41 protein-coding genes are annotated in these 54,670 nt (G+C 53.0%); 21 read left to right on the top strand and 20 right to left on the bottom strand.

The features are described from left to right. Window positions 1–9 precede the first annotated feature (9 nt). The 15 genes from ACN0IC_RS11415 (at window position 10) to ACN0IC_RS11485 (ending at window position 19,954) form a co-directional block, all read left to right on the top strand. Entirely contained in the window at window positions 10–7,200 is a 7,191-nt protein-coding gene (locus ACN0IC_RS11415) for a peptidoglycan-binding protein (protein WP_416878909.1), read from the top strand. A 302-nt stretch (window positions 7,201–7,502) separates the two neighbouring features. Next, the gene (rplU, locus tag ACN0IC_RS11420; RefSeq protein ID WP_415812019.1) at window positions 7,503–7,814 is read left to right on the top strand and encodes a 50S ribosomal protein L21; all 312 of its coding nucleotides are present in this window, start codon (window positions 7,503–7,505) and stop codon (window positions 7,812–7,814) included. A 34-nt stretch (window positions 7,815–7,848) separates the two neighbouring features. Next, on the top strand, window positions 7,849–8,118 hold the full coding sequence (gene rpmA, locus ACN0IC_RS11425) for a 50S ribosomal protein L27 (RefSeq protein WP_416878910.1): 270 nt from the start codon (window positions 7,849–7,851) through the stop codon (window positions 8,116–8,118). A gap of 143 nt (window positions 8,119–8,261) precedes the next feature. After that, window positions 8,262–8,813: a GNAT family N-acetyltransferase gene (locus ACN0IC_RS11430; RefSeq protein WP_416878911.1), complete on the top strand. Its 552-nt coding sequence runs from the start codon at window positions 8,262–8,264 to the stop codon at window positions 8,811–8,813. Between the two features lie 64 nt (window positions 8,814–8,877). Beyond that, on the top strand, window positions 8,878–9,960 hold the full coding sequence (gene obgE / locus ACN0IC_RS11435; protein ID WP_416878912.1) for a GTPase ObgE: 1,083 nt from the start codon (window positions 8,878–8,880) through the stop codon (window positions 9,958–9,960). Window positions 9,961–9,966: 6 nt separating this feature from the next. After that, window positions 9,967–11,118 carry a glutamate 5-kinase gene (gene proB, locus ACN0IC_RS11440; RefSeq protein ID WP_416878913.1) on the top strand — a complete coding sequence of 384 codons (1,152 nt, stop codon included), beginning with the start codon at window positions 9,967–9,969 and terminating at the stop codon, window positions 11,116–11,118. Next, entirely contained in the window at window positions 11,111–11,686 is a 576-nt protein-coding gene (locus tag ACN0IC_RS11445; protein ID WP_416878914.1) for a nicotinate-nucleotide adenylyltransferase, read from the top strand. Before proB ends, ACN0IC_RS11445 begins: the two co-directional genes overlap by 8 nt. Before the next feature lie 34 nt (window positions 11,687–11,720). Continuing rightward, on the top strand, window positions 11,721–12,194 hold the full coding sequence (gene rsfS, locus ACN0IC_RS11450; protein WP_416878915.1) for a ribosome silencing factor: 474 nt from the start codon (window positions 11,721–11,723) through the stop codon (window positions 12,192–12,194). Next, the gene (locus ACN0IC_RS11455) at window positions 12,195–12,671 is read left to right on the top strand and encodes a 23S rRNA (pseudouridine(1915)-N(3))-methyltransferase RlmH (protein WP_416878916.1); all 477 of its coding nucleotides are present in this window, start codon (window positions 12,195–12,197) and stop codon (window positions 12,669–12,671) included. A 35-nt stretch (window positions 12,672–12,706) separates the two neighbouring features. Then, the gene (locus ACN0IC_RS11460) at window positions 12,707–13,882 is read left to right on the top strand and encodes a murein hydrolase activator EnvC family protein (protein WP_416878917.1); all 1,176 of its coding nucleotides are present in this window, start codon (window positions 12,707–12,709) and stop codon (window positions 13,880–13,882) included. Between the two features lie 118 nt (window positions 13,883–14,000). Further along, the gene (locus ACN0IC_RS11465) at window positions 14,001–15,368 is read left to right on the top strand and encodes a S41 family peptidase (protein WP_416878918.1); all 1,368 of its coding nucleotides are present in this window, start codon (window positions 14,001–14,003) and stop codon (window positions 15,366–15,368) included. 72 nt (window positions 15,369–15,440) lie between these two features. Next, on the top strand, window positions 15,441–16,769 hold the full coding sequence (locus ACN0IC_RS11470; RefSeq protein WP_416878919.1) for a S41 family peptidase: 1,329 nt from the start codon (window positions 15,441–15,443) through the stop codon (window positions 16,767–16,769). 67 nt (window positions 16,770–16,836) lie between these two features. After that, window positions 16,837–18,057: a divergent polysaccharide deacetylase family protein gene (locus ACN0IC_RS11475; protein ID WP_416878920.1), complete on the top strand. Its 1,221-nt coding sequence runs from the start codon at window positions 16,837–16,839 to the stop codon at window positions 18,055–18,057. Between the two features lie 17 nt (window positions 18,058–18,074). Continuing rightward, complete coding sequence (locus ACN0IC_RS11480; protein WP_416878921.1) at window positions 18,075–18,566, top strand: RNA pyrophosphohydrolase; 492 nt, start codon at window positions 18,075–18,077, stop codon at window positions 18,564–18,566. 17 nt (window positions 18,567–18,583) lie between these two features. Continuing rightward, entirely contained in the window at window positions 18,584–19,954 is a 1,371-nt protein-coding gene (locus ACN0IC_RS11485) for a TCR/Tet family MFS transporter (protein WP_416878922.1), read from the top strand. 3 nt (window positions 19,955–19,957) lie between these two features. Here the strand turns inward: ACN0IC_RS11485 and ACN0IC_RS11490 are convergent, their stop codons facing one another. The 8 genes from ACN0IC_RS11490 to ACN0IC_RS11525 form a co-directional block, all read right to left on the bottom strand. Continuing rightward, the gene (locus ACN0IC_RS11490; protein ID WP_416878923.1) at window positions 19,958–20,704 is read right to left on the bottom strand and encodes a metallophosphoesterase; all 747 of its coding nucleotides are present in this window, start codon (window positions 20,702–20,704) and stop codon (window positions 19,958–19,960) included. 129 nt (window positions 20,705–20,833) lie between these two features. Further along, window positions 20,834–21,226 carry an ATP synthase F1 subunit epsilon gene (locus ACN0IC_RS11495; RefSeq protein WP_416878924.1) on the bottom strand — a complete coding sequence of 131 codons (393 nt, stop codon included), beginning with the start codon at window positions 21,224–21,226 and terminating at the stop codon, window positions 20,834–20,836. 28 nt (window positions 21,227–21,254) lie between these two features. Beyond that, window positions 21,255–22,781, bottom strand: a complete 1,527-nt coding sequence (atpD, locus tag ACN0IC_RS11500) for a F0F1 ATP synthase subunit beta (protein WP_416878925.1) — start codon at window positions 22,779–22,781, stop codon at window positions 21,255–21,257. A gap of 22 nt (window positions 22,782–22,803) precedes the next feature. After that, window positions 22,804–23,697 (bottom strand): F0F1 ATP synthase subunit gamma, encoded by an 894-nt coding sequence (locus ACN0IC_RS11505; protein WP_416878926.1) that lies wholly within the window; start codon window positions 23,695–23,697, stop codon window positions 22,804–22,806. A gap of 9 nt (window positions 23,698–23,706) precedes the next feature. Then, window positions 23,707–25,239: a F0F1 ATP synthase subunit alpha gene (gene atpA / locus ACN0IC_RS11510; RefSeq protein WP_416878927.1), complete on the bottom strand. Its 1,533-nt coding sequence runs from the start codon at window positions 25,237–25,239 to the stop codon at window positions 23,707–23,709. A gap of 10 nt (window positions 25,240–25,249) precedes the next feature. Then, window positions 25,250–25,807, bottom strand: a complete 558-nt coding sequence (locus ACN0IC_RS11515) for a F0F1 ATP synthase subunit delta (RefSeq protein ID WP_416878928.1) — start codon at window positions 25,805–25,807, stop codon at window positions 25,250–25,252. Between the two features lie 249 nt (window positions 25,808–26,056). After that, a complete protein-coding gene (locus ACN0IC_RS11520) occupies window positions 26,057–29,068 on the bottom strand; it encodes a TonB-dependent receptor domain-containing protein (protein WP_416878929.1) in 3,012 nt (1,003 codons plus the stop codon). Window positions 29,069–29,414: 346 nt separating this feature from the next. After that, entirely contained in the window at window positions 29,415–31,568 is a 2,154-nt protein-coding gene (locus ACN0IC_RS11525; protein WP_416878930.1) for a primosomal protein N', read from the bottom strand. A gap of 59 nt (window positions 31,569–31,627) precedes the next feature. On the opposite strand from ACN0IC_RS11525, the gene fsa reads away from it, so the two are divergent. Continuing rightward, window positions 31,628–32,281 (top strand): fructose-6-phosphate aldolase, encoded by a 654-nt coding sequence (gene fsa, locus ACN0IC_RS11530; protein WP_416878931.1) that lies wholly within the window; start codon window positions 31,628–31,630, stop codon window positions 32,279–32,281. A gap of 65 nt (window positions 32,282–32,346) precedes the next feature. Here fsa and ACN0IC_RS11535 read toward each other — a convergent pair whose 3' ends face one another. From ACN0IC_RS11535 to ACN0IC_RS11555, 5 genes are all read right to left on the bottom strand, one after another. Further along, window positions 32,347–34,527, bottom strand: a complete 2,181-nt coding sequence (locus ACN0IC_RS11535; RefSeq protein ID WP_416878932.1) for a penicillin acylase family protein — start codon at window positions 34,525–34,527, stop codon at window positions 32,347–32,349. Window positions 34,528–35,602: 1,075 nt separating this feature from the next. Then, a complete protein-coding gene (gene ppdK, locus ACN0IC_RS11540; RefSeq protein WP_416878933.1) occupies window positions 35,603–38,254 on the bottom strand; it encodes a pyruvate, phosphate dikinase in 2,652 nt (883 codons plus the stop codon). Between the two features lie 152 nt (window positions 38,255–38,406). Further along, window positions 38,407–40,704, bottom strand: coding sequence for a glycine--tRNA ligase subunit beta (glyS, locus tag ACN0IC_RS11545; protein ID WP_416878934.1), 2,298 nt, complete (start codon window positions 40,702–40,704; stop codon window positions 38,407–38,409). After that, window positions 40,704–41,624 carry a glycine--tRNA ligase subunit alpha gene (locus tag ACN0IC_RS11550; protein WP_416878935.1) on the bottom strand — a complete coding sequence of 307 codons (921 nt, stop codon included), beginning with the start codon at window positions 41,622–41,624 and terminating at the stop codon, window positions 40,704–40,706. Before ACN0IC_RS11550 ends, glyS begins: the two co-directional genes overlap by 1 nt. A 222-nt stretch (window positions 41,625–41,846) precedes the next feature. Next, complete coding sequence (locus ACN0IC_RS11555; protein ID WP_416878936.1) at window positions 41,847–42,062, bottom strand: DUF2007 domain-containing protein; 216 nt, start codon at window positions 42,060–42,062, stop codon at window positions 41,847–41,849. 104 nt (window positions 42,063–42,166) lie between these two features. On the opposite strand from ACN0IC_RS11555, the gene ACN0IC_RS11560 reads away from it, so the two are divergent. Beyond that, window positions 42,167–43,183 carry a polyprenyl synthetase family protein gene (locus ACN0IC_RS11560; protein WP_416878937.1) on the top strand — a complete coding sequence of 339 codons (1,017 nt, stop codon included), beginning with the start codon at window positions 42,167–42,169 and terminating at the stop codon, window positions 43,181–43,183. Here the strand turns inward: ACN0IC_RS11560 and ACN0IC_RS11565 are convergent. From ACN0IC_RS11565 to ACN0IC_RS11580, 4 genes are read right to left on the bottom strand one after another with little or no spacing between them, the layout of a single operon-like run. Continuing rightward, on the bottom strand, window positions 43,176–44,231 hold the full coding sequence (locus ACN0IC_RS11565; protein ID WP_416878938.1) for a glycosyltransferase family 4 protein: 1,056 nt from the start codon (window positions 44,229–44,231) through the stop codon (window positions 43,176–43,178). The genes ACN0IC_RS11560 and ACN0IC_RS11565 overlap by 8 nt on opposite strands. Then, window positions 44,224–45,069, bottom strand: a complete 846-nt coding sequence (locus ACN0IC_RS11570; protein ID WP_416878939.1) for a 4-(cytidine 5'-diphospho)-2-C-methyl-D-erythritol kinase — start codon at window positions 45,067–45,069, stop codon at window positions 44,224–44,226. The genes ACN0IC_RS11565 and ACN0IC_RS11570 overlap by 8 nt, the downstream gene beginning before the upstream one ends. A gap of 8 nt (window positions 45,070–45,077) precedes the next feature. Continuing rightward, a complete protein-coding gene (locus tag ACN0IC_RS11575) occupies window positions 45,078–46,805 on the bottom strand; it encodes a tetratricopeptide repeat protein (protein ID WP_416878940.1) in 1,728 nt (575 codons plus the stop codon). Between the two features lie 33 nt (window positions 46,806–46,838). Next, window positions 46,839–48,524 (bottom strand): electron transfer flavoprotein-ubiquinone oxidoreductase, encoded by a 1,686-nt coding sequence (locus ACN0IC_RS11580; protein WP_416878941.1) that lies wholly within the window; start codon window positions 48,522–48,524, stop codon window positions 46,839–46,841. 203 nt (window positions 48,525–48,727) lie between these two features. Here ACN0IC_RS11580 and rimK point away from each other — a divergent pair, with 203 nt between their 5' ends. The 3 genes from rimK to bla are packed head-to-tail and all read left to right on the top strand — an operon-like array spanning window position 48,728 to window position 51,711. Beyond that, the gene (rimK, locus tag ACN0IC_RS11585) at window positions 48,728–50,092 is read left to right on the top strand and encodes a 30S ribosomal protein S6--L-glutamate ligase (protein ID WP_416878942.1); all 1,365 of its coding nucleotides are present in this window, start codon (window positions 48,728–48,730) and stop codon (window positions 50,090–50,092) included. A gap of 11 nt (window positions 50,093–50,103) precedes the next feature. Further along, window positions 50,104–50,862 carry a uracil-DNA glycosylase gene (locus ACN0IC_RS11590; protein WP_416878943.1) on the top strand — a complete coding sequence of 253 codons (759 nt, stop codon included), beginning with the start codon at window positions 50,104–50,106 and terminating at the stop codon, window positions 50,860–50,862. A 27-nt stretch (window positions 50,863–50,889) separates the two neighbouring features. Further along, entirely contained in the window at window positions 50,890–51,711 is an 822-nt protein-coding gene (gene bla, locus ACN0IC_RS11595) for a subclass B1 metallo-beta-lactamase (RefSeq protein ID WP_416878944.1), read from the top strand. Here bla and ACN0IC_RS11600 read toward each other — a convergent pair. From ACN0IC_RS11600 to ACN0IC_RS11610, 3 genes are all read right to left on the bottom strand, one after another. After that, a complete protein-coding gene (locus tag ACN0IC_RS11600; RefSeq protein WP_416878945.1) occupies window positions 51,671–52,261 on the bottom strand; it encodes a TIGR04282 family arsenosugar biosynthesis glycosyltransferase in 591 nt (196 codons plus the stop codon). The two genes, bla and ACN0IC_RS11600, sit on opposite strands and share 41 nt — an antisense overlap. Beyond that, a complete protein-coding gene (locus ACN0IC_RS11605) occupies window positions 52,254–52,934 on the bottom strand; it encodes a glycosyltransferase (RefSeq protein WP_416878946.1) in 681 nt (226 codons plus the stop codon). The genes ACN0IC_RS11600 and ACN0IC_RS11605 overlap by 8 nt, the downstream gene beginning before the upstream one ends. Window positions 52,935–53,077: 143 nt before the next feature. Continuing rightward, the gene (locus ACN0IC_RS11610; RefSeq protein ID WP_416878947.1) at window positions 53,078–53,599 is read right to left on the bottom strand and encodes a hypothetical protein; all 522 of its coding nucleotides are present in this window, start codon (window positions 53,597–53,599) and stop codon (window positions 53,078–53,080) included. A 132-nt stretch (window positions 53,600–53,731) separates the two neighbouring features. Between ACN0IC_RS11610 and ACN0IC_RS11615 the strand changes: the two genes are divergently transcribed. Further along, window positions 53,732–54,388, top strand: a complete 657-nt coding sequence (locus ACN0IC_RS11615; protein ID WP_416878948.1) for a ribonuclease HII — start codon at window positions 53,732–53,734, stop codon at window positions 54,386–54,388. Window positions 54,389–54,670 lie beyond the last annotated feature (282 nt).

Raw genomic sequence — 54,670 nt, forward strand, 5'->3', positions numbered from 1 at the left:
GATACTGTCGTGGTTCAGCCCGCTGGCGTCGAGTATGAAGTCGTTCCGGCTGTTTACGAAACCATTGAAGAGCCTGTTGTCGTTCAGGAAGCCTCAACAGAGCTGGTCACGGTTCCGGCTACATATGAAACTGTGACAGATACTGTGATCATGACCCCCGAAACGGTTGAATATGTATCCGTTCCGGCCGTTTACGAAACCGTTGAGGAAGAGGTCACGGTTCAAGAAGCTTCGACAGAACTTGTCACTATCCCGCCCGTCTTTGAGACTGTGACAGACACAGTGGTTGTTCAGCCTGCCGGCGTGGAATATGAAACCGTGCCTGCCGTTTATGAAACCGTAAATGAGACGGTTGTCGTGCAAGAAGCGTCTACCGAGCTGGTCACAGTTCCCGCAACGTTTGAAACCGTCACAGACACTGTTGTCGTACAGCCCGCCGGCGTCGAATATGTATCCGTTCCGGCCGTCTATGAAACAGTCGAAGAATCCGTTGTGGTTCAGGAAGCCTCAACGGAGCTGGTCACAGTTCCTCCGACATTTGAAACGGTTACCGATACAGTGGTCGTCACCCCCGCAACAGTCGCGTATGAAACTATTCCAGCTGTTTTCGAAACAGTAGAAGAATCTGTAGTTGTTCAAGAGGCTTCGACAGAGCTCGTCACCATTCCGCCTGTTTTCGAAACCGTGACTGACACTGTCGTTGTTCAGCCGGAAAGCGTGACATACGAAGTTATTCCGGCAGTTTATGAAACGATTGAAGAGCCAGTTGTCGTTCAGGAAGCGTCAACAGAGCTGGTCACCATTCCGGCGACTTACGAGACTGTGACAGACACTGTTGTTGTTCAGCCTCAAACCGTCGAATATGAAACCATTCCGGCAGAATTTGAAACCTACACAGAAACCGTTGTGGTTCAGGAAGCCTCGACAGAGCTGGTCACGGTTCCGGCAACTTACGAGACAGTGACGGATACAATCGTCGTCACCCCTGAAACCGTTGAATATGTGTCCGTTCCCACCGTATACGAAACGGTAGAAGAAGCTGTTACCGTTCAGGAAGCTTCAACAGAACTTGTGACGATACCGCCCGTCTTTGAGACTGTGACAGATACTGTCGTCGTGACGCCGGAAACCGTTGAATATGTCAGCGTCCCGGCCGTTTATGAAACCGTAGAAGAAGCCGTCACGGTGCAGGAAGCCTCCACAGAACTCGTCACGATACCGCCCGTCTTCGAAACTGTGACAGACACGGTTGTCGTCCAGCCTGCCGGCGTAGAATATGTGACGGTTCCGGCAGAATATGAAACGGTAACTGAAAACGTTGTCGTTCAAGAAGCGTCCACAGAGCTGGTGACGATCCCGCCTGTCTTTGAGACAGTGACTGATACAGTTGTCGTCACTCCGGCAACAACAACCTACGAATCCGTTCCGGCGGTTTATGAAACGATTGAAGAAGAAATCACGGTACAGGAAGCTTCAACAGAACTTGTCACAGTTCCTGCGACCTACGAAACAGTGACAGATACCGTCGTCGTGACCCCGGCAACCGTGGATTATGAGACAATTCCAGCCGTTTACGAAACTATTGAAGAAGCTGTTACCGTTCAGGAAGCCTCCACAGAGCTCGTGACAACTCCGGCCACGTTCAAAACCGTAACTGAAACGGTTGTCGTTCAGGAAGAGACAACAGAGCTTGTCACTGTCCCGCCAGTCTATGAGAACGTGACCGAGACTTATGTGGCTCAAGAAGCCTCAACCGAACTCGTCACCGTCCCACCTGTGTTCGAGACAGTCACAGATAAGGTGGTCGTCCAGCCGCAGACGGTTGAATATATCCTGCAAGAAGCTGAGTACGAAACTTACGAAGAAACAATTGTTGTTCAAGAAGCTTCAACTGAACTCGTTACCGTGCCTCCCGTCTATGAGACTGTCACAGATGTAGTGACGGTTCAGGAAGCCTCTACAGAACTCGTGACTATTCCGGCTGAATTTGAAACCGTGACAGATACGGTTGTTGTCAAAGAAGCCACAACGGAATTGGTCACAACACCTGCCACATTTAAAAACGTGACTGACACAGTCGTGGTGACGCCTCAGACGGTTGAGTATGTCTCTATCCCGGCAGAGTATGAGACATATGAAGAGCCTGTGGTCGTACAGGAAGCGAGCACTGAACTTGTTGTCGTGCCTGCCACTTATAAAGACGTCACAGAGACAATCGTGGTTCAAGAAGCCTCGACAGAACTCGTGACAGTCCCGGCGACCTTTGAAACGGTTACCGATACGGTGGTCGTCACTCCTGAAACCGTCGAATATGTGGCTCAACCCGCTACCTACCGCACAGAACAGGAAACCTATGTTGAGCAGGACGGCGCTGAAGAGCTTGTCGTCGTTCCGGCAACCTATGAAACCGTAACTGAAACAATTGTCACACAGGAAGCCAGCTCCCGCGTTGAAGTTGTGCCGCCGACATATCGGACGGTCACAGAGACAATCACGGTCCAGCCTGCCAGAACTGAAATTGAAGTTATTCCGGCCAAATATGAAACCCGCTCTGAGCGCGTTCTCATTGAGCCTGCGCGCGAAGAATGGAAGCCAGGCAGCCAGGCCATTAATTATGGCTCTCTAACAGCGGGTGGACAAATCAACACCAATACACGTGGTCAGTTTACCGTCTTTAACGGTGTCTCCGAGCAGGTTGTTGAATCCACTCAGACTATCGTGAACCAGACTGGCGAAATTCTCTGCCGCGTTCTGATCCCGGCCAGATATAAAACCATCACGAAACAGGTCGTGTCTGAACCGGCCCGCACAGTTGAGCGCCAAATTCCGGCAGTTACCGACCAAATCACCAAGCGCGTCGTCGATACACCGGCGACCACGCGTGAAGTGCCAATTCCTGCCGTAACTGAAACAGTTACTCGCCGCGTCGTGAAAACCCCTGCCCGGGTCGAAAGACGTAACGCAACAAATGCGAAAATGGCCTCTGTAGAAACTCAGGTTCTGGCTCAGGAAGCCCGTATTGTTGAACGCGTCATTCCGGCTGTTACGAAACAAGTAGAGCGCCGCGTTATGAAGACACCGGCCCGCACGGAAGAACGCGTCATTCCAGCCGTGACGGACACCGTCACACGCCGCGTCGTTGATACGCCGGCCCGGACCGAAGAGCGCGTTATCCCGGCAGTGACAGAAATGGAAACACGCCGCCGCGTGGTCAGTCCGGCCCGGACCGTCGAAAAAGTTATTCCGGCGGTTACAAAACAAGTGACGCGCCGCGTGGTCGATACACCTGCTTCCACTCAAGAGCGCGTTATCCCGGCTGTCACCAAGACTGAGAGCCGCAGAGTTGTCAAAACACCGGCCCGCACAGAAGAACGCGTTATCCCGGCAGTGACAGAAACTGTGTCCCGCCGCGTGGTCAAAACACCGGCCACAACAACAGAACGCGTCATTCCGGCCGTGACCAAAACAGAAACACGCCGCCGTATTGTCACTCCGGCCCGCACGGTAGAGAAAGTCATCCCGGCTGTGACCAAATCCGTCTCACGCCGCGTCGTGGCTACGCCTGCTCAAACGGTCGAAAAGGCTATTCCGGCTGTAACGAAAACCCGTCAGCGCCGCGTGGTAAAAACACCGGCCCGCACCGAAGAGCGTATTATCCCGGCCGTCACAGAAACGGTCTCGCGCCGGGTTGTAGACGTTCCGGCGTCAACTCAGGAACGGGTCATTCCAGCTGTCACTAAGATGGAAACACGACGCGTCGTCAAAACACCCGCCAGAACCGTTGAGAAAACGATCCCGGCTGTCACCAAAGAGGTTTCACGCCGCGTCGTCAAAACGCCTGCGTCAACGCAGGAACGCGTCATTCCGGCTGTGACGAAAATGGAAACTCGCCGCGTGGTTAAAACACCGGCCCGAACGGTCGAAAAGACGATTCCAGCTGTCACGAAAGAGGTCTCTCGCCGCATTGTTAAAACACCGGCACAGGTCACGGAACGGGTTATTCCGGCTGTGACAAAGGCTCAAACGCGCCGCGTTATCAAGACACCAGCAAAAACGGTTGAGCGGGCGGTTCCGGCTGTCACAAAAGAAGTCTCTCGCCGCGTGGTCAAGACTCCGGCTCAAACGCAGGAACGCGTCATCCCGGCTGTCACCAAAATGGAAACGCGCCGCGTGGTTAAAACGCCGGCTTCTACTGTCGAGAAAGTCATTCCAGCTGTGACGGCTCAGGTTGAACGCCGCGTGGTCAAGACTCCGGCCCAGACGCAAGAGCGCGTTATTCCGGCTGTCACCAAAATGGAAACACGCCGCGTCGTCAAAACACCGGCATCAACAGTCGAAAAGGTTATTCCGGCTGTCACGAAAACGGTGTCCCGCCGCGTTGTGGCCACTCCCGCCACAACGACCGAACGGGTTATCCCGGCCGTGACAAAAGAGGAAACTCGCCGCCGTATTGTCTCTCCAGAGAAAACGGTTGAGCGCGTTATTCCGGCCGTCACGAAGCAGGTTCAACGCCGCGTTGTGAAAACAGCGGCCTCTTCCGTCGAAAAAGTCATTCCGGCGGTCACCAAAATGGAATCCCGCCGCATCATCAAGACGCCCGCGAGAACCGTTGAAAAGGTTATACCGGCTGTAACGAAGGAAGTCTCTCGCCGCGTCGTCAAAACACCGGCTCAGACTCAGGAACGCGTTATCCCGGCTGTCACCAAAATGGAAAGCCGCCGCGTCGTTAAAACACCCGCGAAAACGGTTGAAAGAGCTGTTCCGGCTGTGACGAAAACGGTTGAGCGTCGTGTCGTCGCAACACCGGCTCGCACTGAAGAGCGCGTCATTCCAGCTGTGACCAAGATGGAGAGCCGCCGCGTCATCAAGACACCGGCACAAACTGTCGAGAAAGCCATTCCGGCCATCACGAAAGAAGTTTCGCGCCGCGTCGTCAAAACGCCGGCTCAGGTCACGGAACGGGTTATTCCGGCTGTCACCAAGTCTCAGTCCCGCCGCGTGATCAAAACGCCCGCCAAAACAGTCGAGCGCGCCGTTCCGGCCGTAACAAAACAAGTTCAGCGCCGCGTGGTCAAAACCCCCGCTCAAACGCAAGAACGTGTCATCCCGGCTGTGACGAAAATGGAAACGCGCCGCGTCGTCAAAACGCCGGCCACGACTATTGAAAAAGTCATTCCGGCTGTGACCGCTGAGGTTCAGCGCCGCGTGGTAAAAACACCGGCTCAGACTCAAGAGCGCGTTATTCCGGCTGTGACCAAGATGGAGACACGCCGCGTCATCAAGACACCGGCACAGACTGTCGAGAAGGCCGTTCCGGCAATCACGAAAGAAGTTTCCCGCCGTGTGGTCAGAACGCCGGCTCAGACGCAAGAGCGCGTTATTCCGGCGGTCACCAAAGAAGAGAGCCTCCGTCGTCTAGTGTCTCCGGCTCAAACTGTTGAGCGCGTTATTCCGGCTGTCACAAAAGAAGTGTCGCGCCGTGTCGTCAAAACGCCGGCTTCGACTCAAGAACGCGTTATTCCGGCTGTCACAAAACAGGTTGCCCGCCGCGTTGTCAAAACACCGGCATCAACTGTCGAGCGCGCCATTCCGGCCGTGACCAACACAGTCGAACGCCGCGTCGTTAAAACGCCGGCGCAGACCCAGGAACGCGTCATCCCGGCCGTGACCAAGGTGGAAACCCGCCGTGTGGTTAAAACGCCGGCCCGGACCATTGAGAAGCAGGTTCCGGCTGTTACCAAACAGGTCACTCGCCGCGTTGTGAAAACGCCGGCTCAGACCCAGGAACGTGTCATTCCGGCTGTGACGAAAACGGTTGAGCGCCGCGTCATGAAAACGCCGCCTCAAACGCAAGAACGGGTCATTCCGGCTGTGACGAAACAGGTGAGCCGACAGGTTGTTAAAACTCCGGCCCGTACGGAAGAACGCGTCATTCCGGCGGTGTCCAATGTGGTTGAACGCCGCGTTATCAAGACACCCGCCCAGACGGTCGAGAAAGCCGTTCCGGCAGTGACGAAAACGGTGTCACGCCGCGTCGTCAAAACACCGGCCAGAACGGAAGAGCGGGTCATTCCAGCCGTGACCAAAACGGTACAGCGACGCGTCATGAAAACACCGGCTCAGACGCAAGAACGCGTCATCCCAGCCGTGACAAAAACAGAAACACGTCGCCGCATCAAAACACCGGCTCAGACGCAAGAACGCGTTATTCCGGCGGTCACCAAACAGGTCGCCCGCCGCGTGGTCAGAACACCGGCCAGAACGGAAGAGCGCATTATCCCGGCTGTCACAAAAACCGTGACACGCCGCGTCCCGGTTGGCGCTCCGCGTATCGAACGCCGCATTATTCCGGCCCGTTACGACACGGTAGAAGTTCAGAAGATGGTCGAAGCACCGCGCACTGAAACTGTCGTTATTCCACCGGAATATGGCACGATCGAGCGTCGCACCCAGATCTCCGCTGAAAAAGCCGAATGGCGTCAGGTTCTTTGTGAGGCCAATGCCAATGTGACGGTTATTTCCGCCATTCAGCGCGCCCTGCAGTCACAAGGCTATTATAGCGGCGCGATTGACGGCACTTTAGGCCGCGCAACTTACGCCTCTGTTGAGGCCTTCCAGAAGGACAACAATATGTCCACGGGCGGTCTGACCTTGCGTACGGTTGACGTTTTGGGTGTCGATTGGCGCTCAATGGTCGGCGGCATCAGCGGAACAGAACGCGGGGCTTTCCAGAGCGGACAAAGTTTTGACGGAGGCCGGTCAAACGGCACAGCGACAGGCTTTAGCTCCGGCAGCTCCAGCAGCAGTTCGACGACAACCACAACGACAACTCGCACTGGCTATACAATCGGAGCTGACAGAACGGTTCGCGATGCCTCCGGGCGCGTCATTGGCCGCTTGGACGGAAACGGAAATGTTGTTGATGCCTCAGGCACTATCATTATTCGTGACTTCGCCGCGCGTTCCGGCGCCCTCGGCTCAGGTGAAATGGGATTAGGCTCTGTTGGTTCAACGACCGGCTCTATTTCCACCACAAGCACAGTTAATGGAAATGTCACCGAAAGCCGCACAACAGGCTTCACAGTTCGGCAAGACGGCTCCGTCGTCGATACGTCGGGCACAGTCATCGGACGCGTGGACAATAACGGCAATATCGTAGACGCAAATGGCCGTATCATTGGACGTGTAAACCCGCGTTAACAGCTGAATATACGGAGCGGCGACGTTCCGAATAAACCTTCGCCCCGCCTCACCCTTGTGAGGCGGGGCTTTTTACGACAGCCTGGCAAAAATTTCACTTTGCCAAAACGGCTATAAACCTGTAAAAGATGGAGCCTGTGCGTTGACAGAGACGGCTCTGACTGTATAAGGCGCAACGAATTGGCCGCCGCCTAACGTCTGCGATTCCTTCAAAACATGCGAAGGTTATCAGACAAATCCGAGGCGGCTTTTGAATTTTTGGGTATTCCAGTCGTTTGAATGCCCCATTGGAAGGAAAGATCATGTTTGCAGTGATCCAAACTGGCGGTAAACAATATAAAGTCGCCGAAAATGATATTATCGTTGTTGAAAAGCTCGACGGCGAAGCCGGTGACAAAGTCTCATTCGGTGATGTTCTTATGCACGGCAAAGACGGCGACGTGAAAGTTGGCGCTCCGCTTGTCAAAGGCGCTAGCGTGGCTGGTGAAATTCTTGAGCAGCGTAAAGGCGCTAAAGTCCTTGTCTTCAAAAAGAAGCGCCGCCAGAACTACCGTCGTAAAAAAGGCCATCGTCAAAACGAAACGGCTATTAAAATCACAGGAATTACAGGCTAGGCTTCGCGCCCGCCTTTTGGAACAGGAGTAACTCATGGCTCATAAAAAAGCAGGTGGTTCGTCCAATAACGGTCGCGATAGTGCAGGCCGTCGTCTTGGTGTCAAAAAATCAGGTGGCCAAGCGGTCATTCCTGGAAACATTATTCTACGTCAGCGCGGCACAAAATATTATCCCGGCGTCAATGTAGGCATGGGCAAAGATCACACTCTATTTGCCAAATCCGAAGGTCGTGTCTCTTTTGAAACCAAACGCAATGCCCGCACATTTGTGTCTGTCATGCCGCTGGCCGACGCCGCAGAATAGACCCATTGCAAATTGGGTCCCGCCAACGAGGTGACCCGATAAAAAATAGCAGGGAAATCGGGTCTCCGATTTCCCTTTTTTGTTACTTTCAACTCAAATGAACGTGACAAAATCCCTGCTACGCCCAATGTGAGGAGGCGAGCATGAAGAAAACTCTGGAAACCGAAAGGTTGATTTTACGCCAATTGCGTGATGAAGACGCTGTGGCCCTTTCCAAATATGGGAGCAATTTCGACATTGCCCGCATGACCGGAAGTTTTCCTCATCCCTTCCCGCTCATCTCTGCCGAATTTAAAATCCTGCATCTAAGAGCTCAGCACAGGCGCGGTTTGGCTTTTCCCTATGCGATAACCGAAAAAGGAAATGAGTCGATGATTGGAATAGTCGATTTATTCCGCCGGGCCGAAACGGATGACCTGGAATTCGGATATTGGATCGGCGAACCATTTTGGGGCAAGGGATTCGCCTCTGAAGCTTGCCGCGGGCTCATGGCCGAAGCTGACCGCCATTTCGGGTCTACTCCCCTGAAAGCCGGCGTTTTTTCAGATAATCCAGCTAGCCTTCGGGTACTGGAAAAGCTCGGATTTAAACCGACCGGAAAAACGGAAGCTTATTTCTCAATGGCCAGACTGAAAAAGGCTGAAAGCGTTCTTTTGGAACGTCCGGCCAAGCATGAGACTTCTTTAACCGAATAGACTGACGAATACTCGCTAGTCATAGGCTCTTGAAAGTCTTACATACTGGCCTGAAAGACAAATTATGAAATTTCTAGACCAAGCTAAAATCTTTGTGAAATCCGGTAATGGCGGCGCAGGTAGCGTGTCCTTTCGGCGCGAGAAATATGTCGCCTTTGGCGGGCCGAATGGCGGCGACGGCGGCAAGGGCGGCGATGTCTGGGTCGAAGCCACACGCGACCTCAACACGCTCATTGATTATCGCTATCAGCAGCATTTCAAAGCCGAGACAGGCATACACGGCATGGGACGCGACCGAACAGGCGCGGCCGGTGAAGATATCGTTCTCAAGGTTCCCGTGGGCACGCAGGTCATTGATGCGGATACAGACGAGATATTGGTCGACCTCACAGAAGAAGATCAGCGCGTTTTGCTCGCCAAAGGCGGCAATGGCGGATGGGGCAATGCCCGCTTCAAATCCTCTACCAATCAGGCGCCGCGCAAAGCTAATCCCGGCGAGGAAGGCGAGGAACGCTGGGTCTGGCTGCGTCTGAAACTTTTGGCCGATGCGGGACTTGTGGGTCTGCCCAATGCCGGAAAATCAACTTTTCTTTCAACGGTCACTGCCGCCTCGCCTAAGACAGCAGACTATCCTTTTACCACACTCCACCCCCATCTCGGCGTGGTCAATCTTGGGGCAGCGGAACGCTTCGTTCTCGCCGACCTCCCCGGCCTGATCGAAGGCGCGTCCGAAGGCGCTGGACTGGGTCATCGTTTTCTCGGGCATGTCGAACGCTGCGCCGCCGTCTTGCATCTCGTGGATGCCTCGGCGGAGGAGCCGGCCGAAAATTACCGCATTATTCGAAATGAGTTGGTGGAATATGACGGCGGCATTGAAAACAAGCCGGAAATCGTGGTTCTGACCAAATGCGATTCTCTCGGCGAAGAGACACTCTCCGATGTGAAAGAAAGTGTCGAAGCCGAATGCGGCCAAACGCCATTCCTTATTTCCAGTGTCGCCAATCAAGGCCTGAAACCGGTTCTTTTCGCTGTTTACGAACATGTTCAAAAACGCCGCCAGAAGGAAGAGGCGAAGCGCGAGGAAAAACGAATTGCCCAAGCCATTAAAGACGGCGAAATGGAAGAACAAAAAGGGTGGTCCCCTTAGACCTCTATGCCAGAAGGGTCAGCCATAAATAAAAACCAGCTGAGCGATTATCGGCGATTGGTCATTAAAATTGGCTCGGCTTTGCTTGTAGAGGCCAAGACCCATGCTCTTCGGCAAGAGTGGCTGAAATATCTTTGCTCGGAAATTGCGGAGCGCCATAAACAGGGGCTAGAAACATTGATTGTCTCTTCCGGAGCCATCGCTTTAGGGCGCGCCCGTCTCGGCCTTATTGGAAAGCGTCTTTCCCTCGCGGAAAAACAAGCCTGCGCGGCCGCAGGACAGTCTCATCTCACCCAAGCTTATGACAACGCGTTGGGCGAGCACGGCCTCCATGCGGCCCAGGCCTTGCTGACCCTGACGGATACAGAAGACCGCCGTCATTGGCTCAATGCCCGATCCACCTTGGAAACTTTGTTAAGTCTCAATACTATTCCTGTCATAAACGAAAACGATACCGTCGCGACGGACGAAATCCGGTATGGCGATAATGATCGGCTGGCCGCCCGCGCCGCACAAATGGTCGGAGCAGACGGACTGCTCCTTCTCTCCGATATTGACGGGCTCTATACCGCCGATCCGCGCTCAGACCAGTCGGCCAAACATTTGCCGCGAATTCAGACGATTACGCCCGAAATCCTGGCTATGGGAACAGGCGCAAACAAAAGTCGCGCTGTGGGGACAGGCGGTATGGCGACAAAACTGGTCGCCGCTCAAATTGCCACACAGACCGGCTGCGATATGATTATTATGGATGGGCGGGACAACGCCCCCTTCTCCCGTCTTGGAGGCGGAGAACGTTCGACTTTGTTTCTGGCCGCAACAAATCCCAAAAACGCCCGGGCGCAATGGATAATCGGCACTCTTAAACCCAAAGGGCGTCTTCAACTCGATGAGGGAGCTGTCAAAGCTCTCAGAAACGGGAAAAGCCTGCTGGCGGCAGGCGTCACAGAATTGACGGGACGGTTTCAGAAAGGCGACGCGGTCAGTGTTTTTGACAGTGCAGAGAAGGAAATCGCCAGAGGCCTGATCAGTTATAGCAGTGGAAACGCGGCCAAGATTATAGGGCTCCAGAGTGATAAAATAGAAGAGGTCCTGGGCTATACAAATGGGGCCGCCCTTATTCATCGTGATAATCTGGTAATGATATCCCATGTATGAAGGACTTAAAATTGGTCTGTTTGGTGGATCTTTTGATCCGGCCCATAAGGGCCACCTTCACGTTGCAAAGGCCGGACTTCGCGAACTTCGCCTCGATCATGTGTGGTGGCTTGTCAGCCCCCAAAACCCCCTCAAACAAGAACAGCCCAGCTATGAAAGCCGTGTAGAGACTGTCAAAGATTTGACTCTTCCCCCGCGCATGGCGATTAGTCATGTGGAAAAAGAAGCGAATACAAATTACACGGTCGATCTGCTGAGGCTTTTGAAAAAGCGGCACCCTGATACCCAATTCGTTTTCATGATGGGGGCGGATAATTTCGCGCAACTCCCGAAATGGAGAAAATGGCAAGACATCATGGCGCTTTACCCGATCGCCGTAATCTCGCGGCCAGGTGACGGCCTGAAGGCGCGGCTGGGGCAAGCCGCCCGCCAATATGCAGACAGCCGCGTGCCGGAACAAAGCGCAGCTTCATTAGCGGAAATGACAGCGCCAAGGTGGACATATCTCACTTTGCCCCTAGATAAGAGGTCATCTTCAGCCCTTCGGGCCAAACTGGCCAGAGACTGAAACTTATGTTATGTGATTCCTATCAACAGGAAAAATGGGACCACCGTCCACTGTGAACATGGAGAGCCTTCTGAGCACCCAAACTGCTGTCAGCACACCCTCACCGTCCAAATCTTCTGCCGCCGATCAAAAGGCGTCGAAACAGCTGTCTGAATTTTTACAGCACATTCTGGACGAAAATTCAGCCCAGGACATTATCGAAGTCGATCTACGCGGAAAGTCTTCCGTCGCAGATTACATGATTGTGGCGTCTGGACGTTCAAACCGGCATGTCAGTGCCCTGTCTGACTATGTTCTGCGCGCATTGAAAGATGCCCAGTTCAAAAATGTCGGCGTCGAAGGACAGGACGGATGCGACTGGGTTCTGGTCGATGTGGGAGATGTCATTTTGCATATCTTCCGCCCTGAAGTCCGCGTTTTCTACAATCTTGAAAAGATTTGGTCCGTTCCCCTTCCTGAAGGGCTTCGGAACGTTGCCGAGGAAGCCCCTGCTGACTCCGAGCTCTAAATGGCCGCTAAAATCATTATCCGCGCCGGCGGGAGTATGCGCGCGGGGCCTGAACGGGATATGGTGGACGACTATATCAACCGGGCCAATTTACTGGCGCGGCAAACAGGGTTTCTCTCCGTTGAAGAACAAGCTGTAGACGTCAGAAGCTGTAAATCCCGCGAGGAAGAGACGCAAAAGCTCTTCGACTCCATCCCGAATTCGGCTCTATGTTTCGCCTTGGACGAGCGCGGCAAGGCATTTGCCTCCAGACAGATGGCTAAGACCCTTTCTCAAGCGCGAGACGAGGGACAAGCTGAAATTTATCTTGTTATTGGCGCCGCAGAAGGGTTTGAGCCTTCCGCTATTCCGGCCTCGGCCCGGAAATGGGCCCTCGGTCCGCAAACCTGGCCGCATAAGCTCGTTCGCGTTATGATTGCCGAGCAAACTTATCGCGCTTTATCCATATTGGCCGGCACGCCGTATCACCGCGATTAAGGCGGCGTTAAACGTCCCTGCGCTAGGTAAAGAGGATGTTAACCTTAAGGTTCATTGTCGTTTTAATGGTCTGGCTAAGCTTGGCCTCTATTGCTGTGGGGCAAGCACAAAACCCTCAGGATCTGGACGCCCTGACGCAAGCTGAAAAAAAGGCCCGGGCCGAGGCTCTGGCTCTGGAAAAACGAAGAAAAGCCGTTAGCGGCGAAATTTCAGATCTTGAGACATCTCTGGAAAAACTGGCCCGGGAAATTCGTGGTTTCGAACAGGACGCTCTGGAATTACAAAAGAAGAAAAACGAGATAGACAGGCGTATTTCCGAGATAAATTATGCGATCCGTCAAGATGAAGAAGACCTGCTGGCCCTTTTGGCTGCCTTGCAGAGGCTCGAGGCCAACCCGCCGCCTGCTTTGACATTAAAGCCTGACAGCGCCATTGCAAATGCACAGGCGGCCCAGCTTATGGCCACTCTGTCCAAAGAGCTGGATCAGCGCACCAAGGTTTTGACGGCTCAATTAACCCGTTTAAACGAAGAACAGGCCCGGGCCGACGAAACTCAGACGCAAATAGAAGCCAATCAAAGACAGCTGGAAAGACGCCGGTCCGAAACGCAGGGTCTGGTTAAAGAAAAGTCCACCTTACGAAAATCCATTGATATTCAGCGGGAAGAAAAACAGGCCTTGGCGAAAAGGCTTGCTCAAGAATCCGCCACATTAAGAGAGTTGCTGGAAAAACTGGAGTCTGAAGCCAGAGCGATTTATCCGCGCGTTAAACCCGGCCGCGGCGTCTCCAAGCCGGCCAAGAGACCGGCCTTGCCCCTAAGCTTACCAGAAGGAGTCGGCCCATTTGCGAAAGCCAAAGGCCGGTTAACCTTGCCCGTCACCGGTCCTCTGACGAAACGTTATGGAGGGGATGAAAAGGGCCTGACGTTTGCCACACCCTCCAAAGGACAGGTTCTTGCCCCCTATGCAGGACGCGTCGAATTTGCCGGCCCGTTCAAGAATTATGATAAAGTGATAATTGTCGACGTCGGCGAAGGATATTATATTTTAATGACCGGACTGGGCGATATTTTTGCTGAAATCGGCGAAACCCTGACTCAAGGGGAGCCTGTTGGAACAATGCCGGCAACCTCTTCCGGATCGAATGAACTTTATTTGGAAGTCAGAAAGGAAGGCCAGACGGTCGATCCGGGCCCTTGGCTGGCCCTTTAATTCAGGGAACTCCCCTTTCCCGAACAGCGTATTACCGTGACAAAAGGTGCGGATTACAGTTTTTTGACTTTGCAGCGACCGATTGGCGACATAAGTATAAGAGACAGGCAGAGTTTGCATGAAACTTGCACTCCGTCTTGTAAATATTTGGAAGGCTGAAAAAATGAAATATGTTCTACCTGCAATTGGCTCCGTCGCCGCCATAGCCCTGTTTGCCTTTTCTTCGACAAATCAGACAGCTCTCGCAGTTGAACCCGCCTCCAATACAAACACATTTGAACAGCTTGATCTGTTTGCGGACGTCCTTGCACGGGTCCGGACGGATTACGTCGTTGACGTCAACGACGCCGAACTTATCGAAAATGCCATGAACGGCATGTTGCAGTCCCTGGACCCGCATTCCAGCTATGTGACGCCGGAACAGTTTAAGGAACTCCAGGTCACAACCAGCGGTGAGTATGGCGGCCTTGGCATGGAAGTCACAATGGAAGAAGGCTTTGTCAAAGTTATTGCTCCCATCGACGAGACCCCTGCAAAACGCGCCGGAATTAAAGCCGGCGATTACCTGACCGAAATTAATGGAAAGTCCATCCTTGGACTGTCTCTGACGGAAGCTGTCAAACAGATGCGCGGCAAACCCGGAGAAGATATAACGGTGACTGTTGTCCGCGAGGATGAAGACCCCAAAGACATCACGATCACGCGCGAAGTCATCAAACGTGTTGTCGTCAAAAATGAAATCAAAGACGGCATTGGATATATCCGTCTGGCTCAATTCAATGACAAAGCAGAAGAAGGTCTGATCGACTCTATAAAATCTCTTAAAAAGGAATTTGGCGGAAACATTCCTGGTATTGTTCTCGATTTACGGGCTAATCCCGGCGGACTTCTGGATCAGTCCATCAAGGTTTCCAGTGTCTTTTTGGATGGCGGAGAGATTGTCTCCACACGCGGACGCGTCGCTTCCGATACGCAGCGCTATAACGGCGAAGCCGGCGAGCTTGCCGAGGGCGTGCCGCTTATCGTCTTGATCGACGGCGCTTCCGCTTCCGCCTCTGAAATTGTGGCCGGAGCCATTCAGGATCGCGGCCGAGGAATCGTGGTCGGCATGCCGACATTTGGCAAAGGCTCGGTGCAATCTGTTATTCCCCTTCGCGGAGGCCGTGACGGCGCGCTCAGAATGACAACGCAGCGTTATTACACGCCGTCCGGGCGCTCCATTCAGGGCACCGGCATTGACCCGGATATTGCTATCGCGTCAGAACCGGATGACGGTAAAGCAGACCGCCGCCGCCGCGAAGCCGACCTCCCTAATGCCATTTTAAATGAAAAGGCCCTAGCGGAGGAAGAAAACAAGGAAGAATTGGTGATCGACTATCCAGCCGAAGATTTTGATGTGGAGCAGGATTATCAGCTTCAAAAGGCGATAGCGATTTTGAAAGGCGGGCAATATGCTTCCACGCTCGCGGCTCTACAACAGGGTTAGGCCATAATCAAAATGCCCCTCTTGCGCTCTTACGGCCTATTCCTTTCATCGCTGCTACTCTTTTCAGCGCCTTTGGCACTTGCTCAGGTGGAGCCTCCGGCGTCGGAAGTTTCTTCTGAAGAGGACCCTGATCCAGGCAATGAGGCCGTTTTAGAGAAAATGGAACTTTTTGCAGAGGTCCTGACCCGCGTTCGGGACTATTATGTAGAGCCAAAAGACGAAAAAGAATTGATAGAGGCGGCCTTGGACGGGGCGCTTTCGTCTCTCGACCCTCACTCCAGCTACGCCCCGCCTGCCGCGTTCACAGAGCAGCGCGAAGCCGCGAAACGTGAATATGGTGGTCTGGGTATTGAAGTCAGCATGGAAGGCGGACTGGTCAAAATCAATTACGCTATTGAGGAAGGCCCGGCCTATAAAGCCGGCATCCGGACAGGCGATTTTATTTCATCCGTGGCCGGAGAATCTATCTTGGGAAAAGACCTGAATGACGCCGTTGAAAATATGCGTGGTCCTGTCGGGGACCCCGTTCAGGTAACAGTTATCACCGGAGACGAAGAACCACGTGAATTGGATATTGTGCGGCAGGTTGTTCGGGGCCGCGCGGTGCGTCACCGCGTCGAACAGGGGCTCGGATATGTTTTTATTGAGACCTTCAATAATGATCAATTAACCTCTGATTTGAAACACGCTCTGACTCTACTTGAGGCGGATCTGGGCGGAAAGATTCCCGGTCTCATTATCGATATGCGCGGCAATCGCGGCGGTCTTCTGGATCAGTCCGTATCTGTTTCTGGGCTTTTCCTGGACGGCGGGGAAGTCCTCTCTGCCAGAGGGCGTGATTCTTCCGATACGCAGAGATACCACGCGGAAGCGGGGGAGCTTTATCCCGATATGCCGATTGTTGTGCTTGTCAATTCCGGCTCTGCCTCTGCCGCAGAGATTGTCGCTGGCGCGCTGCAGGACCGGGGACGGGCCGTTATTGTCGGCCGCCGTTCCTTCGGTAAAGGTTCGGTACAATCTGTTATTCCTCTAGTTCAGCATGGCGGGGCCCTGCGCATGACAACGCAGCGTTATTTCACCCCGTCCGGAAATTCCATTCAGGGGCGCGGCATCATGCCGGACATGCTAGTAGCCGCTTTCCCCGATAATGGAGAAATCAGAGAACGGTTCCGGGAAAACAGCTTGCCGCATTCGCTCATAAATCCGGATCATTCCGATTTTGAAGAAAATTATGAGGACATCCTCTACCCGTCAGAGGATTTACCGGACACGGTGGACTTCCAGCTCCGCAAAGCCATCGATATTTTGAAAACCTCCCGTTACCAAACCCTGCTACAGGCGCAAAACTACCTTCCCGAAAGTGTTGCCAAAGCCGTGGCAGAGGTCAAGGCATCACAATAGAGGCGAAGCAAAAGCTGAGTGGACGCCGATATAGACCTCGGCGCCAAATCATCCTAATCCCGTTTCCATGACCTCTCCCGCCGGACATAGTCGTAGACGTAAGAAGCTGAGTCTTCCAAAGCGGCGTTGGCATGTTCTGGGCGCCGCCGCATTACTTGGCCTTACAACGGCGGCAGCGGCGCTTATATTGACCTCTCCGGCTCCCGAGATTGATAAAAATACAAGTGGTCAGCTTGCGCTGGAATCTCTGCCGCAGCCCCTCATGGCGACGAATTTGAACAGCGAGAGTGACTCGCTTCCGGATCTGTTGGCCGGAGAAATTCCGGAAGGCGAAAACCCGACAAACCGGACGCCACAAACAGCGCAAAATGACGCACTTGGCAATCCTATCACAAATGGCGCCGCAAATGATGCGCCGTCATCGTCTCAGACAACGCCACAGACAGCGCCTTCAACAAAACCCAAAACCGTGCTGATAGATGGTCAGCCCTTGGACAGCGGTAGCGCGGAGATATTTTCTGAACTGAGTCAAAGCGGCCCCTTTGGCCCTCTGCCCAAAAAGGCAGAAAATGGGAACTCCGTCTTCAAGGCTTACCGGAAAGACGCACCGAATTCCACCGGCGGCAAATCGGTTGCACTTATTATTGGCGGGTTGGGCCTGAACCGAACTCTGACCCAGGAGGCTATAGATACCCTCCCCGCAAATGTGACCCTCTCCTTCGCGGCCCACGCCCCAAACCTGCAAAGCTGGATAGATAGAGCCCGCTTGAATGGGCATGAGGTTTTATTGGAAATTCCCATGCAGTCCCGCGCCTCCAATTCGAGCGAACCGGGCGCGGATCATATGTTGAGTATCGACGCGCCGGAAAAGAATGCAGAAAATCTCGACTGGCTTTTGAGCCGCGCGCAAGGCTATTTCGGCGTCATAAATTATAATGGAGACTCTTTTCTAACGCGTATGGACGCCGCCGCCCCAACCCTATCGCGATTTTCAGACTCCGGCTTGGCCTTTATCTCGGACGGCGCTTTTCCGGCTCCCTCTCTGCCCGCCTTAACGCAATCTCTTTCCCTGCCCTATAAATCAGGGTTTGGATTGATTGACCCCGAGCCTCAAACAGAACGAATTGAAACCGAGCTTTCCCGCCTTGCCGAAGAGAGCCGTGTGGGCGACACACCGATTGGGGTTGGTTTTGCTTATCCCGAAACTTTGGCCTCGGTAAATCGCTGGATAGATGATCTCCCCGATAAATCGCTCCAACTCATCCCGGCCTCTGCGGCCTTAGAATAGACGAATCTCATTTTATTATGACTCGAAACCCAGACGATTACCGCCCCAATGTCGGCGCCGCCATTTTCAACGACAAAGGCCAAATCTGGCTCGGAAAACGGTTTGGAGAAGACGGACCCTATGCCTGGCAATGCGCTCAAGGCGGCATTGATGAAGGGGAGGACTTCTATCAAGCGGCACTGCGGGAATTATGGGAAGAAACCGGCGTAAGGGAAAACAATCTCACCCTTCTTGGACAGATTGATGACTGGCTCTATTATGACTTTACCGAGGGAGCCCGCCTGAATCGCCGAAAGCGCGAACATAAAGGGCAGAGACAGAAATGGTTTGCCTTTCGCTATCATGGAGACGAATCGGACATAGATCTCTGTACACATGAAGAGCAGGAATTTTCAGAATGGAAATGGGCCGATCTCTCGACAATTCATGAAAGCGTTATTCCGTTCAAGCGGGAAGTTTATGAACGGCTGATTGCCGAATTTGCGCCCTATGCAAGGCCTCAGTCATAGCGTAAATCCGCTTCATTATGTCGGCTCCCTCCTATGGTAAAAATGCCCTGATCTTTGTGCTGATCACCGTGATGATCAACTCTATCGGTTTCGGGATCATGATTCCGGTTCTGCCGGATTTATTGAAGGAATTGACAGACCTTCCCAACAATGAAGCCGCTATTCATGGCGGTTGGCTCACCTTTGTTTTCGCCCTGTTTCAATTCATCTGCATGCCGATTGTCGGCGGTCTCTCCGACCGATTTGGCCGACGTCCCATCATGTTGCTCTCGCTATTCGGATTGGCGCTGGATTATTTCATCATGGGCTTCGCGCCGACAATTGCCTTTCTTTATCTCGGGCGGATCATTGCGGGCTCATTCGGGGCGACATTCTCGACGGCAAACGCCTATATCGCGGATATAAGCCCGCCTGAGACGCGCGCGCAGAACTTTGGTCTGGTAGGAGCGGCGTTCGGTGTTGGCTTCATGCTCGGCCCTGTAATTGGCGGATTAATCGGCGACGGATTTGGCCCGCGCGCGCCGTTTATCGCCGCCGGAATAATCGCCCTCATAAATGTCGTCTATGGTTTTATTTTTCTGCCTGAGACATTGGCCCCTGAAAAACGCCGGGCCTTTAGCTGGAAACGTTCCAACCCTTTCGGCTCCCTGGTCGCCCTCGGCCGGATCAAAGGCGTCAAAGGCCTTATCTTCGTTCTTTTCGTTCTGGCGGTTGGCCATACAGTGTATCCCTCCACTTACTCTTTCTCGACGATTGAAGGGCTTGGCTGGAACGCCGGGGATGTAGGCCTTTCGCTTGGCGCTTTTGGACTCGCCAGTATCATAGTGCAGGGCGGCCTGATACGGGTGATCATTCCCAAGGTCGGTTTGTTCTGGGCGGGCATTATCGGCATTGTTTCGGCCATCACCGCCTACACAATGATGGGGAGCGCCAATGCGGGATGGATTATCTATGCCGCCGGTCCGTTTGCGGCTTTTGGCGGTCTCTACGGCCCTGCCCTGACCAATATGATGAGCTCGCGCATCAGCGACAGCGAACAGGGCGAGCTACAAGGCGCGATTGGCGCCGCTCAAGGATTGGCCATGATGGTCGGTCCGCTTACCATGACAGGCATCTTTGAATATTTCGCGGCCGGCTCCAACAAAGGTAATGTCGAGCTAGACGGGTTTCCTTCCGGAATCGCGCGAATCCTCCAGCACCTGTTTTTACAAACGCCTATTCCCTATCTTCCAGGCGCGCCCTTTCTCTTGGCGGCGGGCCTCGCCTTTACCGGGCTCATCATCTATTTGCTCGTCACAACCAAGGCAGACCGACAGGCACGTTACTCCCCCGAAGCCGTAGCCGAAACATCAGATACACTACACGAGCCCCTCGCCGACAATATTTGAGAGTTAGTCCGCCGATTGTAGAGTAATGACAACAATTTCCGGCGGCGCGCAAAAACGGGCTGAAAGCATAGACGTCCCAATTCCGGCAGTAATGTAAACGGGGACGCCTCCCACATTTTTTACCCCATAGGCCAGAGGCTTTCCTGCCTCTGTTGACGTCACGCGCCGTCCGAGAAGCGGCAGATTAATCTGGCCGCCATGGGTGTGTCCCGCCACGGCCAGAGCCGTATCTGTCCTGAGAAAACGAAACGCATCAGGCGAATGTGTCAAAACTATTTTTGCGCGGCCATCCCGGCAATCCTCATACCCTTCGGCTGTCGGGTAATCTGTATCAAAATCTCCCATTCCGATAAGGCATAGTCCCGGTAAATTCAGTCCTTCATTGGCGAGAACGCTCATCCCGCTATCCTCGAGCCGGTTTTGCACCCACGCCCCATCATACCAATTATCATGATTTCCAAGCACGGCAAAAACGCCGAGCGGCGCCTCAATCCTTCCAAGTGACTGCAATCCCTGCTCAATAGTCTTATTAAATTCTGCTGGGCGATGAGAGCGAGACGCGCTGCCGTCTATATAGTCGCCGGTCAGAAGAACAATATCCGGCGCTAATTGATTTACTGAATTTTTGAGCGAGTCTACCCTCGAGGCAGGTATATGACGGCCGCCAATATGAAGATCAGAAAGCAAAACTATCCGAACGGGCGGGCCTTGATAAGTCTCTGCGCGGAATGAAACTTCGCGTATAACCAACCTCTTGGGCTCTATGAAAAATCCATAAAGGAGACACGCCAGAGCAGCGATGCAAAGGAATAGTAAGATATAAAAAAACCGGACTTTCATAAGTCCGGTTTCTTAGAATAATATGTGCGGATTAAGACCCTAAAGTGTCGCCGCGACGGCATTTAGTCCGTCAAGATTTTGCTGAACCGCCAAGGCTGCTTCGCCTTCCAGCCCTACGAGAGAGTCTTTGGCAGAGGCAATATCTTCCTGGATACGCTCAGAGGTCAGCTCTGACATGGGCGCAGCGCGCTCTGCCAAAACCGTAAGGCCAGCCGGAGTCACATCGGCAAACCCGCCTTGAACGAAAAACTGCTTTTCCGCTCCGTTCTCATAAACGGTGATCGCGCCCGTACGGATCGCGGCCATTAGCGGCGCGTGATCCGGTAGAACACCGAAATTGCCTTCGGTGCCCGGGATATCGACCTGATCGACTTCGCCCGCATAAAGTTCACGTTCAGGCGAAACGAGAGAGAAATGTAGCTTATCAGCCATTCTTTATCCTAACCGCAGTCAATACAGCCTAAGCCGCGTCTTTCGCCGCCATTTTACCGGCTTTTTCGATCACGTCATCAATACCGCCGACCATGTAGAAGGCTTGTTCCGGCAGGTGGTCATATTCGCCTTCGACCAGACCTTTAAAGGAGCGAACTGTGTCCGCAAGGTCTGTCAGGATACCCGGAGAGCCAGTAAAGATTTCCGCAACGTGGAAAGGCTGAGACAAGAATTTCTCAACTTTACGCGCGCGGGACACTACAAGCTTATCTTCTTCGGACAATTCGTCCATGCCGAGAATAGCAATGATGTCCTGCAAAGATTTATAGCGCTGTAGAATTTCCTGAACCTGACGCGCAACTTCGTAATGTTCCTGACCGACAATACGCGGCTCAAGAATACGGGATGTGGAGTCAAGCGGGTCAACCGCCGGATAGATACCTTTTTCGGAAATCGCGCGGTTCAGAACCGTTGTCGCGTCCAAGTGAGCAAAGGAGGTCGCTGGCGCCGGGTCAGTCAAGTCATCGGCCGGGACGTAAATCGCCTGAACGGATGTAATAGACCCTTTATTCGTGGATGTAATGCGCTCCTGCATCTGGCCCATTTCAGTGGCCAATGTCGGCTGATAACCCACCGCAGATGGAATACGCCCCAAGAGAGCGGACACTTCGGAACCGGCCTGCGTAAAGCGGAAGATGTTATCAACGAAGAACAACACGTCTTTGCCTTCTTCATCGCGGAAATATTCGGCCTGAGACAAACCGGTCAGCGCGACGCGAGCGCGGGCTCCGGGAGGCTCATTCATCTGACCGTAAACGAGGGTCGCACGGCTTTCACCGTCAAGGTCGATAACGTTGGACTCGATCATCTCGTGATAAAGGTCATTTCCTTCGCGAGTCCGCTCGCCAACACCCGCAAAGACGGAGTAACCGCCATAAGCTTTGGCGATGTTGTTGATGAGTTCCATGATGAGAACGGTTTTACCCACACCCGCACCGCCGAAGAGACCAATTTTACCGCCTTTTGCGTAAGGGCAAAGCAGGTCGATAACTTTAATACCGGTCGCAAGTACTTCGGATTCAGTGGATTGATCCACAAAAGGAGGCGCTTCTTTGTGAATAGACGCCTTGGCTTTCGTCTTGAGCGGGCCGCGATCATCAATGGGTTCACCAATGACATTCATAATACGGCCAAGTGTTTCCGGTCCAACAGGCACCGTAATCGGCGCGCCGGTATCTGTCACAGATTGACCGCGCACAAGGCCTTCGGTTGCGTCCATAGCGATGGTGCGAACCGTGTTCTGACCCAAATGCTGAGCGACTTCGAGAACCAGGCGGTTGCCTTGGTTGTCTGTCTCCAGCGCGTTCAGGATGGCTGGCAAATTGTCTTCGAATACGACGTCAACAACGGCCCCGATCACCTGAGTGATTTTACCGGCTGACATGGCTTTGCTCACGACCTTTTTAGTCGTTGCACGCTTGTTTGCCGGCTTTTTGGCGGTTGTTTTCTTAGCGGCCGTTTTTTTGGCGGCTGTTTTTGTTGCTGCTTTCGCCATGAGTGTGTTCCTCTAGCTTTCTTTAAAGCGCTTCCGCGCCTGAAATAATCTCAATCAGTTCAGATGTAATCTGGGCCTGACGTGTTCTGTTGAAGGTCAATGTCAGCTTGTCGATCATCTCGCCGGCATTGCGCGTGGCATTATCCATCGCGGTCATTTTTGAGCCCATCTCGCCTGCCTGGTTTTCCAGAAGTGCGGTAAAGATTTGGGTGTTGATATTGCGTGGCAAAAGAACCCGCAGGATCCCGGCCTCATCCGGCTCATAGGTATAAATCGCGCCTTTGAGATCAGGACCTGTATCTTCTGCGCCTTCGTCAATAGAGGCGATAGCCGGGATGAGCGTGTTTGAAACCGCGTCCTGGGTCATCACATTGACAAATTTGGAATAGACCAGCTTGCAGATGTCGAATTCGCCTTCGTGGAACATTTCGGTAATTGTCTCACCAATATTCTGAGCAATACCGGCGTGAAGTTTACGCTCTTCTTTCAAAGAGATAAATTTGACAATGTTATCATGATAAAGGCGGTTGAGCTGATCATACCCCTTTTTCCCGATCAGGAAGAGCTTGACCGTTTTACCCTGGCCTTCAAGCGCGACGATTTCTTCGCGGGCTTTCCGGACAATATTGGTATTGAAACCGCCGCAAAGACCGCGATCTGCCGTTGCAACAACAAGCAAAACCGTCTCTTCCTTGCCGTTGCCGACAAGAAGTTCCGGCGCGTCTCCGACTCCGACCATGGAGCTGGCCAGATTCGTAATGACGCTATTGATGCGCTCCGCATAGGGGCGCGCATTCTCCGCCGCTTCCTGCGCTTTACGCAGTTTCGCCGCCGCCACCATCTGCATGGCTTTGGTAATCTTCTGCGTGTTTTTCACAGAAGAAATACGGTTTTTAAGATCCTTTAGGCTGGCCATGAGGCGTCCTTAGGCTGCGAAGTTATTCGTGAAGGTTTCCAACACGGATTTGATTTTGTCTTCAATGTCGTCCGTCAATTTCTTTTCGGACGCAATGCTGGACAGGAGTGAATTATGCTCACCTTTCAGGTGTGACAGCAATTCACGCTCATATTTCTGCACGGATTTCACCGGAACCTTGTCCAGATAACCGCGTGTTCCGGCGTAAAGCACCACGACCTGCTCTTCCACTTTCAGCGGAGAGAATTGCGGCTGCTTCAGGAGCTCTGTGAGGCGCTCACCGCGAGCCAAAAGGGCCTGAGTGGAGGCGTCCAAATCTGAACCGAACTGAGCAAAGGCAGCCATTTCGCGGTATTGCGCGAGTTCACCCTTAATCGGACCGGCAACCTGTTTCATCGCTTTAATCTGAGCAGAAGAGCCCACGCGAGACACAGACAGACCGACGTTAAGCGCTGGACGGATGCCCTGGAAGAACAAGTCTGTTTCCAGGAAGATCTGACCGTCTGTAATCGAAATCACATTTGTCGGAATAAAGGCCGACACGTCATTGCCTTGCGTTTCGATAATCGGCAGAGCGGTCAAAGACCCGGAGCCGTTATCTTCGTTCAACTTGGCGGCGCGTTCCAGAAGACGGGAGTGAAGATAGAAAACGTCACCTGGGTAAGCTTCGCGTCCTGGTGGGCGGCGAAGAAGAAGGGACATCTGGCGATAAGCCACAGCCTGTTTGGACAAATCATCATAAATGATCAGGCCGTGCATGCCGTTGTCGCGGAAATATTCGCCCATGGCGCAACCAGCAAACGGGGCCAGGAACTGAAGCGGGGCCGGCTCTGACGCCGTCGCGGCCACAATAATGGAATATTGCATCGCGCCGTTTTCTTCGAGCGTTTTGACGAGCTGCGCGACAGTGGAACGCTTCTGCCCGATCACGACATAGATACAGTAAAGCTTGTCAGCATCGCGGTCTTCATCGAAGGCGGATTTTTGATTGAGAATCGCATCCACAGCCACAGCCGTTTTACCGGTCTGGCGGTCACCAATGATGAGCTCGCGCTGGCCGCGGCCAACAGGGATAAGCGCGTCAATCGCCTTGATACCTGTTTGAACAGGCTCGTGCACGCCTTTACGCGGCATAATGCCTGGCGCTTTAACGTCCACACGGCGGCGTTCGCTTGATTCGATTGGACCTTTGCCGTCAATCGGCTCGCCGAGCGGGTTTACGACCCGGCCCAAAAGGCCCATTCCGACAGGCACGTCCACGATTTCGCCGAGGCGTTTAACCGTGTCGCCTTCTTTAATGCCGCGGTCATCGCCAAAGATAACAGTACCGACATTGTCAGATTCGAGATTGAGCGCCATGCCCTTAATGCCGCCTGGGAATTCGACCATCTCGCCGGCGCGGACATTGTCCAGGCCATAGATACGGGCGATACCATCACCGACTGAGAGAACCTGACCGACATCAGAGACTTTGGCTTCGGAGCCAAATTCTTTGATCTGCTTTTTCAGGATGCTGGAAATTTCCGCAGCACGAATATCCATTGTATAACCTCTATGCTTCTTTGAGGGTTAAGCGTAAGTCCTCAAGTTTAGTCTTGAGGGAGCTATCATATAGACGCGAACCAACGCGTACGACGAAACCACCCAAAAGGTCTGCATCCACAGATGTCTCAACCTCGACCGGGCGTCCCAGCGATTTTTTCAAATTTGATTTTAATGACGTGACCTGCGCGGCTGTCAATTTTTTCGCGCTGGTGACTTTCGCCACTTGTGATCCCTTGCGGCGAGCCACCATCTCTTCAAATGCGGACAGGATTTGCGGCAATTCCGCCGCGCGGCGATTCTGCGCGACCAATCCAACAAACTGAACCGTCAAAGGCTTGAGCTTGGCTTTTTTCGCCACGCCAGTCAGGGCGGCCACTTTATCCTCGGTCGCAAAAACAGGGGAATTGATGAGCGCGGACAAATCAGCGCTATCTGCGAACATTGCCTTTAGCGACTTCACGTCTTTTTCTATAGCTGACAAGGACTTAGCGTCCTCAGCGAGTTCAAGCAGGGCTTGGGCGTAGCGTAAGGGGGCTTCGCCGGTAATGACTTCTGTCTCTGACACGTATCAGGTCCGCTCTTCGGAATTGGGCCGTTAGGACAGCCCCTTTAACATAAATATAGCGGCTCGAACACTCCCGGGATTTTGATACCCAACAGGCCGCTCCGCCAATCTCGCGCGGGGCTTAGCATGGTCAATTCAATGTGCCAAGTGCGGAATTTCACTCTGCGACAGTGGTTTCAGCATAAGCGCCTTATCCATAAAAAAACAGGCCCCGAAGGGCCTGCTCAAAACTCAAATCTGACTTAAACCTTACAGTTTTACGTTCAGACCGAAGAAGATAAAGCGGCCTGTGTCGTAAACACCCGGGTAAGTATTGTTGTTACCGTTAATGGCCGGACCTGATGAGACTGAAACAGGGAAGTCGTCTTCAAAGATATTGTTCACACCTGCACGAGCTGTGATTCCGTCCAGGAATTCCCAAGAACCGGATACATCGAAGTAGTTCGCTGCATCAAGAGATCCCTCGATTACCGAGTCAGGATTACCCTCGTTATCAACACCGCCGAAATGGCGCCAAGTCGTATTGATCTGAAGACCTTCAACAGGCGTGTTCCATGTTGCGATAGCACGATGACGATAATCTGCCGTAGGTTGACCACAGTTACCAACAAACTTGCCTTCACACTCATCTGTCTCAGCACCTAGGAAAGGTGTGAAGTCAGATGAAGAGAGGAATGTTGAAGCATATTGAACTGCAAAATCACCAAAGTTTCCACCGCCAAATCTTTCCAGATCGAAGCTGTAATTGACTTGGAAATCAACACCACTGGTCGCGATAGATGCCGCATTCAAGTTCAACAAAGTAAAGCCGACGCCTGGACCACTTGCATTAAGCGAGCCCGCACCATCACGCTGAATAAGATCACAGAATGTTGCGTCGCCTGTGTCAAGACAGCCATTAAGGATGTTGTTTGCACCGATACCAGAAACAATCGCATCATCGATAGTGATATCAAAATAATCGATTGAAGCTGTAAACCCAGGTATAAAATTAGGTGTTAGTACAGCACCAACGGTGAATGTATCAGACTTTTCAGGTGAAAGTTCAGGATTACCACCAAACAAACCTTGGGTTTGACCTGAAACCACGTCAGGAATATTTCCGTATTGAGCGGCCGTAACACCAGTATTGGCACAAGCAGCTGCTGAAGCGAGCGGCGTTGCGTTACCAGTGCTGGAACAAGGATCATACACGGTAAGACCATTTGAATCCGTACCAAATTCTGGAAGATCCGGAAGACCAGTAGACTGACCTGTGAACAATTCAACAACGTTCGGTGCACGAACGGCACGCTGATACTGACCACGGAATGAAATGTCTGGAGTTGGAACCCACGTCAACTGTGCACCATAAGTGTCAGTGCTGAAGCTGTTGGACACACCGTTACCATCAACAGTGTAGTCAGAATAACGATACTGACCATTGAAGACGAGTTCTTCAACGAATTGCACACCCGTAACAAGCGGGAGCTCTACCTCGCCGAAGACTTCAAACACGTCAATACCACCAGCGACAGGAAGTGTCGGGCCACCAACGCCTGTGAAACCACCATCTGCACGCTGACTGATTTGGTCTGGCGTCGCATCCAGGCCGTCTTCGCGATATTCAACACCCAGCAAGAAACCGATACCGGAACCTTCAGCATAAGGCGAAACGATACCATAGTTGGAAAGATCAGTTTGAATGTTACCACCAAGCACCAACTGGTCAGTTTGACCTGTCGTAATGCCAACACCTTGGATGAAATCCAACGATTCTTGCGAGACGAGGCTTTCGCCGCCTGGTCCACGTTGGAAGATATTGTACGGCGCACATCCGTTTGATTGATCGATACAAACAGGGTTTCCGTCGGCATCAGTTGTCACCAAAAGAGCCTGACCAAGATTATCGATCAAGAAGTCATTGGTCGACGTATCTTGATCTTTTGTTTTAGAATATTGACCAAATACTTCGTAGTCCCATGTCTCAGCAAAAGTACCGCGCATGCCACCCACAAAGCGCATGGCTTGGTTCTCAAGACGAGAGTTACGCGGGCCACCTTCAACGTTACGGTGAGTAGCCGTGATTCCGTCAATGATTTCACCACTGGCGATTTGAGCAGGAGTACACTGCAAAACAGCCTCAGCAATAGAGCGACCGTCCTGTGTAACAGGCTGCTGAATCAGAGGGTTATCACAGTTGATGCTACGCTGGAAGAAACCAAATGAGGCAGATGGTGCGATTTGCGCATCAGACTGCTGCTCTGTAAAGCCAAAATCAGCAAAGATTTCATGACCATCAAAAACTTCGTAGCTTGCTTTTGTGTAGAGTTGGAAACGCTCAGATGGGCGCTGGAAGTAGTTTAACGCACCAAAGTTATAGGTTTCAGCTGGCCCGCCAACGAATGGCGTGAATGTGCCATCTTCCTGTTGGAAGAAGTCTGTACCGCCAAAGTCAGCAACGTTGTTAAAGCGGCGGAAGTTGGAAGAACCGACACAACCAAAACCATTTACGTTACCTGAACCAATTGTACAGGCAGATGCCGTGCGATCCGCACCCAAGATGTCTTCTCTGTTTTGGTAAGATGCGAAAGCAACGACGTTACCACGGCCACCATCTAGGTTTGCACCGATTGTAACAGATCCAGTGATTTCTTCGCCATCGGTTACACTGCCCGGAATTGGCACGAGGGCATCATTAAGAACATCTTCAAAGATATCTCTACCGCTATTGCTACTTTGAGCAAAACCATACTGAAGATCCAACTCAGCGCCTTCAAAATCATCTTTCAAAACAAAGTTAACAACGCCGGAAACCGCATCTGAACCGTAAACAGCAGAAGAGCCACCTGTCAGCACCTCGACGCGCTCAACGAGGTTAGTCGGAACCAAATCGATATTAACAGCAACAGAAGAAGAGTCACCATAAGGAAGACGACGACCGTCAATCAAGCTCAATGTACGCTGCGCACCGAGGCCTCGTAAATCAAGTTGCGCAGTACCACTAGCGCCATTCGATTGCTCTGATGTCTGAGCAGCAGAAATCTGCGGCAATGAGTTCGTCAGGTCCTCAATATTCACAACACCACGAGCGCTGATTTCAGAATTATCGACTGACAGGATAGGCTGAGCCGCTGTCAGGTTTGGGTTTACGTTCAAACGCGAACCGGTGACGATGATTTCATCTTCGTCGGCATCTTGCGCAAAGGAAGGAGCAGCACTTGCCAGCATAGCGCTGGAGAGCAATGTCCCTATCAATAGATTTCTTTTTGATAATTTCACAGTTAAGTCCCTTTTTAGTGTTTTATCGTTTATTGCCTCCCCGCAACACGGAAAGATTACACTTATCGCTATTAGTCATTCCCCCTCAACGCAATATGTTTGTGACACTTTTGTAAGAAGGACAGGGCTTTTATCCAAACCTGTTGCATAAAAAGCACGAATGAGAGTAAATTCTCCGCCAAGCGCAATATTTTTGCGTTTATTAAAAAAAGCAGAAAATTAATTCCGTATCCGTAAATATTTCAAAATAATATACTGCACTAAGATTGTGCGTTAAACGTTTTTCGTCACAAAAATAAGGAAATTATTTAATTCTGTTAACCCCATGGCCACACAACTTTGGGAATTACATGAAACTTTGCGGATCAATATCGATTTGAATCTTATATTTTGCGGGCGGGCGAATCTTAGCTCGCCAGACGGCCATATAGCGAGACAAGTTTACGCCCGGTTCCGCCTGAATAAATAATCGTCTCCGGAACGCCCCTCTTAACCGTCCTATGGGGGGTTCAGACGGACCAAGAATCTCTATGCCTTCGGCGCGGGGGGCGAGGTTGACCATTTTCTTGGCCAGGCTCTCTGTCTTTTTCAATTCCGGCCCGGAAATAATAACCGCCGCCAGCTTTCCAAAAGGCGGCAGACCCAGCATTTCGCGCATGGCCAGTTCTACTCCTATGAAGAGTTCCCTGTCCCCGGCGGCAAGCGCCAGAAGCGCTTCATGTTCCGGCTGATGCGTCTGGATAAGCGCCCGGCCCGGTTTCTCGGCTCGCCCGGCCCGGCCTGCGACCTGAACCAGCGTTTGATAGGTTCGCTCCCCGGCCCGCGGGTCCCCGCCTGCCAGCCCTAAATCCCCGTCCACAACACCGACAAATGTGAGGTGCGGAAAGTTGTGACCCTTTACCACCATTTGTGTTCCGACGAGTATATCAATCTCGCCCGCCGCCATCCTGTCCATGCGTTCTCTGATCGCATTTGGGTTTCCGGCGGTGTCGGAACTGAAAATCTCTATCCTGGCCTCGGGAAAGTGCCGCGCCGCTTCCTCAGCCACACGTTCGACTCCGGGTCCGACGGCCGTCAGACTGTCTTCCGCTTTGCAATTCGGGCAGAGCGTCGGCATGCGCATGGAAAACCCGGTCAAATGGCACATGGCCCGCCCCGTGGCGCGGTGCTCCACCAGCCAGCTATCCGTATCCGGGCTTTTCAGCTTTTCCCCGCAGGAGCGGCAAATGATGAGCGGCGCATAGCCCCGGCGGTTCAGATAGAGCATGGACTGATCGCCCTGCGCCAATCCGGCTCTGACAGCCTCAATCAGGGGAGCAGACAGAAAATCACCTTTCTCGGGTTGATTCTCTTTCAAATCGACTAGGCCAATATCCGGCAATACCGCCGCGCCCGGCCGCTCAGGCAAAACGATATGAGCAAACTTTCCGCTCCGCGCATTGTGCAGGCTTTCTAGTGACGGTGTGGCCGACGCAAGAATAACGGCATGACCTGAAAGTTTGGCGCGCACGATTGACATGTCCCGGGCATTATAGATGACGCCCTCTTCCTGCTTGTAGGACGTGTCATGTTCCTCATCGACGACGATGAGTTTCAAATCCGCAAAGGGCAGATAGAGCGCAGACCTCGCGCCAACGACTAATTTTGCGCGCCCTTGCGCCACTTCGCGCCAGACCCGGCGGCGCGGCGCGTCCCCCGCTGCCGAATGCCATTCGGCCGGTTTTACCCCGAAGCGTTTCTCAAACCGGGTCATACCCGCCTGCGTCAGCGCAATTTCCGGAACAAGGATAAGCACCTGCCCGCTTTGGCGCAGGGCTTCCGCCACGGCTTCAAAATAGACTTCCGTTTTACCTGACCCGGTCACGCCGTCGAGCAAGCTGACCGAGAAGTCCTGCAATTGCATTTGCGCGACCAGCTCTTTTGCCGCGTCTTCCTGTCCTTCGGTTAGCTCCATCCCGGGGTGATCCGGATTGGGCTCGTCAAAAGGCGCATCGACCGGCAGAGCGAGTTCCTGCATGGCGCCGACTTTTACCAAGCCCTTCACAACGCTCGCACTCACCCCGGCGCGGGACGCTATTTCGCTTGCGCGGGCTGGGAACGGATCGCCCTCACGCAACACGGCGCGGCGCGAAGGCGTCAATTGTGACGGCGCGGCACCTGTCGGCATGTAATGTGAAACCACCGGGCTAGGGTCGAGGGCTTTGTAAGACCGCAGCACCATGCGGAAAACCTGCCCGGGCGAGGCGACATTATACTTCGCCGTCCATTCAATGAACTTTATCATCTCCGGCGAGAGAGGGCGCGTCGCCTTACGCTCCGCAATCTCCTTGAGCTCCCGCCCCTCTTCCGCCGGGCCCAGTCCTGTGACAACGCCCAGCTTCATCTGCTTGCCAATCGGCGCGTAGACAAAGTCGCCTATGCTCAGGTCCATATCCTCCGGCACGGCGTAATCAAACGCACCGGGCACATTCACTGGAAAAAGTATTTGAGCGTTTTGCATCTGAGTGATTCGTGATAACAGGCCGCGAACTTAACCACAGCCCCACGGGACATAAAGCCATGAAATTTTTTGTTGATAGTGCCGATCTGGACGCCATCTCCGCTCTGAACGATATCGGACTCGTTGACGGCGTCACAACCAACCCCTCCATCATCGCCAAATCCGGCCGCGACTTCAAAGAAGTCATCGCTGAAATCTGTAAAATTACCGAAGGCCATGTCAGCGCCGAAGTTGTCGCAACGGACGCCGACGACATGATCAAGGAAGGCCGCCACCTACGCAAAATTGCTGATAATGTCTGCGTAAAACTTCCTCTGACGATGGACGGTCTGAAAGCCTGCAATGTCTTGTCCAAGGAAGGCACGCCGGTCAATGTCACGCTTTGCTTCTCACCCAATCAGGCCTTGCTCGCAGCAAAATGCGGCGCGACTTATATCTCGCCCTTTATCGGACGTCTGGACGATATCACGCTGGACGGGTTGGAGCTGATTGAAGACATCCGTACAATTTACGACAATTATGGATTTGAGACAGAAATTCTCGCTGCCTCTATTCGCAATGTAAACCACGTCAAGGAATGCGCGCTTGTCGGCGCCGACGTCATGACCGCGCCGCCGGGCGTGATCGAGAGCCTGTCCAAGCACGTCCTGACCGACAAAGGTCTGGAGGCTTTCCTCAAGGATTGGGAAAAGACAGGTCAAAGCATCCTTTAAGTCACTTATTAAATGTAAAAAGCCCGGCAAATCGCCGGGCTTTTTTATTTGTCTTGAACTCCGGGCTACTCCCCCGGCCGGTAGGTTCGAACGGCCCGCGCTTCGACATCGTCGCGGTAATAGGGCACGTCCTTAAATTTGACATTGATATAAGGCAGGATCTGATCGTCGAAATGCGGCGAGTCCGGATCATTGCTCTGCCCGCCCGCGAGCAGGCTCTTGGCTTTGATCTTGTCCCCAAACTCGACAACGGCGACGAAGCTGTTCCCGCGATAGCCGTAAATCTTCTTAGTATTTTCGCCCTGGCTGGCGCCAAAAGCCGCGAGCGCGCCCCACCGACCCGACGCCATGGGCACGGGATAGCTCTTTTTCGAATCGTCGAATTCCAGATCAATTGCGCCAGAAAGCCTCTGAAAACGGTTGATCTCGCCCCACGGCATTTTCCAGGTGCCGAAATCTGCCGTCATTTTCGTCATGGCTTTGTCCAGCAAATCCAGTTGCTCCTGCGGCGTTCCGCTTTCAAAGAAATGCATATAGGTTTCCATACGGCTCGCCCCCTTCGGACGGGCGTCGGATTGCAACATCTCCATCCCGTAATAATGCGCCAGAGACATGGCGACTGAGTCCGCCGAAACCGTATGATTCCATTCGTCGAGCACGGAAATCGCTTCGGCAAAGGCCGGATTCTGATTGCTGAGGTCATAAGAATCGACAAGGCTCGGGATAATAAATTCAAACGCAGGGAGCGCCGGGTCATAAGCCAGGTCGATGAGCCCGTCCAAAGTCAGATCGTTGGCCTCCTCCAAAAGGCGGATGGCGTGGACCGCTCTGAAATTTTCTTTATCCGGGGCCATATAGGCGGGGTAATTCTCGCGTTTCGGGCTGTTATCCCCGGCCGCCGTAAAGGGCGTCGAATTGGCATTCTGGATCCAGCCATTGGGCGGATTGAGCAATGTAATCGCCTCATCCACCGGATGCGTACCGTCCCAATCCGTGCGCGTGTCCCATCCATTGACCGTACCGGAATAATCGATCATCGGGTCACGTTTGGGAATGAAATTGCCGTGATAATAGGCGATATTGCCCTGCGCGTCGGCATAGACGGTGTTGTTGGACGAATTGGTTCGGATATCCATCATCTCGTTAAACGCCTCATATCCGTCGGTTTTTGTACGAAGGAAAGATTGCTTAAGCGCATTGACCGGATCCCAGTTGATTTTGGTCACCACCCATTTATCGCCTTCCATATGTGTCACCGGCCCGTGATGGGTGTGATACATTGGGAACGTCCGCGATTTCAGTCTATTGCCGTCTTTGTAATCCAGTGTGACCTCAGAGACCTGAACCGGACGCATTTCATCTCCGTATCGATAGACCAATTCGCCGTCCTGCTCGGAAATATCTTCGCGGAATTTATCGATGAAATCGACATAGGTGGAAGTGTGCATCCAGCCATTCTTTTCGGAAAAGCCCTGATAGACAAAAAATTGCCCCCAGGTCACCGCGCCGTAAGCATTCAACCCCTCTTCGCTCACGACATGGACCTCGCCGCGGAAGTAAAAGCTCGTATGCGGATTGATAAGCAACATCGGATTACCCGAGCGGGTCAGATCGCCAGAGACGGCGATACCGTTTGATCCAGCGGGCTCAGGATCAACAAAAGGCGCGTTGGAGGTCAAAAGCAGAGAATCCCCCGGTTCCTTGTCCTGATAAAAGGCTTTGATTCCATCCAGCGGGATTTGCTCGATGTCGCCGCCAATAGACCCTTCAGAGAAGAACATCGGCATCCAGGGCTCGAATCGGGTCAGCAGTTTTGGCTCCACCTCGGGATGGGTGGCGAGATAGTAATTCAGCCCGTCCGCAAAAGCGTCACAAAGCGCCTTCACGTCGGCCGGTGCATTTTCATAGGCCGCCTTGGCTTCATCCATCGTCATATAGAGCCGCGCGCGAAGATCGCTGTAAATCGCTTCTTCGCCTTCTATCTCGGCCAAACGGCCCATCGCCCAGACATAATTGCGTTCGATACGGGGAAAATCGTCCTCGGCCTGAGCGTAGAGAAGTCCGAAGACAGCGTCCGCGTCCGTTTTACCGTAAATATGCGGCACGCCGTAATCATCGCGGATAATCTCGACATTTTGGGCTTGAGCGTCCAGCCGCGCCATTTCCGTCGGATCCGCGGTCCGCGTCTCAAGCGTGGCGCAGCTCGCCAATAAAAATACAGAAACAACAGCCCAGACTCGAAACATAAAACCCACCTTTCTGACGCCACGCTATGAGGCAATGACAGAAAGAACAAGTGGGATTCGGCCTGAAGCTTTCCGCTTCGTTATTTTTCTGCGCTCAGAGCTTTCATGAAAGCAAAAACGATTGTGCCTCGATTGACATTCGCCATAACGGATTGGCCCCTTAGGGCTTCATCTGCAAAGTATTAGATATTGGCGGGATGATCCCTCTTCCAAATGGGATTTTACTAAGCGCGTAAAGCGTGGCGACACATTACTCCTCCACCGCCGGGGCGGGGGAGGTGGCCTGCGAATGCAGGTCGGAGGGGGTAGGCGAAACTTGCGTCTTTGGAAAAAAGTTTTTGAGCGCGTTGGACAACGCGCGCCCCCTCCGTCCTGTCGGACACCTCCCCCGCTTTCGCGGTGGAGGAAGTATATCCGCACTTATCCTTCCGAAAACCCCAACCTTCTCAGCCTCTTACAAAAAATCGAAGAGTTAGATCCCCACTTTGCGTTCTGGGGGTATATTTAAACTCGTTCTCTTGAACACGGACAGGAACGCGTCAGGTTCTGGTTCAGGGGACAGCGAGGTTGAGCATCGGGTGGTGACACATCCGACTGTGCCGGGCCACCGAGAGTGGGTTAGCCTGCCTACCGCGTCCAGGAGCTGTAAACGGCTTCGTCCCGGCGCGACTGTGGGAGCCATGTAAGAGGCCGCTCCGGTTCCAATCGCTGCCGCAGAGCTTTGGTTCTTGCGAAACACATATTTATTTCGGTTTTATTTCGGTCTCCGGCAGGAGCCGAAGCTCTGCGGGCTGTCCGCCTTTTTCGAGGACGAACGCCAAAGCTAACCCCCAGATGGGCAGTGGGAAGGAACGCTTGGGCGATGCACACTTCAAATTTTTACCTGTCATTCCGCACAAGGCCGATAGGCCGCAGATGCGGAAGTTCGAGAGGTTGTGAGCCCTCTCTCAGTCCGTCCGCAACCTCTCGAACTTCCGCGACTACGCGCGGAATGACAGGACAGAGAAAAGAACCTCATTTGGATGAAGGAATTGACAGCAGGCGTAAACGCCTGCTCCAGGCTGTTTAAGATCGTCTAGTGTGTCTCTCTTATGGCGGCCTGCGCTGCGGCCAGTCTCGCGATCGGCACACGATAAGGCGAGCAGGACACGTAATCGAGTCCGGCGCGGTGACAGAACTCCACAGAGGCCGGGTCGCCGCCATGTTCGCCGCAAATGCCGAGCTTGATATTTTCGCGTGTCGAACGTCCCCGCTCAACAGCGATATCGATAAGGTCGCCAACCCCGTCCTGATCGAGCGTCACGAACGGGTCCTTTTCCATAATGCCCTGATTGACATAATCCGACAGGAACCGCCCGGCGTCATCGCGGGACAAACCAAAGGTCGTTTGCGTCAGGTCATTCGTGCCAAAGGAGAAGAACTCGGCATATTCCGCAATATCAGCGGCCCGAAGCGCGGCGCGCGGCAATTCGATCATCGTACCAATGCTGTAAGCCAGCGCCCCAACCTCCTCGGCAATCGCCTCGATTTTGCCCTTGAGGATTTCAAGTTCCTTGGCCGAGCTGACCAATGGAATCATGATTTCGGCCACTGGGGTAACGCCCGCTTCTTCGGAGACAAGTTTCTGCGCCTCGAAAATCGCCCTCGCCTGCATCTCGTAAATTTCCGGATAGGAAATACCGAGGCGGCAGCCGCGATGACCGAGCATTGGATTGCTTTCCTGCAAATCATTGGCGCGGTGCATCAACTCGCCGGCGGGCACGCCGAGACTCTCCGCAACGCTTTCAATATCGGCTTCGGAATGCGGCAGGAATTCGTGCAAAGGCGGATCGAGCAAACGAATGGTGCAAGGCCTGTCTTCCATAATCCGGAAAATCGCGGCGAAGTCATCGCGCTGAACCGGCAGGATTTTTGCCAGAGCCGCTTCGCGGTCTTCCTTATCTTCCGCCAAAATCATTTCGCGGAAATAGCCGAGACGGTCAGCTTCGAAGAACATGTGTTCCGTGCGGCAAAGACCGATGCCTTCGGCGCCGAAGTCTTTCGCGGTTTGAACGTCGAGCGGCGTTTCCGCATTGGTGCGGATGCCGAGTTTTCTCGCCTCATCCGCCCATTTCATGACCTTGGCAAAATCACCAGACAGTTCCGGCTGCTGCATCTCGACCGCGCCGAGGAAAACTTGCCCGGTGGCCCCGTCCACGGTGACCGTCTCGCCTTTTTTGACGGTGCGGCCCATGACGGAAAAGCTCTCGGCTTTATAGTCGATGCGGATTTCTCCGGCCCCCGACACACATGGCCGGCCCATGCCGCGCGCGACCACGGCCGCGTGAGAGGTCATCCCGCCGCGCGCTGTAACAATCGCCTCGGCGGCGTGCATGCCGTGAATATCTTCGGGCGAAGTTTCAATACGTACGAGGATGACTTTGTGTCCGGCTTTCTTGAGCGCTTCGGCTTCATCAGAGGAGAAAACGACTTCGCCAATCGCGGCGCCCGGAGACGCCGGAAGGCCCATGGCGATCATGTCTTTTTCGGCATCGGGATTGAGGGTCGGGTGCAAGAGTTGATCCAGACTGGCCGGCTCAAGGCGCAGCAGAGCTTCGTCGGTCGAAATCTGTCCGGCCTCCGCCATATCGACGGCAATTTTCAGCGCGGCTTTGGCGGTGCGTTTGCCCGTCCGGGTCTGGAGCATCCAGAGCGTGCCTTCTTCGACGGTAAATTCGATATCCTGCATATCGCGGTAATGCGCTTCGAGGGTCTCGAACGTTTCGGCGAGCTGCGCATAAGCCTCCGGAAGGGCCTCTTCCATACTCGGCAGCTCTTCTTCCATTTTTTCGCGCGACGCTTTGGTCAGGGTTTGCGGCGTGCGAATACCGGCCACCACATCTTCGCCCTGAGCGTTCAAGAGGAACTCACCGTAATACCGGTTCTCACCTGTGGACGGGTCGCGGGTAAAGGCCACGCCGGTCGCAGAGGTGTCGCCCATATTGCCAAAGACCATGGCCTGAACATTCACGGCCGTGCCCCAGGCGGCAGGGATATCATTGAGGCGGCGATAGACAATTGCCCGCTCATTCATCCAGGAGCCGAAGACCGCATCCACGGCGCCGTTGAGCTGTTCCATCGGGTCTTGCGGGAAGTCCTGCCCCAGCTCGCGCTTGGTGGCAGCCTTGAATTCGGTGATGACAGAATCCCAATCCATAGCCGTCATCTCTGTATCGAGCAGATAGCCTTGGGTGTCTTTGTGGTTTTCAATAATATCTTCGTAGATATGGTGATGCACGCCGAGCACCACATCGGAATACATGGTGATAAAACGGCGGTAGCTATCCAGCGCAAATCGTCTGTCACCGGACAATTCGGCCAGCCCTTCGACGGTTTCGTCGTTCAGGCCGAGGTTCAGGACCGTGTCCATCATACCGGGCATAGAGGCGCGCGCGCCGGAACGGACAGAGACGAGAAGCGGATTTGAGGAGTCGCCGAATTTTTTGCCCGTCAGTTTTTCGATTTCTTTCAGGCCGTCGGCGATCTGATCATTCATATCCTCGGGATAGGTTTCGCCGTGATCGTAATAATAGGTACAGACATCGGTGGAGAGCGTGAAGCCCGGCGGAACCGGAAGACCCAGAGACGCCATTTCGGCGAGATTGGCGCCCTTGCCCCCTAAAAGGTTTTTCATGGAAGTATCGCCTTCGGCAGAACCCCCGCCGAAATTGTAAACCCATTTTGTCATTTGATTGGCCTCTAATCTCTCTTTTGCCTGTCATTCCGCACGGAGCGGAGCGGAGATGCGGAAGGTCGAGAGGAACAGAGCCCTTTACAAATCAGCTCACAAACTCTCGGCCTTCCGGGTTCCCTGCGGGCCCTGGAATGACAGGATAAATGCTACCCATTAATCGCTTCAAAATCAGCAATCTGGCGCGCCGTATCACGAATTAAACCCAAAAGTCGAAGATTGTTTTCTTTGACAGCGCTGTCAGATGAAATAACCTGCACTTCGGTGAAAAAGGCGTCAATTGGAGCGCGTAATTCTGCTAAAGACAGCATCGCTTTTTCGAAATTCTCGCCTTCGAGAGCGGATGAAATTTCCGTAGATGCGGTCTGGAGCGCATCGAACAATGCCGCGCCATGTTTGTCATCAGGGCGATTCGGTAAACCTTCCGGTAGATCGCCCTTCTTCGCTTCCGCTTTGAGGATATTCGCCGCCCGTTTATATCCGGCCAAGAGGTCCTCGCCCTCTTTCGTGTCGAGGAAGGATTGAAGTGCCTTCACGCGGTTGACGATGGCCACGAGGTCGTCTTCCCCCAAAGCAAACACCGCATCAATGAGGTCATGGCGAATGCCTTGATCGCGGAGATAGACTTTCAAACGGTCAGCGATGAAGTTTAGCAAACTTGTCGCAACCTGTTTTACCTGATCAATCCCGCGAGAACTTACCCAATGTTCAATCTGTTGATTATGGCTTTCAGAAAGCTCTTCAAGGCTTTCGACGAAGATATCGGAACTGATGAGTCCCTCTTGGCGAACAGATTTTAAATTTTCATACCGTTCGGCTGAGCCTGCCTCTACTGCGGCCTTAACCGCCATGGAAAAGGAACGAGTCATTGCCCACCCCATAGAAAACCGAACATTATTCTCTATTAGCGTTCGTACAAAACCAAGAGCAGATCGTCTCAACGCAAATGGGTCTTTCGAACCAGTCGGCATTTCATTAATGATCCAAAAGCTCGATAAATTATACAGCTTATCCGCGAGGGCCACAGCCACGGCGACGGGATTGGCTGGCACCTCGTCACTCGGCCCTTTTGGTTTGTAATGATCTTCGATGGCCACAGCGATGTCCGGATCGCCGCCTTCGCGTTCATACATCAGGCGACCGATTTGACCTTCGAGCGAGGTGAACTCGATGACCATCTGTGTGACCAAATCATTCTTGGCGAGCTTGGCCGCGGCTTCTGCCTTGTCGGGATCGGCCCCGACCTTGGGCGCGAGCTCACGCGCAAGCGCCGCCACCCGCTCGGCCTTATCCTTGATAGTGCCGAGCTTCTTGTGAAACACAACCGTGTCGAGTTTGTCGTAATAGTCTGCAAGCGATTTTTTCGCGTCCTCGGATTGGAAAAATTTCGCATCGGCGAGCCGCGCAGAGAGCACGCGAGAGTTGCCCGCCGCAATCGCTTTGCCGCCATCGGGCGCGTCCTGATTGGCGACCACAATAAAGTTTGGCGCCAACTCTCCAGTCTTTGGATTTCTGACCGCAAAGTATTTTTGGTGTGTCCGCATGGACAGGCGAATAACCTCGCCGGGCAGCTCCAAAAAGCTCGGGTCCATATCGCCGAGAATGACCACAGGCCATTCGGCCAGACCCGCGACTTCCGAAAGAAGGCCTTCATCCTCGACCAGTTCTAAGCCCTTTTCCGCGCAAGCTTTCCGCGCCTGGTTAATAATTAATTCCTTACGATTATCATGGGAAAGAACTACACGACCTTCGCCTTCGAGTAATTTAACATACGATTCGAAGTTATTGATTTTAAAAGGCCCCTTGCCATGCTTTCTGTGGCCTTCGGTCATGTCCCCTACTTTGACACCTGAAAAGTGTTTGTCCGGAAAACCTTGGCTAAACCCATCGACCACTACTCCATCTATAAGGCAAATCATTGACTTAATTGGCCTGACCCAACGGCTAGTGGACACACCGGACTTCATGGATTTTGGCCAAGGGAAATTTAGAACAATGTTGGGAACTAAAGTTCGTAAAATATTTATCAGAAGAGGGGCAGCTAATTTCCGAGTAGCTAAATAACTCACACCTTTGTTGTCTTCATGAAGCCTAATTTCATGACCTGTTTCTAGTCTCGTGACCAACATCAAATCTGGTTTCATGTTTTTTAAAAGTGATAAGGATTTGTCATTTGTATCACCTAGACCACGTAAAAAGCCCTGAATCGCTTTATCAGCTGAACCGATCTTTGGCCCTCTACGTTCTTCTGTTTTAGGCTCTCCCTGATTAGGAACATCGGCAACAAAAACTAATCTTCTCGGACCAGAAAATGACTTTGCCTTTGTAACTGTTAAGCCAGCTTCAGTAAGACCGTCCGTCATCATTTTGGAAAAATCTTCCGCCGCGCGAACCTGCATCCGCGCCGGAATTTCTTCGGAGAATATTTCGAGAAGTAGCTCAGCCATTATTGCCACGCCCGGTCAGCGACCGCCTCTTCACTTTGAACATGAGCCTCTGCGCAGCCCTTGGCCAGATCGCGAACGCGTTTGATATATTCCTGTCTCTGGGTCGGCGAGACCACACCTCTGGCATCCAGAAGGTTGAACAGATGAGACGCTTTTAGCGCGTGCTCATAAGCCGGTAGAGGAAGCGGTTTTTCGAGCGCTAAAAGATGCTTGCATTCCGCCTCCGCCATCTTGAATTTCTCCAAGATTTTATCCGTATCGGCATGCTCGAAATTATAGGTCGATTGCTGGACTTCGTTCTGATGAAAAACATCGCCGTAAAGCACTTCCGGCGTGCCATTTTTTTTATTCGCCTCGGTAAAAACGAGATCGTAAACATTTTCGACGCCCTGCACATACATGGCGAGGCGCTCCAGTCCGTAAGTCAATTCGCCGGACACTTTTTCGACATCCATGCCGCCGACCTGCTGGAAATAGGTATATTGGCTGACTTCCATCCCGTCGCACCAGACTTCCCAGCCAAGGCCCCAGGCCCCGACCGTCGGGTTTTCCCAATCATCCTCGACAAAGCGTATATCGTGCAAATCGCGGTTGATGCCTATGGCGTCGAGAGAGCCGAGATAAAGCTCCTGAAAATTGGCCGGGTTCGGCTTCATGATGACCTGGAACTGGTAATAGTGCTGCAAGCGGTTTGGATTGTCGCCATATCGGCCATCGGCCGGACGGCGCGACGGCTGGACATAGGCCACATTCCACGGCTTTGGGCCGAGAGACCGCAACACAGTCGCCGGGTGCAACGTGCCGGCGCCGACTTCGGTATCAAAAGGCTGAAGTATCACGCAGCCCTGCTTCGCCCAATAATTTTGAAGCGTCAGGATAAGCCCCTGAAAAGAGAGCGTTTGAGCAGATTTATCGGACATAACGAAGCCAGTTTAATTTTTGCGAGACACTATTCATGCGCGGTTGAATTTCAACCCTTTAACGCTATTCGAACCAATTGCTGATACACAAAGTCACATGAGACTTATAAATTCCATAAAATCTGCTCTCATGGCCCTGTTTGAGGGGGTAACGCCTCGGAGAAACAATTGGCCGATAGAGAGTTTTGAAGACTGGACGCTCGAATAGCCGATCCTTCGGATCTATTGAAGGTCGCTCTCCAGCCCCGCGAGGGTTAGCGCGCGTCTTGCGGCTTCCACATCTTCTTTAATGACCATTAGTCGTTTGGGAATCATGATTCCCGGTTCAATGATGGACATATTCTGATCCATCACAAAGCATTCGATGGTGGCTTCTTTCAAAACCGCTTCGGCAAAACTGATAGTCGCCGGATTATTCGTTTTTATAATGGCTATCATTTCTGTGCTTTCTTCTGCAAAGCTGCCATGTGCGGCACTAAAACCCTTGTGAGTAGCGCTAGCGCAGACTACATATAACGCCAAACAAAAAAGGCCGTATACGTGTGAGTGCACCCGCCACAGTTCGAAAAACACCCTCAGCCAAATCCCCGGCGGAAACGCTCTGGGACTTGGCGCGTGAGGATATGGCCGCCGTTGACGCTCTGATTCTGGATCGGATGCAAAGCCCTGTGGGTCTCATCCCCAATCTGGCGCAGCATTTGGTCGGCGCGGGCGGAAAGCGGCTGAGGCCGCTTCTGACCGTCTCAACGGCCGCCATGCTCGGCTATAAAGGCACAAGCCACCATAAATTGGCAGCCGCCGTTGAATTTATCCATTCCGCCACGCTTTTACATGATGATGTCGTGGATGAGAGCTCGCTCCGGCGCGGCAAAAAACCCGCCAACCTCATTTGGGGCAATAGCGCGTCTATTTTGGTGGGGGACTTCCTATTTGCCCGGGCTTTCAACCTGATGGTCGAAACGGATTCTATGGAAGCTTTGGGTATTTTGTCCAACGCCTCTTCCGTCATTGCCGAAGGCGAAGTGCATCAGCTTGCCGCCTTGCGGAACCTAAAAATGACCGAGGCTGACTATATGTCGGTTATCAAAGCCAAGACGGCCGCCCTCTTCGCCGCCGCCACTGAAGTTGCCCCCGTTATCGCCGAACGCCCAGACGCAGAGCGGGCCGCGCTGCGGGATTACGGCCTAAAACTGGGTCTTGCCTTTCAACTGGTCGATGACGCTCTGGATTATGGCGGGCTTGAAAGCGCGCTCGGTAAATCTGTCGGAGATGATTTCCGCGAAGGGAAAATGACGCTGCCGGTAATTCGCGCCCTGCAAACAGCTTCTGAGGAAGAACGCGCTTTCTGGCGCCGGGTCATTGTCGATCACGACCAGAAACCTGTCGATCTGGAAACGGCTGTCTCTTACCTTCGCTCCGCCGGTGCCTTGCAAAGCACAATGGAAATGGCGAAGCAATTTTCTGTGGACGCGCGAGAGGCGTTGATGGTCTTCGAGCCTTCCCCTTGGAGGGACACATTGGCGGATCTCGCCGATTATGTCGTGGAGCGAATTAGCTAATTCGCGGAAGAAGTCGGCTGGCAATCACGTAGAGAACCGACACAGCAGCAATATTGATTGCAAAAAACACGGGCGACGAAATACGTCCGGACTGCACGGCAAAGATGGATATATTGGCAAAGACCAGCCCTAAAATGCTGTAAATCCATGTCACCTGCAGATGCGAAACCCCTTTTGTGATCAGCCGCTGATAAATGTGATCACGATGCGCGGTTAACAAGTTCTGTTTGCGCTTCGCTCGGGAAGCCAGCGTCAGTAAAACATCTGCCAACAGAGGCAGAATTAAAAGCGGCCCCAAGAATAAGAGCCCTCCGCCAACGGATATATTTGCAATTGAGAGGCTCGCGAGCGCAAAGACAAATCCTGCCAGCAAGGACCCCGTGTCGCCGAGAAAGATCGCCGCTATACGCCTTTGATTATAGGGTAAGAAACCAAGAAATCCGGCAATCAAAACGCCGCATAGAAAGACGGACAAAACCGAGCCGCTACTCAGTCCTATCACTGCCAAGACAAAAGACGCGATAACCAGTATATTGGTGACCAAGCCATTGGCTCCATCCATAAAGTTGACGGCATTGACGACGACGAAAACCCAGAGCGTGGCGCCGAGAAATCCGATGATAGAGGGGATGGCGACTGAGCCTCCTTCCAACGGGAATGCCAGCAGGAACCCCACCGAATAGGCCCCCGCCCCGGATAAAATAACCATAATCCCGAATTTGAGTTTTGCAGATAAGTGAAAAATGTCATCGCACAACCCCAACAGCCCCATGGCGAACACCAGAGATAGTATTTGAGGAAAGTTAGCCGGAAAATACGGCAGTAAAAATGAATGCATCAGCGCCAAAGCCAGGGCGCAGATACCGTAAGCGGCAACAAGTCCTACGCCCCCTGCGGTTGGAGTCACGCCTCGATGATTGCTTCTGGCGTTGGGCGTATCTCCCAAACCGGCCAGAACCATAAACCCCGTAACCGCAAGGCTGGTAAAAAGGCCCAGACCGGCCATATTTATAAATGGCCAAAGATGAGCCCACATCATATCACTCATATGTGTCCCCTAACTGGCAGGCTTTAACCCACCATTTGGGGTTAGCTTTTTTAATTGCGCTGGCGGCTGCTTTAGCTGCCGCTTTGGTTTCAAAAAGACCGAAACAACTCGCGCCGCTTCCGCTCATTCGGGCGAGCTGACATGTGTCTTGCATTTCAATTTCAGACAGCACCCGACCTATAACGGGCGCGTTTTCAATCGCCACGGCTTGCAAATCATTCTGCCCCGCCAAAGCTCTTTCTAAAAGGCTGCCCTGCGTGGCATTTTGCTCAGGCTCGGTTTCCCGTCCCACGGAATCAAAGGCTTTGAATATTGCCCCTGTCGAGACCTCTATCAGAGGATTGACAATAATCGCCGGAATCTGCCCCAAATCTAAAACAGGTGTCACGTCTTCTCCAATACCCCGCATAAAGGCCGTCCGCGACCTCCTGCAGACAGGCACGTCAGCGCCGACACTCACATCATTTACGCGTTGGTCCGGGTCAAAGCGCCTCAGCACAGAGGCGGCATTCGCGCTCCCCCCGCCAAGACCGGCAGAGACAGGTATGTTTTTCTTCAACCGCACTTTTTGCGGCGGAGCGTCTGTAAGCCTCAGCGCCTTCAGAATCAGATTATCGGAATTGGCTTCCAGCCCCTCGGCGAAACGCCCGGATATCTCCAGCCCTACCGCCTTCGCAGCCTCGAAACTAAGTTCATCGCCAAAATCCGCAAAGACGACGAGACTATCAACAGGGTGATATCCTTTACGCTCGCCTTGCGAAATCAACCTGCCGACATGAAGGGTCAGATTGACTTTAGCCCGTGCAATTTCCGTGATTATACCGTCTTCGGCAACCATAAGCCGAATTAGGGCGCCGCATCCGCAGAGCTGAGTCCGGATTTTAATTTCTTCTCGATGGTCTCACGTTCTTCGTCTGTGGGTTCATATAAAAGAGCGCGTTCCCATTGATATCCGGCTTCGCGATATCGGCCCAATTTCCAGTACACGTCCCCCAAATGGTCAACGATCGTGGCGGAGGACGGAGACAACTGAACCGCTTTTTCAAGCTGCGTTTTTGCTTCCTGATATTGCCCAAGCTTATAATGAGCCCACCCCAAACTATCAATGATCGCCCCGCTTTGAGGCTCTAGTTCGACGGCCTTATTGATCATCTCGAAGGCTCTCTCAAGGTTTTCGCCCCGGTCCACCCAGGTATATCCAAGATAATTTAGTGCATCCGCGTTTTCAGGCTCGATTTCCAAAACGCGCAGGAAGTCAGCCTCGGCTTTTTGCCACTGCTTTAGGCGTTCGTTAATAATGCCTCTGAAGTAGAGAGGCTGTGTGTTTTTTTTGACCTCACCCTCGCTCATGGACTCAATTATAGCAGTATAAATCGGAAGCGCGTCGTCATATTTTTCCCGGATCAAGCGGGCCCGCCCCAGAGCTTCGCGCGTAACGAAGGTTTCGTGCTTATCATTGACGTCTTCCAGGACCTTAAGGGCCTTGTCATCCTCCTCGTCATCAAAATAGAGATTGGCTTCGGACAGGCGCGCGGAAATAACATATGGAGATTCCTCGGGGAAGCTCTTGTAAATCTTCATCGCTTCGTCAGATCGCTCCGTATTTTCCAACAAACTGGCCAGCCAAAGTTGAGCCTTTTCGTTTTCCGGATCCACATGCAGCGCCAGTCTGAGATAAACTTCCGCTGCATCCGGCGCTCTGTTTCGTAGGAAGAATTCATAGGCCGGATCTGTAAGCGCGCGAGACAGCTGAGCGTTTGAACCCAGCGGCTCATCAATTTTTTGTCCCTCACGCAGAGCTTTTGTATAGGTTTTCAATGGACCGCTTTCGAGCCCCGTCTCGTCTATATAGGTCTCAAGTCTCTCCAGAGCTTTTTTCCTCTGACCGCTATTGGCCAGAAAACGCGCCGTAGCGAGAGCCGTTTCAACGGTTGACTGACTTGTGTCCTTCAATTCTTCAAACGCCTCATTTGCGGCAGACCTATTGCCTTCCAAAGCTTCGAGATTCGCAATTTGCAACTTTGCCAACTCGCCAAAATAGGGCCGAGAGGCCTGCTGTTTGAACGCCGTGCGGGCGTCTTCTTCATTGCCCAACTCATACTCATTCCAGCCATTCGTAAACGCCATCACAATTCCCATTGTTATATCGGCGCTATTCGGATCGAGATATGTCTTTGCGGTTAAATTTTTACCGCGGCTAAAGGCATCTATGGCGAGTATGGCCTGCGCCATGCTCTCAGTATCGTCAACGGCATGAACTTTCGCCGCCAATTCACTGGCTTTGTTAAAATCACCTGCTGTCAACGCCGAGGTAATTGCGCGGCGTCCAATGCTCACATTGGTGGGGTCGGCTTTGAAAGCGCGCGTATAAAATTTCTCGCGAGCTTCAGAATCTTCAAGAAAATTAGCGTAAGTTCCGGCCAGATAGTCGCCTAAAAGCGATGCATCTTCGGGCTCATTCATGAACGACATTTCTTCAGCCGCTTGCGCGCCGCTGGCCGCCCATACGCTCATTATCGCGAGGGCGGAAACGGAAACGGCTTTGAAAGGCCGATATAATTCTGAAAGTGTCATCAATGTCTGCTTTGCCGTAATGATTAGATCAAACTACATATTTGAGTAATTCGGACCGCCCCCGCCTTCGGGGACTGTCCAAACAATATTCTTGCTCGGGTCTTTCAAATCGCATGTTTTGCAGTGAATACAGTTCTGCGCGTTAATTTGGAACCTTGGATTGGATCCGTCATCATCGCGAACAACTTCATAAACGCCTGCCGGGCAGTAACGCTGGGCGGGTTCATCATAGACCGGAAGATTGACATCAATCGGGATTGAAGAATCAATTAGCTTGAGATGTCCCGGCTCATCCTCGCGGTGGTTTGTCGCCGTGAAGCTTACATTTGTGAGACGATCAAATGTCAGAACGCCGTCAGGTTTCGGATAGTCAATCGGCTTGTGCTTGTCTTTAGGCTCGGTAGAGAGCGCATCATCCTTGGCATGTTTCAGCGTTCCAAAAATATTGAATTTCGCGATTGTGGCCGCCCACATATCCATCCCGCCTAAAATCATCCCGCCCAGGAAAGGACCGAACTTGGCATTAAGAGGCGCAACATTGCGAACCGGCCTCAAATCGTCACCGATCAAGCCATTGTGTAATTCATCGTCGTAATCGACGAGTTCGTCTCCCTGACGGCCCGTTTGGAGCGCGTTATAGGCGGCATCAGCGGCCGCGATGCCGGAGAGCATCGCATTGTGATTACCCTTAATCCGAGGAAGATTTACGAGCCCTGCCGTACAGCCCAATAACGCGCCGCCCGGAAAGCAGACTTTAGGAACAGACTGAATTCCGCCTTTTGTGACCACACGTCCCCCGTAAGAGACTCGCTTGCCGCCCTTTAAAAGCTCAGCAATATCCGGATGGGTCTTCCACTTCTGGAACTCTGCATAAGGATAAAGATAGGGGTTTTTATAATTGAGATCGACAATCAGACCCAAGAAAACCTGGTTATTCTCTGCATGGTACAAAAAGGATCCGCCGCCCTGCTTCATGCCCAATGGCCACCCTGCGGAATGAACCACAGTTCCTACGGAATGTTTTTCAGGATCAATGTCCCAAATCTCTTTCATTCCAAGACCGAATTTTGGAGGCTGGCAATCGGCGTCCAGGCCGTATTTGGCTATGGCCTTCTGAGATAATGACCCTCGCGCTCCCTCTGACAGGAACACATATTTACCGTGAAGCTCCATCCCGGGTTCATATCCAGCCCCTTCGGAGCCGTCTTTTTGTTTACCGAACTCGCCGGCCACTACGCCTTTCAATGAGCCGTCCTCACGGTAAACCAGTTCAGAACATGACATACCCGGAAAAATTTCAACGCCTAAACCTTCTGCCTGCTCTGCCATCCATCGGCAGGTGCTGGCCATGGAAACGATATAATTTCCGTCATTATGCATTAGAGGCGGCATCAGGAAATTCGGCAGACGAAATGACCCTGCCGGACCGAATATGTAAAGTTTGTCTTCTTTAACTTTTGTTTTAACCGGGCATCCGCTCATGGTTTCAAAATCCGGGAAAAGTTTTTTCAATCCGACCGGATCAAGAACCGCGCCGGAAAGAATATGTGCGCCGACTTCCGAACCTTTTTCCAAAACCACGACAGAGAGATCCGCGTCCAATTGCTTCAGCCGTATAGCCGCAGAGAGACCCGCGGGGCCCGCTCCGACGATGACCACATCATATTCCATGCTCTCTCGTTGAACGTTTTCTTTTTTTTCGGACGCCGTTTCTGACATTTTATGTTTTCCCTTTACTCATAACAGGTCTGAAACCTTTAAGTCTCATCGATAGTTCCTTAAAGGGATTAGAGAGTATTCACCCGCGGGACAAGGACGCGTCTCGTCACAGACAAAATAAAATCAGGCCTCGCAGGCCTCAATATTAAAATCAGGAGAGTATCATTCCCTCAACAGATGACAAAAAACCGATCAATCTCCTTTTGGGTTGGGAAGAATGGGTAGGACTCCCGGATTTATCTCTCCCGGCCATCAAGGCTAAAGTCGATACTGGCGCGCGCACGTCTGCGCTTCACGCCGTTGCGATCGAACCTTTCGGTACCGAAGCCAAACCTCAGGTGCGTTTTATCATGCATCCGGATCCCTCTGATCCTAGTGTAGAAGTGGTCTGTTCTGCAAAGGTCATTGATCGGCGCAATGTAACGAGTTCCAACGGCTCTACCGAACTGCGTTATGTCATTCGGTCCACGGTCCATATTGGCGGCAAAAAATGGCCCGTTGATATTTCGCTGACAAATCGCGAAACGATGGGCTATCGGATGTTACTGGGCCGATCTGCCTTGGTCGACGAGGTCAGTGTCTCCCCTAGCCTAAGCTTTCAACAGCCTCAACTCTCCTTCTCGGTATATAAAAAACCTCAAGGCCGAAAAGCCATACCGCGGCGACCCCTTCGAATTGGGATACTCACTCAGGAGCCGAAAAATTATTCAAACCGCCGTATGATAGAAGCCGGGGAAGTCCGTGGTCACGTTGTGGACTGCATTGAAACGTCGCGTTGCTACATGGCCATTAACGCCCATAAACCCGAGGTTTATTATGACGGCGCGCCTCTGCCGCGTTATGACGCCATCATTCCGCGAATTGGCTCGAGAATGACATTTTACGGCATGGCCGTTGTGCGGCAGTTTGAAAGCATGGGCGTGTATTGCCTAAACAAAAGCAGTTCGATCGGGAATTCCCGCGACAAACTTCTCGCCCATCAGGTTCTGGCTCAGCACGGCCTTGGCATGCCGACGACAGCCTTCGCCAAGAGCTCGCGCGATACCAAAGGCATTATAGACCTGGTTGGGGGGTCTCCCGTTGTGGTCAAATTGCTGGAATCCACCCAGGGTAAAGGCGTGGTCTTGGCAGAAACCCGCAAAGCCGCTTCTGCTCTTGTAGATGCCTTCCGGGGTCTGAATGCGCATTTCCTCGTTCAGGAATTTGTCAAGGAAGCGAACGGCTCAGACCTTCGTTGCTTCGTGGTGGACGGTAAAGTCGTCGGCGCCATGATGCGCACGGCACAAGCGGGCGAATTCCGCTCGAATGTTCATCAGGGCGGAACTGTGAAACGCGTCAAGCTCAAGCGCGAAGAAACCCGCATGGCGATTAAGGCGGCCAAGATACTAAAACTGAATGTCGCCGGCGTTGACATTCTTCGCTCCGATACAGGTCCGAAAATTCTCGAAGTCAATTCCTCACCGGGGCTTGAAGGCATTGAAAACGCTACAAAAGGCGATATCGCCGGTGATATTATTCAGTGCATCGAAAATAACGTTCGCACTGTTTTCAGAACCCGTGGAAAATAAGGCGGCCCTGAATGGATAAGGCGCTGCGTTCTCTAGTGGATTGGTATGCCAAGGTCGGCGTGGATGTCCCTGAACTGGTGCCTTCGGCTGCCCCTCGTAAAAAGAGAGCGGCTGCAGCGCCGTCTCAGCCTAAGACCACGACAAAGCCCACCCGCCCCAAGGCGCAGGATGATCGTCCATTGCCCAATGCGGCCGTCGTGGTCAAAGCCACCAAAACCTTGGAGGACCTCCGCGTCGCGGTGCAGACATTTGACGCCGGAACTTTATCGGACGGAGCGCGGCAGGCCGTATTTTCGAGAGGAAATCCAGACGCGGATCTGATGATTATTGGCGAAGCTCCGGGACGGGACGAAGATATTCAAGGCAAGCCTTTTATTGGCCGCTCCGGACAGCTTCTTGATCATATGCTCGCCGCTATTGGTCTGACAGAAGACAATTTCTACATCACCAATATTGTGAATTGGCGGCCTCCGAAAAACCGTAATCCAAAGCCGGAAGAGATTGAGATGTGCCGCCCGTTTCTGGAACGGCATATCGAACTCGTCCAGCCTAAAGTCCTTTTACTGGTAGGGGGAGTTTCCATGACGGCCCTGACGGGCGAGACGGGCATTATGAAAAGCCATGGACAATGGCAGGACATAGATATTGGGGGCAGCGTTCTGCCTGCCATGCCTCTTTATCATCCGGCCTTTCTGCTGCGCCAGCCCGCCTTGAAAAAAGAGGCCTGGCGAGACTTGCTGAGCTTGCGAGCTAAACTTGAGACGTTATAAAACGTCCGAATTTTACCAGGATCTAATATGCGTTTTGCTGTCTGTTTTCTTTCTGCCTCTCTTCTCGCTTTGAGCGCCTGTGAAGGGACCCAGCCAAACGCGGAAGAAACGCGTCCCGCCGAAAGCTCTCTCACCGATTTGCAAAAGGCTTTTCCGGTGACGCTTTCGAAAATTGCTGAGAATGTTTGGGTTCACACGTCAACTTACACCATTCCCGGACACTCGCCCATTCCCGTCAATGGCCTCGTCATCGTTGAGGGCGACGACGTGATATTGGCGGACGCGGTTTGGGGCGAATTGGCGACTCTTTCCTTACTCGAAACGGTGGAGGACGAAGTCGGCAAACCTGTCACCAAACTTATCACGACCCATCACCATGCCGACCGAGTCATGGGCGTCGATGCCGCCGAATGGAAAGGTATTGAGGTCTTTACCCATCCCGATACGCCCGCTCTGGCCGCAAGGAATGGCTGGCCCGTTCCCAACACGTCCGTAGCGGCATTGAAACAGCCAAAGTCCCGCACCAAGGTCGGGAATATTGAAATCGCCTATCCCGGCCCGGGACATGCTTCCGACAACCTGATTGTCTATATCCCATCCGCCAATATCCTCTATGGGGGCTGCGCTGTTCGCGGGGCGGAGAGCAAATCCCTTGGCAATGTCTCGGATGCCAACCTCAAGACCTGGGCCGAAAGTTTGGCTTGGGTCAAAGCCACCTATCCCGAGGCAGACCTCGTCGTTCCGGGCCACGGCAAGGGCGCCGACCTTCGCCTGATTGACCACACGATGAATATGCTCGCGAGCGAGATCAATTCCCGAAACGCGGAGCCAGGCGGCGATACGCCCTAAGGTCTTCAATTTCATCAATATCATTTAGAGTGCGCAGGGTTTTGACGCGGCCCTCTATATTTTCGATGACATCCTCCAAAGTATGTTCAGTTGACCAAGCCACATTGTCAAAGACGTCCCCGGCCAGCGGGCCATTGGCGCCGATAAGCCAGAAGCCGCCATCCTTGGCCGGCCCGAACACGACTTCGCAGGATTTGAGAGCTTTCAAAGCCTTGGCAATGTCCTGCACCCTTATTTGAGGCGAATCCGTTCCAATAACAATTGTCGGGCCTTTGCGCGCAAAACAGGCAGCCAGTCGCGGGGAGAGCGATCCGGAAACTTGCGGTACCTGCGCGTAGCCGTCCCAGTCCGGAACCCGTCCAATAGCCCGCTCGGGCGTGACAGCCAGAACGGTTTTCCAACGCGGGTCTTTCACCCGGCGCAAGACGCGCGACACCATCATCCGGTACAGGCGCTTGGCGTGGACGATACCCGTATGCGCCGCCAGACGGGTTTTGGTGCGGCCGAAAACCGGCGCCTTCGCAAAAACAAACAGAACGGGTTTAGTCATTATAATATCGCTGCATGAGCCGGGAAACGGGCTCGCCGCGTTGAAACCCCCGCATTAACTGAAAATTTCGCCAGCCCCGTTTCCACCAGCCCTGCGCTTCATAGGCGCTGGTATCTGTGACGACAAAAGCGCCGAGAGGTCTGATATTTGAGCGGCCAAAGCGCGATTTCAGTCGGTTCATGATGTCAACATCTTCAAATAGAGGGAGATCGGAATATCCGCCTATCGCCTCATAACCTCTCGCACTAATCAACAATCCTTGATCGCCATAAGGCAGTTTCCACGCCCAGCACCGAAGAGACACTAAAACCCGCTGCAGCCAAGGCCAGAATCCATCCCCCTGGCGTCCATACCGGAAATAGCCAACGCTCTCGGGATAGGCCTTTATGTGATGGTCGACCTCTGCCCGCCAGTTCGGGGACAGCTTGGCATCCGCATGGAGAAATAAGAGCCAGTCGCTCCCCCGCAGCCTTGCCAATTTTGCGCCGCGCGCCAATTGCGGCCCCCGGCCCGCGCTCCCGAAACAAAGCGCCGCATTAGCCTTTATTGCCAAGTCCAATGTGGCATCTTCAGATCCACCATCACTGACAATGACCTTGTTCCCGTCCAAACGCGGTAGAGTCTCTCTCAGAGACGTCTCTGCATTCCGGGTCGGTATGATGAGAGTTAGCATTTGAGGGTCATTAAGAATGAGGAGGAGAAGATCAATCGTAAATCAAGCTAAGTCATAAAAAAACGGCCACCTAATGATGGCCGTTTCAATAGGGTTGAAAACCCGTGTGACTAGTCTTCGTCTGTATATTCGTCTGTCGCGTCTTAATACGCGTCAGCCTCTTCCTCAAGGTTTTCAGCCTTGGTCTCGGCCGCGTCTTCCATCGCGTCGCTCTGGCCTTCGGCCAGTTCCTGATCGGCCTCGCTCATATTTTCGGCAGCCTCTTCCAGAGACTCACCTGCCTCATCAGCGATTTCTTCCATCGCATCGCCTGTATTATCTGCCGCGTCTTCCACAGCGTCACCGGTTTCTTCGATCATTTCATCCGAATTATCGACATCCCCCATCATGGCCGGGGCAGATGTCAGCGTAACCTTGCAAAATGCGCCGTCGCTGATTTCTTCGCCGTTACACTCTTTGACGCCCAGTTGCTGGCCGTCATAAATCTCGTCCATATATTCAGCCGGACGAACCGCCACAACGCAAACCGTGGCGCCCTTGACGGTAAAGACCTGGCCGCCTTCATATTCGCAATCGGCTTTGGAACCGATAGCGGAGGCGGAGGCCGCAGACAGAGCCGCAAAGGTCAGGCCAAGGGCAGTCGCGCCGAAACGAAAATTAGTCATGGAAAACTCCTTAGTAAATCTTTAACGGTCTATATCAGACCTTTTCATATCTCAAAAGGTTATATTCTGACTAACTCCGCTTTCCGTCAGGACGTTCCGAACAAAAAGCAAGCCCGATCAAAAAACCTTTTCATGCCAAAAACCACCCCAGATTATTTATTAGAGTCCCAATTTTCAGGCCCCGTCTGCGGTGTGGATGAAGCCGGGCGCGGGCCTTTGGCAGGCCCGGTTGTCGCATCGGCGGTCATCCTGACACCTGAATCCGTTCCAAGCGGCTTGAATGACAGTAAGGTTTTGTCGCAATCACAACGTGAACTCCTGCTGAACGAAATGCTGGGCCGAGATGACATTTTCGTAAGCCTGGGCATTGCCGAACCTGAAGAAATTGACCGCTTAAACATCCTGCACGCCTCGATGATCGCCATGCGCCGCGCCGTGGACGGGTTAGATATGAGGCCCGAAATGGCACTGATTGACGGCAACCGCCTGCCGCCGGACATGCCCTGCCCGGCCCAGGCTATCATTAAAGGCGACGCCAGGAGCCTTTCCATTGCCGCCGCCTCAATCGCGGCGAAAGTTGTCCGCGACCGTTTGATGGTCGAAGCCGATACCCGGTTCCCCGGATACGGCCTCGCAGGCCATAAGGGCTACCCCACCAAAGCGCATAAAGCCGCCTTGCAAGACTTAGGGGCCAGCCCGATCCATAGGCGGAGTTTTAAACCTGTGGCGGAGGCCCTCTGCCAAGGTTCAAGCAAAGCGTCGCAGACGGCCATAAAAAAGACGAAATAAACGATATAAAAAAGCTTGGGGCAGGCGCTTCCTCCCACTGCCCATCTGGGGGTCAGCTTTGGCGTTCGTCCTTGAATAAGGTGGACTGCCCGCGGGGTCGGTATCCTTGCCGGAGACCGAATGAATATACTGTTTCGCAAGGGACAAACCCCGCGGCAGCGATTGGAACCGGAGCGGCCTCTTACATGGCTCCCACAGTCGCGCCGGGACGAAGCCGTTTACAGCTCCTGGACGCGGTAGGCAGGCTAACCCACTCTCGGTGGCCCGGCACAGTTCACCCTG

It is taken from the genome of Litorimonas sp., from assembly GCA_029936425.1.
Classification (GTDB): domain Bacteria; phylum Pseudomonadota; class Alphaproteobacteria; order Caulobacterales; family Maricaulaceae; genus Litorimonas.

What these genes read in the sequence shown, in the direction of transcription:
- obgE (WP_416878912.1), top strand. Translation starts at nt 8,878, where the DNA reads ATGAAATTTCTAGACCAAGCTAAAATCTTTGTGAAATCCGGTAATGGC.
- ACN0IC_RS11525 (WP_416878930.1), bottom strand. Translation starts at nt 31,568, where the DNA reads ATGCAAAACGCTCAAATACTTTTTCCAGTGAATGTGCCCGGTGCGTTT.
- ACN0IC_RS11550 (WP_416878935.1), bottom strand. Translation starts at nt 41,624, where the DNA reads ATGTCCGATAAATCTGCTCAAACGCTCTCTTTTCAGGGGCTTATCCTG.
- ACN0IC_RS11480 (WP_416878921.1), top strand. Translation starts at nt 18,075, where the DNA reads ATGACTCGAAACCCAGACGATTACCGCCCCAATGTCGGCGCCGCCATT.
- ACN0IC_RS11615 (WP_416878948.1), top strand. Translation starts at nt 53,732, where the DNA reads ATGCCAAAAACCACCCCAGATTATTTATTAGAGTCCCAATTTTCAGGC.
- fsa (WP_416878931.1), top strand. Translation starts at nt 31,628, where the DNA reads ATGAAATTTTTTGTTGATAGTGCCGATCTGGACGCCATCTCCGCTCTG.
- ACN0IC_RS11590 (WP_416878943.1), top strand. Translation starts at nt 50,104, where the DNA reads ATGGATAAGGCGCTGCGTTCTCTAGTGGATTGGTATGCCAAGGTCGGC.
- glyS (WP_416878934.1), bottom strand. Translation starts at nt 40,704, where the DNA reads ATGGCTGAGCTACTTCTCGAAATATTCTCCGAAGAAATTCCGGCGCGG.
- ACN0IC_RS11455 (WP_416878916.1), top strand. Translation starts at nt 12,195, where the DNA reads ATGGCCGCTAAAATCATTATCCGCGCCGGCGGGAGTATGCGCGCGGGG.
- rplU (WP_415812019.1), top strand. Translation starts at nt 7,503, where the DNA reads ATGTTTGCAGTGATCCAAACTGGCGGTAAACAATATAAAGTCGCCGAA.
- atpD (WP_416878925.1), bottom strand. Translation starts at nt 22,781, where the DNA reads ATGGCGAAAGCAGCAACAAAAACAGCCGCCAAAAAAACGGCCGCTAAG.
- ACN0IC_RS11495 (WP_416878924.1), bottom strand. Translation starts at nt 21,226, where the DNA reads ATGGCTGATAAGCTACATTTCTCTCTCGTTTCGCCTGAACGTGAACTT.
- ACN0IC_RS11605 (WP_416878946.1), bottom strand. Translation starts at nt 52,934, where the DNA reads ATGCTAACTCTCATCATACCGACCCGGAATGCAGAGACGTCTCTGAGA.
- ACN0IC_RS11575 (WP_416878940.1), bottom strand. Translation starts at nt 46,805, where the DNA reads ATGACACTTTCAGAATTATATCGGCCTTTCAAAGCCGTTTCCGTTTCC.
- proB (WP_416878913.1), top strand. Translation starts at nt 9,967, where the DNA reads ATGCCAGAAGGGTCAGCCATAAATAAAAACCAGCTGAGCGATTATCGG.
- ACN0IC_RS11600 (WP_416878945.1), bottom strand. Translation starts at nt 52,261, where the DNA reads ATGACTAAACCCGTTCTGTTTGTTTTTGCGAAGGCGCCGGTTTTCGGC.
- ACN0IC_RS11555 (WP_416878936.1), bottom strand. Translation starts at nt 42,062, where the DNA reads ATGATAGCCATTATAAAAACGAATAATCCGGCGACTATCAGTTTTGCC.
- ACN0IC_RS11430 (WP_416878911.1), top strand. Translation starts at nt 8,262, where the DNA reads ATGAAGAAAACTCTGGAAACCGAAAGGTTGATTTTACGCCAATTGCGT.
- ACN0IC_RS11485 (WP_416878922.1), top strand. Translation starts at nt 18,584, where the DNA reads ATGTCGGCTCCCTCCTATGGTAAAAATGCCCTGATCTTTGTGCTGATC.
- rsfS (WP_416878915.1), top strand. Translation starts at nt 11,721, where the DNA reads ATGGGACCACCGTCCACTGTGAACATGGAGAGCCTTCTGAGCACCCAA.
- ACN0IC_RS11610 (WP_416878947.1), bottom strand. Translation starts at nt 53,599, where the DNA reads ATGACTAATTTTCGTTTCGGCGCGACTGCCCTTGGCCTGACCTTTGCG.
- ppdK (WP_416878933.1), bottom strand. Translation starts at nt 38,254, where the DNA reads ATGACAAAATGGGTTTACAATTTCGGCGGGGGTTCTGCCGAAGGCGAT.
- ACN0IC_RS11475 (WP_416878920.1), top strand. Translation starts at nt 16,837, where the DNA reads ATGACCTCTCCCGCCGGACATAGTCGTAGACGTAAGAAGCTGAGTCTT.
- ACN0IC_RS11570 (WP_416878939.1), bottom strand. Translation starts at nt 45,069, where the DNA reads ATGGTTGCCGAAGACGGTATAATCACGGAAATTGCACGGGCTAAAGTC.
- atpA (WP_416878927.1), bottom strand. Translation starts at nt 25,239, where the DNA reads ATGGATATTCGTGCTGCGGAAATTTCCAGCATCCTGAAAAAGCAGATC.
- ACN0IC_RS11565 (WP_416878938.1), bottom strand. Translation starts at nt 44,231, where the DNA reads ATGAGTGATATGATGTGGGCTCATCTTTGGCCATTTATAAATATGGCC.
- ACN0IC_RS11445 (WP_416878914.1), top strand. Translation starts at nt 11,111, where the DNA reads ATGTATGAAGGACTTAAAATTGGTCTGTTTGGTGGATCTTTTGATCCG.
- bla (WP_416878944.1), top strand. Translation starts at nt 50,890, where the DNA reads ATGCGTTTTGCTGTCTGTTTTCTTTCTGCCTCTCTTCTCGCTTTGAGC.
- ACN0IC_RS11460 (WP_416878917.1), top strand. Translation starts at nt 12,707, where the DNA reads ATGTTAACCTTAAGGTTCATTGTCGTTTTAATGGTCTGGCTAAGCTTG.
- ACN0IC_RS11535 (WP_416878932.1), bottom strand. Translation starts at nt 34,527, where the DNA reads ATGTTTCGAGTCTGGGCTGTTGTTTCTGTATTTTTATTGGCGAGCTGC.
- rpmA (WP_416878910.1), top strand. Translation starts at nt 7,849, where the DNA reads ATGGCTCATAAAAAAGCAGGTGGTTCGTCCAATAACGGTCGCGATAGT.
- ACN0IC_RS11505 (WP_416878926.1), bottom strand. Translation starts at nt 23,697, where the DNA reads ATGGCCAGCCTAAAGGATCTTAAAAACCGTATTTCTTCTGTGAAAAAC.
- ACN0IC_RS11465 (WP_416878918.1), top strand. Translation starts at nt 14,001, where the DNA reads ATGAAACTTGCACTCCGTCTTGTAAATATTTGGAAGGCTGAAAAAATG.
- ACN0IC_RS11580 (WP_416878941.1), bottom strand. Translation starts at nt 48,524, where the DNA reads ATGTCAGAAACGGCGTCCGAAAAAAAAGAAAACGTTCAACGAGAGAGC.